This window comes from Cryobacterium arcticum (assembly GCF_003185895.1).
Lineage (GTDB): Bacteria > Actinomycetota > Actinomycetes > Actinomycetales > Microbacteriaceae > Cryobacterium > Cryobacterium arcticum.
Map to the genome: position 1 here is coordinate 56,644 of NZ_QHLY01000004.1, position 54,639 is coordinate 111,282.

Annotated in this window: 54 protein-coding genes (2 of these 54 cut by a window edge); 28 read left to right on the top strand and 26 right to left on the bottom strand. The window is 69.9% G+C overall.

What is annotated here, in order from left to right:
• On the bottom strand, positions 1-1,057 hold the 5' portion of the coding sequence (locus CTB96_RS01045; protein ID WP_110125054.1) for an acyltransferase family protein. The gene continues 56 nt to the left of window position 1, outside the view; the window shows 1,057 of its 1,113 coding nt (coding positions 1-1,057); the start codon lies at positions 1,055-1,057; its stop codon lies off the left edge, out of view.
• Positions 1,058-1,086: 29 nt separating this feature from the next.
• Here CTB96_RS01045 and CTB96_RS01050 point away from each other — a divergent pair, with 29 nt between their 5' ends.
• Positions 1,087-1,872 (top strand): SDR family NAD(P)-dependent oxidoreductase, encoded by a 786-nt coding sequence (locus CTB96_RS01050; RefSeq protein WP_110125055.1) that lies wholly within the window; start codon positions 1,087-1,089, stop codon positions 1,870-1,872.
• A 138-nt stretch (positions 1,873-2,010) separates the two neighbouring features.
• Here the strand turns inward: CTB96_RS01050 and CTB96_RS01055 are convergent, their stop codons facing one another.
• The 3 genes from CTB96_RS01055 to CTB96_RS01065 are packed head-to-tail and all read right to left on the bottom strand — an operon-like array spanning position 2,011 to position 5,990.
• Complete coding sequence (locus CTB96_RS01055) at positions 2,011-3,633, bottom strand: solute symporter family protein (RefSeq protein WP_110125056.1); 1,623 nt, start codon at positions 3,631-3,633, stop codon at positions 2,011-2,013.
• Positions 3,630-3,977: a DUF485 domain-containing protein gene (locus CTB96_RS01060; RefSeq protein WP_110125057.1), complete on the bottom strand. Its 348-nt coding sequence runs from the start codon at positions 3,975-3,977 to the stop codon at positions 3,630-3,632. Before CTB96_RS01060 ends, CTB96_RS01055 begins: the two co-directional genes overlap by 4 nt.
• A 42-nt stretch (positions 3,978-4,019) precedes the next feature.
• Positions 4,020-5,990: an AMP-binding protein gene (locus CTB96_RS01065; RefSeq protein ID WP_110125058.1), complete on the bottom strand. Its 1,971-nt coding sequence runs from the start codon at positions 5,988-5,990 to the stop codon at positions 4,020-4,022.
• Positions 5,991-6,079: 89 nt separating this feature from the next.
• Here CTB96_RS01065 and CTB96_RS01070 point away from each other — a divergent pair, with 89 nt between their 5' ends.
• The 5 genes from CTB96_RS01070 to CTB96_RS01090 all read left to right on the top strand — a co-directional run bounded on the left by CTB96_RS01070 (position 6,080) and on the right by CTB96_RS01090 (position 11,361).
• Positions 6,080-6,763, top strand: a complete 684-nt coding sequence (locus CTB96_RS01070; protein WP_248283156.1) for a GntR family transcriptional regulator — start codon at positions 6,080-6,082, stop codon at positions 6,761-6,763.
• 29 nt (positions 6,764-6,792) lie between these two features.
• Entirely contained in the window at positions 6,793-8,328 is a 1,536-nt protein-coding gene (locus CTB96_RS01075) for an MmgE/PrpD family protein (RefSeq protein WP_110125059.1), read from the top strand.
• Positions 8,328-9,236, top strand: a complete 909-nt coding sequence (prpB, locus tag CTB96_RS01080) for a methylisocitrate lyase (protein ID WP_110125060.1) — start codon at positions 8,328-8,330, stop codon at positions 9,234-9,236. The genes CTB96_RS01075 and prpB overlap by 1 nt, the downstream gene beginning before the upstream one ends.
• A 68-nt stretch (positions 9,237-9,304) precedes the next feature.
• Positions 9,305-10,495 (top strand): bifunctional 2-methylcitrate synthase/citrate synthase, encoded by a 1,191-nt coding sequence (locus CTB96_RS01085; protein WP_110125061.1) that lies wholly within the window; start codon positions 9,305-9,307, stop codon positions 10,493-10,495.
• 20 nt (positions 10,496-10,515) lie between these two features.
• A complete protein-coding gene (locus CTB96_RS01090) occupies positions 10,516-11,361 on the top strand; it encodes an NAD-dependent epimerase/dehydratase family protein (RefSeq protein WP_110125062.1) in 846 nt (281 codons plus the stop codon).
• Here the strand turns inward: CTB96_RS01090 and CTB96_RS01095 are convergent.
• From CTB96_RS01095 to CTB96_RS01105, 3 genes are read right to left on the bottom strand one after another with little or no spacing between them, the layout of a single operon-like run.
• A complete protein-coding gene (locus tag CTB96_RS01095) occupies positions 11,358-11,909 on the bottom strand; it encodes an MOSC domain-containing protein (protein WP_110125063.1) in 552 nt (183 codons plus the stop codon). The genes CTB96_RS01090 and CTB96_RS01095 overlap by 4 nt on opposite strands.
• Positions 11,910-11,913: 4 nt before the next feature.
• Positions 11,914-12,180, bottom strand: coding sequence for a hypothetical protein (locus CTB96_RS01100; RefSeq protein ID WP_110125064.1), 267 nt, complete (start codon positions 12,178-12,180; stop codon positions 11,914-11,916).
• Entirely contained in the window at positions 12,177-13,661 is a 1,485-nt protein-coding gene (locus CTB96_RS01105; RefSeq protein ID WP_248283168.1) for an MFS transporter, read from the bottom strand. The genes CTB96_RS01100 and CTB96_RS01105 overlap by 4 nt, the downstream gene beginning before the upstream one ends.
• A gap of 71 nt (positions 13,662-13,732) precedes the next feature.
• Between CTB96_RS01105 and CTB96_RS01110 the strand changes: the two genes are divergently transcribed.
• The 4 genes from CTB96_RS01110 to CTB96_RS01125 are packed head-to-tail and all read left to right on the top strand — an operon-like array spanning position 13,733 to position 16,332.
• A complete protein-coding gene (locus CTB96_RS01110) occupies positions 13,733-14,269 on the top strand; it encodes a phosphoribosyltransferase (protein ID WP_110125066.1) in 537 nt (178 codons plus the stop codon).
• Complete coding sequence (locus CTB96_RS01115) at positions 14,266-14,997, top strand: Type 1 glutamine amidotransferase-like domain-containing protein (RefSeq protein ID WP_110125144.1); 732 nt, start codon at positions 14,266-14,268, stop codon at positions 14,995-14,997. Before CTB96_RS01110 ends, CTB96_RS01115 begins: the two co-directional genes overlap by 4 nt.
• Positions 14,998-15,010: 13 nt before the next feature.
• Positions 15,011-15,727 (top strand): uracil-DNA glycosylase, encoded by a 717-nt coding sequence (locus tag CTB96_RS01120; protein WP_110125067.1) that lies wholly within the window; start codon positions 15,011-15,013, stop codon positions 15,725-15,727.
• Positions 15,728-15,753: 26 nt separating this feature from the next.
• Positions 15,754-16,332 (top strand): GNAT family N-acetyltransferase, encoded by a 579-nt coding sequence (locus CTB96_RS01125; protein WP_110125068.1) that lies wholly within the window; start codon positions 15,754-15,756, stop codon positions 16,330-16,332.
• A 22-nt stretch (positions 16,333-16,354) separates the two neighbouring features.
• Here CTB96_RS01125 and CTB96_RS01130 read toward each other — a convergent pair whose 3' ends face one another.
• Positions 16,355-17,179, bottom strand: a complete 825-nt coding sequence (locus CTB96_RS01130) for an SDR family NAD(P)-dependent oxidoreductase (RefSeq protein WP_248283157.1) — start codon at positions 17,177-17,179, stop codon at positions 16,355-16,357.
• Positions 17,180-17,268: 89 nt separating this feature from the next.
• Between CTB96_RS01130 and CTB96_RS01135 the strand changes: the two genes are divergently transcribed.
• The 4 genes from CTB96_RS01135 to CTB96_RS01150 all read left to right on the top strand — a co-directional run bounded on the left by CTB96_RS01135 (position 17,269) and on the right by CTB96_RS01150 (position 21,916).
• Positions 17,269-18,696 carry an amidase gene (locus CTB96_RS01135; RefSeq protein ID WP_110125069.1) on the top strand — a complete coding sequence of 476 codons (1,428 nt, stop codon included), beginning with the start codon at positions 17,269-17,271 and terminating at the stop codon, positions 18,694-18,696.
• A gap of 59 nt (positions 18,697-18,755) precedes the next feature.
• Positions 18,756-19,259, top strand: a complete 504-nt coding sequence (locus CTB96_RS01140) for a Fur family transcriptional regulator (protein ID WP_110125070.1) — start codon at positions 18,756-18,758, stop codon at positions 19,257-19,259.
• Between the two features lie 52 nt (positions 19,260-19,311).
• Positions 19,312-20,817 (top strand): catalase, encoded by a 1,506-nt coding sequence (locus tag CTB96_RS01145; protein WP_110125071.1) that lies wholly within the window; start codon positions 19,312-19,314, stop codon positions 20,815-20,817.
• A 160-nt stretch (positions 20,818-20,977) separates the two neighbouring features.
• Complete coding sequence (locus CTB96_RS01150) at positions 20,978-21,916, top strand: siderophore-interacting protein (RefSeq protein ID WP_110125072.1); 939 nt, start codon at positions 20,978-20,980, stop codon at positions 21,914-21,916.
• Here CTB96_RS01150 and CTB96_RS01155 read toward each other — a convergent pair.
• The 6 genes from CTB96_RS01155 to CTB96_RS01180 all read right to left on the bottom strand — a co-directional run bounded on the left by CTB96_RS01155 (position 21,876) and on the right by CTB96_RS01180 (position 27,086).
• A complete protein-coding gene (locus tag CTB96_RS01155) occupies positions 21,876-22,286 on the bottom strand; it encodes a Fe-S oxidoreductase (protein WP_110125073.1) in 411 nt (136 codons plus the stop codon). The two genes, CTB96_RS01150 and CTB96_RS01155, sit on opposite strands and share 41 nt — an antisense overlap.
• Positions 22,286-23,794 carry a dihydrolipoyl dehydrogenase family protein gene (locus tag CTB96_RS01160; protein ID WP_110125146.1) on the bottom strand — a complete coding sequence of 503 codons (1,509 nt, stop codon included), beginning with the start codon at positions 23,792-23,794 and terminating at the stop codon, positions 22,286-22,288. The genes CTB96_RS01155 and CTB96_RS01160 overlap by 1 nt, the downstream gene beginning before the upstream one ends.
• Before the next feature lie 46 nt (positions 23,795-23,840).
• On the bottom strand, positions 23,841-24,635 hold the full coding sequence (locus CTB96_RS01165) for a crotonase/enoyl-CoA hydratase family protein (RefSeq protein WP_110125074.1): 795 nt from the start codon (positions 24,633-24,635) through the stop codon (positions 23,841-23,843).
• Positions 24,636-24,730: 95 nt separating this feature from the next.
• Complete coding sequence (locus CTB96_RS01170) at positions 24,731-25,507, bottom strand: arginase family protein (protein WP_248283158.1); 777 nt, start codon at positions 25,505-25,507, stop codon at positions 24,731-24,733.
• Between the two features lie 119 nt (positions 25,508-25,626).
• Positions 25,627-26,286 (bottom strand): NADPH-dependent F420 reductase, encoded by a 660-nt coding sequence (locus CTB96_RS01175; RefSeq protein WP_110125076.1) that lies wholly within the window; start codon positions 26,284-26,286, stop codon positions 25,627-25,629.
• Between the two features lie 68 nt (positions 26,287-26,354).
• Positions 26,355-27,086, bottom strand: a complete 732-nt coding sequence (locus CTB96_RS01180) for a PspA/IM30 family protein (protein ID WP_110125077.1) — start codon at positions 27,084-27,086, stop codon at positions 26,355-26,357.
• 157 nt (positions 27,087-27,243) lie between these two features.
• Here CTB96_RS01180 and CTB96_RS01185 point away from each other — a divergent pair, with 157 nt between their 5' ends.
• Genes CTB96_RS01185 through CTB96_RS01200 form a run of 4 tightly spaced genes read left to right on the top strand, consistent with a single transcriptional unit; the run spans position 27,244 to position 30,729 of the window.
• Positions 27,244-27,795 (top strand): RBBP9/YdeN family alpha/beta hydrolase, encoded by a 552-nt coding sequence (locus CTB96_RS01185; protein ID WP_110125078.1) that lies wholly within the window; start codon positions 27,244-27,246, stop codon positions 27,793-27,795.
• On the top strand, positions 27,795-29,126 hold the full coding sequence (locus CTB96_RS01190) for a M20/M25/M40 family metallo-hydrolase (protein WP_110125079.1): 1,332 nt from the start codon (positions 27,795-27,797) through the stop codon (positions 29,124-29,126). The genes CTB96_RS01185 and CTB96_RS01190 overlap by 1 nt, the downstream gene beginning before the upstream one ends.
• Positions 29,123-29,623, top strand: a complete 501-nt coding sequence (locus CTB96_RS01195) for a GNAT family N-acetyltransferase (RefSeq protein WP_110125080.1) — start codon at positions 29,123-29,125, stop codon at positions 29,621-29,623. The genes CTB96_RS01190 and CTB96_RS01195 overlap by 4 nt, the downstream gene beginning before the upstream one ends.
• Positions 29,620-30,729: an FAD-dependent oxidoreductase gene (locus CTB96_RS01200; protein WP_110125081.1), complete on the top strand. Its 1,110-nt coding sequence runs from the start codon at positions 29,620-29,622 to the stop codon at positions 30,727-30,729. Before CTB96_RS01195 ends, CTB96_RS01200 begins: the two co-directional genes overlap by 4 nt.
• A gap of 245 nt (positions 30,730-30,974) precedes the next feature.
• Here CTB96_RS01200 and CTB96_RS01205 read toward each other — a convergent pair whose 3' ends face one another.
• Positions 30,975-33,113, bottom strand: a complete 2,139-nt coding sequence (locus tag CTB96_RS01205; RefSeq protein WP_110125147.1) for a TPM domain-containing protein — start codon at positions 33,111-33,113, stop codon at positions 30,975-30,977.
• 208 nt (positions 33,114-33,321) lie between these two features.
• On the opposite strand from CTB96_RS01205, the gene CTB96_RS01210 reads away from it, so the two are divergent.
• Positions 33,322-34,104 (top strand): gamma-glutamyl-gamma-aminobutyrate hydrolase family protein, encoded by a 783-nt coding sequence (locus CTB96_RS01210; RefSeq protein ID WP_248283159.1) that lies wholly within the window; start codon positions 33,322-33,324, stop codon positions 34,102-34,104.
• A gap of 46 nt (positions 34,105-34,150) precedes the next feature.
• Here the strand turns inward: CTB96_RS01210 and CTB96_RS01215 are convergent, their stop codons facing one another.
• Positions 34,151-34,684, bottom strand: a complete 534-nt coding sequence (locus CTB96_RS01215; protein WP_181397091.1) for a TetR/AcrR family transcriptional regulator — start codon at positions 34,682-34,684, stop codon at positions 34,151-34,153.
• Positions 34,685-34,790: 106 nt separating this feature from the next.
• On the opposite strand from CTB96_RS01215, the gene CTB96_RS01220 reads away from it, so the two are divergent.
• Complete coding sequence (locus CTB96_RS01220) at positions 34,791-36,362, top strand: MFS transporter (RefSeq protein WP_110125083.1); 1,572 nt, start codon at positions 34,791-34,793, stop codon at positions 36,360-36,362.
• A 34-nt stretch (positions 36,363-36,396) separates the two neighbouring features.
• On the opposite strand, the gene CTB96_RS01225 is transcribed toward CTB96_RS01220, so the two are convergent.
• Entirely contained in the window at positions 36,397-38,625 is a 2,229-nt protein-coding gene (locus CTB96_RS01225; protein WP_110125149.1) for a heavy metal translocating P-type ATPase, read from the bottom strand.
• A gap of 29 nt (positions 38,626-38,654) precedes the next feature.
• Positions 38,655-38,900, bottom strand: coding sequence for a heavy-metal-associated domain-containing protein (locus CTB96_RS01230; protein WP_110125084.1), 246 nt, complete (start codon positions 38,898-38,900; stop codon positions 38,655-38,657).
• A gap of 139 nt (positions 38,901-39,039) precedes the next feature.
• Here CTB96_RS01230 and CTB96_RS01235 point away from each other — a divergent pair, with 139 nt between their 5' ends.
• Positions 39,040-39,414, top strand: a complete 375-nt coding sequence (locus tag CTB96_RS01235; protein WP_110125085.1) for a metal-sensitive transcriptional regulator — start codon at positions 39,040-39,042, stop codon at positions 39,412-39,414.
• Positions 39,415-39,477: 63 nt separating this feature from the next.
• Positions 39,478-40,644, top strand: coding sequence for a low temperature requirement protein A (locus CTB96_RS01240; protein ID WP_110125086.1), 1,167 nt, complete (start codon positions 39,478-39,480; stop codon positions 40,642-40,644).
• 10 nt (positions 40,645-40,654) lie between these two features.
• On the opposite strand, the gene CTB96_RS01245 is transcribed toward CTB96_RS01240, so the two are convergent.
• Entirely contained in the window at positions 40,655-41,242 is a 588-nt protein-coding gene (locus CTB96_RS01245; protein WP_110125087.1) for a hypothetical protein, read from the bottom strand.
• Positions 41,243-41,291: 49 nt separating this feature from the next.
• Here CTB96_RS01245 and CTB96_RS01250 point away from each other — a divergent pair, with 49 nt between their 5' ends.
• Positions 41,292-42,260 (top strand): DMT family transporter, encoded by a 969-nt coding sequence (locus tag CTB96_RS01250; RefSeq protein WP_248283160.1) that lies wholly within the window; start codon positions 41,292-41,294, stop codon positions 42,258-42,260.
• Positions 42,261-42,363: 103 nt separating this feature from the next.
• Entirely contained in the window at positions 42,364-43,152 is a 789-nt protein-coding gene (locus CTB96_RS01255; protein ID WP_110125088.1) for a hypothetical protein, read from the top strand.
• Here the strand turns inward: CTB96_RS01255 and CTB96_RS01260 are convergent.
• Together CTB96_RS01260 and CTB96_RS01265 are read right to left on the bottom strand one after the other, a co-directional pair.
• On the bottom strand, positions 43,149-43,982 hold the full coding sequence (locus CTB96_RS01260) for a LysM peptidoglycan-binding domain-containing protein (protein ID WP_110125089.1): 834 nt from the start codon (positions 43,980-43,982) through the stop codon (positions 43,149-43,151). The genes CTB96_RS01255 and CTB96_RS01260 overlap by 4 nt on opposite strands.
• Entirely contained in the window at positions 43,983-45,527 is a 1,545-nt protein-coding gene (locus CTB96_RS01265; RefSeq protein ID WP_219993188.1) for a carboxylesterase/lipase family protein, read from the bottom strand. It lies immediately after the preceding gene.
• Between the two features lie 131 nt (positions 45,528-45,658).
• On the opposite strand from CTB96_RS01265, the gene CTB96_RS01270 reads away from it, so the two are divergent.
• On the top strand, positions 45,659-46,108 hold the full coding sequence (locus CTB96_RS01270; protein ID WP_110125090.1) for a hypothetical protein: 450 nt from the start codon (positions 45,659-45,661) through the stop codon (positions 46,106-46,108).
• Here the strand turns inward: CTB96_RS01270 and CTB96_RS01275 are convergent.
• The 3 genes from CTB96_RS01275 to CTB96_RS01285 all read right to left on the bottom strand — a co-directional run bounded on the left by CTB96_RS01275 (position 46,053) and on the right by CTB96_RS01285 (position 48,594).
• Entirely contained in the window at positions 46,053-47,669 is a 1,617-nt protein-coding gene (locus tag CTB96_RS01275) for an ABC-F family ATP-binding cassette domain-containing protein (protein ID WP_110125091.1), read from the bottom strand. The two genes, CTB96_RS01270 and CTB96_RS01275, sit on opposite strands and share 56 nt — an antisense overlap.
• A gap of 168 nt (positions 47,670-47,837) precedes the next feature.
• Positions 47,838-48,167, bottom strand: coding sequence for a DHCW motif cupin fold protein (locus tag CTB96_RS01280; protein WP_110125092.1), 330 nt, complete (start codon positions 48,165-48,167; stop codon positions 47,838-47,840).
• Positions 48,160-48,594, bottom strand: coding sequence for a hypothetical protein (locus CTB96_RS01285; RefSeq protein ID WP_110125093.1), 435 nt, complete (start codon positions 48,592-48,594; stop codon positions 48,160-48,162). Before CTB96_RS01285 ends, CTB96_RS01280 begins: the two co-directional genes overlap by 8 nt.
• A gap of 106 nt (positions 48,595-48,700) precedes the next feature.
• On the opposite strand from CTB96_RS01285, the gene CTB96_RS01290 reads away from it, so the two are divergent.
• A complete protein-coding gene (locus CTB96_RS01290) occupies positions 48,701-50,698 on the top strand; it encodes an ABC1 kinase family protein (RefSeq protein ID WP_110125094.1) in 1,998 nt (665 codons plus the stop codon).
• Between the two features lie 18 nt (positions 50,699-50,716).
• On the opposite strand, the gene CTB96_RS01295 is transcribed toward CTB96_RS01290, so the two are convergent.
• On the bottom strand, positions 50,717-51,271 hold the full coding sequence (locus CTB96_RS01295; RefSeq protein WP_110125095.1) for a CGNR zinc finger domain-containing protein: 555 nt from the start codon (positions 51,269-51,271) through the stop codon (positions 50,717-50,719).
• Between the two features lie 82 nt (positions 51,272-51,353).
• Here CTB96_RS01295 and CTB96_RS01300 point away from each other — a divergent pair, with 82 nt between their 5' ends.
• Complete coding sequence (locus CTB96_RS01300; protein WP_110125096.1) at positions 51,354-52,322, top strand: EamA family transporter; 969 nt, start codon at positions 51,354-51,356, stop codon at positions 52,320-52,322.
• A gap of 42 nt (positions 52,323-52,364) precedes the next feature.
• Here the strand turns inward: CTB96_RS01300 and CTB96_RS01305 are convergent, their stop codons facing one another.
• On the bottom strand, positions 52,365-53,879 hold the full coding sequence (locus CTB96_RS01305) for an MFS transporter (protein WP_110125097.1): 1,515 nt from the start codon (positions 53,877-53,879) through the stop codon (positions 52,365-52,367).
• Between the two features lie 116 nt (positions 53,880-53,995).
• Between CTB96_RS01305 and CTB96_RS01310 the strand changes: the two genes are divergently transcribed.
• A protein-coding gene (locus CTB96_RS01310) for a TetR/AcrR family transcriptional regulator (protein ID WP_110125098.1) crosses the window boundary here: on the top strand, positions 53,996-54,639 show its 5' portion. 31 nt of this gene lie beyond the right edge of the window; only the first 644 of its 675 coding nucleotides appear in the window; its start codon is at positions 53,996-53,998; the stop codon falls past the right edge of the window.

Genomic DNA, 54,639 nt, shown 5'->3' on the forward strand with positions numbered 1-54,639 from the left:
CCTGACGGAACAGCCAGCGCAGCCGGGGTTCGACGAGGGGGTGGAAGATCCGTCTGACGATCGGAAGCGACAGCAGCACCGAGATGCCGATGGACAGCAGGATGATCGCCGGCAGCACCCAGAACGGCTGCGGCCCGTCGAGCACCCCGGTCTCCCGGAGCGGGTAGAGGAGGAAGGTGTGCAGCAGGTAGATGTACATGGTGGCGGCGCCGAGCGGGGTGAACCAGGTGGCCCGGCGTGGCATCAGGATCAAAAAGGCCAGGATGAACAGGAACGACGCGAGCATCAGGCCCAGCCGGATGACGCCGGCCCAGAACTGGTCGTAGCCGAACTGCCAGTAGGCCTCGTCGTACAGGGTGAAGCTGCGCAGGCGCAGGTCGCGCACGCCGACGATGTTGATCGCGATGGCCACGGCCAGCCCCGCGAAGAGGGCGATCGCGCCGGCCCGCCAGCGCCAGACGGCGGCGGGGGACAGGTGCAGCCACCGGTCGGTGAGCGGCCACTGGCGCAGCTTCCAGCCGAACACGAAGAACGGCAGCAGGCCCAGCGTGCGGGAGAGCGAGAAGGTGCTGTCGATGTCGCCGACGTAACCGGCGCCGACCGAGATGACGATGCTGATCAGCAGCGGGTAGCGCAGCAGCACCAGATACGGCAGCATCACCCGCCAGATGGTGAGGGCGATGAGGAACCAGAGCGTCCAGGCCGGGCTGGAATAGTCGACCCTGAGGGTACCGCTGAGCGCCCAGCTCACCAGCGTCCAGATGGTCTCGAAGATGAAATACGGAAAAACGACGTCGGTGATCAGCCGGTGCATCTGGCGCGGACCTGGCGGCCCCGACTTGGCGAAGTACCCGCTGACGGCCACGAACACCGGAACATGGAACGCGTAGATGAACAGGTACACGCCGTATGCCGGATCGGATTCGCCGATCAGCTTGAGAATCGCGTGTCCGATCACCATCAGCGTGATCGCGATCCAGCGCGCGTTGTCCCAGAGGGGAACGCGGCGCTTGGGCTTGTGGTGGCCGGCGGGCGGTGCTGCGGTGGGCGAACTCATCGGGTCCATTCTCCGGGCAGAATAGGGCAATGGGCAAAAAAAGAGTTGTGGTCACCGGTGCGAGTTCTGGAATCGGAGCGGCCACCGTGCGGCTGTTCCGCGAGCATGGCTGGGATGTGGTGGGCGTCGCCCGCCGCGCCGACCGGCTTGAGGCGCTCGCGCAGGAGACCGGGGCGGCCGTGTTCACCGCCGACCTCACCGTGCAGGCCGACGTGGATGCGCTGCGCGACTACCTCGCCGCATCCGGCCCGGTGAACGCCCTGGTCAACAACGCCGGCGGTGCCAAGGGCCTCGACTCGGTCGAAGCGGCGCCCATTGACGACTGGGCCTGGATGTACGAGATCAACGTGCTCGCCGTGAAGCGCGTCACCAGCGCGCTGCTGCCGTTGCTGCGCGCCTCGATCTCCCCGGCCGAGACGGATGCGTCGGCCAACATCGTGAACATCACCTCCACCGCCGGGCACACCGCCTACATCGGCGGCGGCGGTTACAACGCGGCCAAGTTCGCCGCGCACGCCATGACCGAGGTTCTGCGCCTGGAACTGAACGGAGAGCCGATCCGGGTGATCGAGGTGGCCCCCGGCATGGTGGCCACCGAGGAGTTCAGCCTGGTGCGCTTCGGCGGCGACGAGGCCAAGGCCGCCGCCACCTACAACAACGTGGTCAACCCGCTGGTCGCCGAGGACGTGGCGACCGCGATCGTGGGCGCCGTCGAACTGCCGGCCCACGTGAACATCGACCTGCTCGTGGTCAAGCCCGTCGCCCAGGCCTCCACCACCCTGATCGCCCGCGGTCCGCTGGTGCCCCGCGCCTGATCCCCCTCACCCGGGCTCACCTCGGCCCGCACCCTTGGCTCTCCCGAGAGCCGGTAACTGTTCCCCGTGCGGACAATTGCGGCCGGCGCACCGGCCGCAATCGTCCGCTTCGGCAACAGTTAGGCGGGGTGAACGGGGCTAGTGCTCGCTGGCCTTCTCGGCGCCGAAGCCGGTGAGCGAGCGCACCGCCATCTCCGCGGCGAGCTTCGGGTCCTCCGGGCGGCGGCTCGTGACCGAGCCCAGCCAGCCGAGGAAGAAGCCCAGCGGGATCGAGATGATGCCGGGGTTGTTCAACGGGTAGAGCGCGAAGTCAACGCCCTCGCCCAACATCGAGGTGGGTGTGCCGGAGAACACCGGCGAGAACACGATCAGCAGGATCGCCGACCCCAGGCCGCCGTACATGCTCCAGAGCGCGCCACGGGTGTTGAAGCGACGCCAGAACAGCGAGTACAGGATGGTGGGCAGATTGGCGCTCGCCGCGACGGCGAAAGCCAGGGCCACCAGGAACGCGATGTTCTGCCCCTGCACACCGATACCGCCCGCGATGGCGAGGATGCCGATCACCACGACGGTGCGCCGGGCGATCTTGACCTCGCCGTCGGGGTCGCCCTTGCCCTTCTTGATCACGCTGGCGTAGATGTCGTGGGCGAAGGACGTGGCCGCCGTGATGGTGAGGCCGGCCACGACCGCGAGGATGGTCGCGAACGCGATGGCCGAGATCAGGCCGAGCAGCAGCGGGCCGCCGAGCGCCAGGGAGAGCAGCGGAGCGGCCGAGTTGACCCCGCCGGGGGAGGCGAGGATGGTCTCGGACCCGACCAGGGCGGCGGCGCCGAAACCGAGCACCAGCGTGAACAGGTAGAACGCGCCGATCAGGAAGATCGCCCAGACCACCGACCGCCGCGCTTCCCGGGCGCTGGGCACGGTGTAGAACCGCATCAACACGTGCGGCAGCCCGGCCGTGCCCAGCACCAGGGCGATGGCCAAGGAGATGAAGTCCAGCGGGTTCTGGCCGTACTGCAGGCCGGGCGCCAGGATGGCGTCTGCCGGTGTGGCCGCGGAGTTCGCCACCGCGGCGTCGAGCAGGGTGGACAGGTTGAACCCGTTCAGCACCAGCACCCACACGGTCATGACGCCGGCGCCGATGATCAGCAGGAACGCCTTGACGATCTGCACCCAGGTGGTGCCCTTCATGCCGCCGATGAGTACGTAGAGGATCATCAGGCCGCCGACGACTGTGACCACGATGGACTGGCCGAGCTTGTCGTTGATGCCCAGCAGCAGCGAGACCAGGCCGCCGGCGCCGGCCATCTGGGCCAGCAGGTAGAAGAAGCACACCGCCAGGGTCGTGATGGCCGCGGCGACGCGCACCGGCCGTTGCGCCAGCCGGAAGGAGAGCACATCCGCCATAGTGAATTTGCCGGTGTTGCGCATCAGTTCAGCGACCAGCAGCAGGGCCACCAGCCAGGCGACCAGGAAGCCGATCGAGTAGAGGAAGCCGTCGTAGCCGTTCACGGCGATGGCGCCGACGATGCCGAGGAACGACGCCGCGGAGAGGTAGTCGCCGGCGATCGCGAAGCCATTCTGCGGACCGGTGAAGGAGCGGCCGCCGGTGTAGTAGTCCGCAGCGGTGCGGTTGTTGCGGCCGGCCCGGATCACGATGATCAGGGTGACGGCCACGAAGGCCAGGAAGATCGAGATGTTGAGCACCGGGTTGTTCTCGGTGGTCTCCACCGCTGCCGCGGCGAGGCCGAACGCGCTCATGCGCGGGCCTCCTGCTCGAGCTCTGCGCGCAGTTCGGCGCCGAGCGGATCGAGGGTGCGGTTGGAGAAGCCTACGTACCAGATGGTGATGGCGAAGGTGGTGACGAACTGGCCGAGGCCGAGCACCAGGCCGAGGTTGACGCTGCCCCAGACCGGCTGGGCCATCACGTCGGGCAGGTAGGCCGCGACGATCACGAAGCCGAAGTACCAGACCAGGAAGAACACCACCAGCGGAATGACGAACCTACGCCGCCGCCTCTGCAGGTTGACGAATCGTGCAGAGGTCTCGAAGGCGACATAGTCGATCGATCCTCCCGGCCGGGTGTCTTTCAGTGATTCCTTCATGGGGGCTCCTTTGCTCCGGTGAGATGGATGTGCTGAGAAAAGTTAGTCGGGGAGGTGGGCGGGAGCGCGGGGGTGCACGGCGCGGGTGAGGGCGTCGAGAACGGCGGGGTCTTCGATGGTGGGCGGCACCTTGTAGGGCTCGCCGTCCACGATCTGGCGGATGGTCTTGCGCAGGATCTTGCCGGAGCGGGTCTTGGGCAGCCGGTCGAGGATGGTCACGTCGCGAAACGCCGCCACCGGGCCGATGTGCTCGCGCACCAGGTTCACCAGTTCGGCCATGAGCAGGTCATGGTCTACGACGGCTCCGGCCTTGAGCGTCACGAACCCGGCGGCCCGCTGGCCCTTGACCGGGTCGTGCACGCCGAGCACGGCGCACTCGGCGATGGCCGGATGCCGGGTGAGCACCTCCTCGAGCGAACCGGTGGAGAGCCGGTGGCCGGCCACGTTGATGACGTCGTCGGTGCGGCCCATCACATAGAGGTAGCCGTCCGCGTCGAGGTGGCCGGAGTCGCCCGTGGCGTAGTAGCCGGGAAACGCACTCAGGTAGGCGCTGGCGAAGCGGTCCTCGCCGCCCCAGATGCCGAGCAGTCCGCCCGGCGGAAGGGGCAGCCGGATGGCGATGTTGCCGTCCTTGCCCGGCTTGGTGACGGGCTGGCCCTCCGCGTCGAGAATGGCGATGTCGTAGCCGGGCACCGGCACCGCGGTTGAGCCGGGCTTGGTGGGCAGCTCCTGGATACCGCGCGGGTTGGCACAGATGGCCCAACCGGTCTCGGTCTGCCACCAGTGGTCGACGACGGGGCAGTGCAGGCCGTCGTTGGCCCAGTGGAAGGTCTCCGGGTCGAGCCGCTCGCCGGCCAGGAACAGGGCGGTGAGGCTGGTGACGTCATAGCGGGCCAGCTCGGCCAGCTCCGGGTCGACCCGGCGGATGGCCCGGATGGCGGTGGGGGCGGTGAACAGCACGGTCACCCGGTAGTCCTGCACGACACGCCAGAACGCGCCGGCATCCGGGGTGCCGATGGGTTTGCCCTCGTAGAGGACAGTGGTGGCGCCGGCCAGCAGCGGCGCGTAGACGATGTACGAGTGGCCGACCACCCAGCCGACATCGGACGCCGCCCAGAACACGTCGTCGGGGCCGATGTCGTAGATATTGCGCATCGACCAGGTCAGCGCCACGGCGTGGCCGCCGTTGTCGCGGATGATGCCCTTCGGGTTTCCGGTCGTTCCGGAGGTGTAGAGGATGTAGAGCGGGTCGTCGCCGGCGACGGTGACCGGGCCGGCGGGAACAGCTCCGTCCTCGGCGTGCGCCCAGTCGAGCCAGCGTACGCCGGCGGCGGCGGCAGGTCCGGCGTAGTCGGCGGCGGACCCCGGGATTGCCGGGCGGTCCCGCACGATCACCGTGTGCACAGAGCCGGCGCTCAGTTCGAGGGCCTTCTGCACCAGCGGGAGGTATTCGACGGTCTTGCCGGGCTCCAGGCCGCCGGAGGCGGTGACGAGCACGGCGGGGCGGGCGTCGTCGATGCGCACCGCGAGCTCGCTGGCCGAGAAGCCGCCGAACACGACGGAATGCACGGCTCCGAGCCGGGCGCAGGCGAGCATCGCCACGACGGCCTCCGGGATCATCGGCAGGTAGACGATCACCCGGTCGCCCCGGCCGACGCCGGCGGCGCGGAGCACCCCGGCGAACCGGGCCACCCGCTCGAGCAGGTCACTGTAGCTGAGTCGCACACGGCTGCCGGTCATCGCGGAGTCGTAGATCAGTGCGGTGTGATTGCCGCGGCCGGCAAGCACGTGCCGGTCGAGGGCGTTGTAGCTGGTGTTGAGGGCACCGTCGGCGAACCAGCGGTAGTCGGTGGGGGAGCGCTGTGTCAGGGCCGCGCTCGGCGGCCGCACCCAGTCCACGGCCCGGGCGGCATCGAGCCAGAAGTCTTCGCGCTCGTCGATACTGCGCCGCCAGACGTCGCGGTATCGCCCTGTCTGGGCGGGGGCCGTGTTCGTTCCGGTGTCGTCGATCATGGTGTGAACCTCTCCATTGAAGCTCTCATGTATACACAAGGTGCGATAAGTCTTGCACAGCCGGGGCAATAGGGGAATAGAATGCGCTTGTGTATACAGAGACCGTGAGGCCCGCGCCGGAGCGGGCGAGCGACCGGGCCTACCGGGTGCTGCGCGATGAGATTCTCGACGGCCTGCTCCCGGCCGGAACCGTGCTGCTCGAGGTGGAACAGTCCGCCAGGCTCGGCGTCTCCCGCACCCCGTTGCGCGCCGCGGTCGCCCGGCTGGTGGCCGATGGTCTCGTGGCCGGCCGCAGCGGCAGGGGCTTCTCGGTGACCGAGATGTCGGTCGACTCGATCAACGACCTCTACGAGCTGCGCGAAGCCCTCGAGGAGCGCGCCGCGACCCTCGCGGCCCGCGGCGCCGACCGGTCCGCGTTCAGGGCACTGCGTGAGCGTTTCCTCGCGGCCCCTGCCCTGCTGGAGGCCGGAGAACACGGCATCCACGAGTACTACGCCCTCATCGATGAATTCGACGCGGCCATCGACGACGCCATCGGCAACTCGTTCCTGGTGGGGGCGCTCGATACCGTGCGCACGCACCTGGTGCGCATCCGCCGTGTCGCCCGGGGCAATCCGGTGCGGCTGCGGGCCGCCGCGGCCGAGCACCTGCTGATCCTCGACGCCATCATCGACGGTGACGCGGCGCTCGCCGCACACGCCACCCATGTGCACCTGCACCTCAGCCGGGCGAGTGTGCTCGCGATGCTCGGCGCGAATGAACCGGCTTCCTGACCGACCAGAGACGACGAAAGGACCATCCCGTGCAGACAACCCACGTGCGCGTTCACCCCAGCGAGGAGAGCCCCGCCCGCTCCGAGCAACTGGCCTGGAAGATCGCTGCCAGCGCGGCCGACCCGGTTGCCGTCGACGCCGACGTGATCGAGATGATCATCAACCGGGTGATCGACAACGCCGCCGTTGCCGCCGCCTCGCTCACCCGGGCGCCGGTATCCGCCGCGCGCTCGCAGGCGCTGGCCCACCCGCGGTCCAGCGGCGGAGCCGGCGCCACGGTGTTCGGGCCGTCCGTCAGCCGCCGGGTCTCCCCGGAGTGGGCCGCATGGGCCAACGGCGTTGCGGTGCGGGAGCTCGACTACCACGACACCTTCCTCGCCGCCGAGTACTCGCACCCCGGCGACAACATTCCGCCCATCGTCGCCGTGGCCCAGCACCTGGCCGCCGGCCGCGGACTCACCGGCCGTGAGCTCGTGCGCGGCATCGCCACCGGCTACGAGGTGCAGATCGACCTGGCCCGCTCGATCAGCCTGCACAGGCACAAGATCGACCACGTCGCCCACCTCGGACCGTCGGCCGCGGCCGGCATCGGTACCCTGCTGGGCCTGGACCCCGACACGATCTTCCAGGCCGTCGGCCAGGCCCTGCACACCACCACCGCCACCCGGCAGTCCCGCAAGGGCGAGATCTCCAGCTGGAAGGCCTACGCGCCCGCCTTCGCCGGGAAGATGGCCGTCGAGGCCGTCGACCGGGCCATGCGCGGCCAGACCAGCCCCACCCCGATCTACGAGGGTGAGGACGGCGTGATCGCCTGGCTGCTCGATGGGCCGGATGCCGGCTACGACGTCTCACTGCCGGCCGCCGGCGAGTCCAAGCGCGCGATCCTGGACAGCTTCACCAAGGAGCACTCCGCGGAGTACCAGGCCCAGGCCCTCATCGACCTCGCCCGGAAGCTCAACCGCGAGCACCCCGAGATCCTGGCGCCTGGCGCCATCGCGAGCATCGTCATCCACACCTCGCACCACACCCACAACGTGATCGGCTCCGGCGCCAACGACCCGCAGAAGTACGACCCGCGGGCCAGCCGGGAGACCCTGGACCACTCCGTGCCGTACATCTTCACCGTGGCACTGCAGGACGGCTCCTGGCACCACGAAGACTCGTACCGGCCGGAGCGGGCCAGGCGGGCCGACACCGTGGCGCTGTGGAACACCGTGGCCACCCGCGAGGATGCCGAATGGACCCGCCGTTACCACGCCGACGACCCCGCCGAGAAGGCCTTCGGCGGCCGGGTGGAGATCGAGCTCACCAACGGCAGCCGCCTGGTCGACGAGCTCGCCGTCGCGGATGCGCATCCGCTCGGCGCCCGCCCGTTTGTGCGGGCCGACTACGTGGCCAAGTTCCGGCTGCTCGCCGCCGACGCCCTCGAGCCGGGCGACATCGACCGGTTCCTCGACCTCGCCCAACGCCTGCCGGAACTCAGCAGCGCCGACCTCGGTGCGCTCACCCTCGTGGCCAGACCCGGCCTGCTCGACTCCCTGCCCAGCCTGAACGGAATCTTCTGATGCTCTACTCCGGCCTCACCCCCGCCGCCAAGCGCGAGAAGTTGCGCGCCGACCTTGCCGGCGGCGGCCTGCTGCGCTTTCCCGGCGCGTTCAACCCGCTCTCCGCCCGGCTGATCGAGACCAAGGGTTTCGAGGGCGTCTACATCTCCGGGGCCGTGCTCGCCGCCGACCTCGGCCTGCCCGACATCGGCCTGACCACCCTCACCGAAGTCGCCGCCCGCAGCCAGCAGATCTCCCGCATGACCGACCTGCCCACCCTGGTGGATGCCGACACCGGCTTCGGCGAACCGATGAACGTGGCCCGCACCGTGCAGACCCTCGAGGACGCCGGTGTGGCCGGCCTGCACATCGAAGACCAGGTCAACCCGAAACGCTGCGGGCACCTCGACGGCAAACAGGTGGTCGACACCGACACCGCTCTCAAGCGCATCCGGGCGGCCGTCGACGCCCGGCGCGACCCGAACCTGCTCGTGATGGCACGCACCGACATCCGCGCCGTCGACGGGCTGGCTGCGGCGATCGACCGGGCCAAGGCTCTCGTCGACGCCGGCGCCGACGCGATCTTCCCCGAGGCGATGGGTACCCTGGCCGAGTTCGAGGCCATCCGCGCGGCCGTGGACGTGCCGATCCTGGCCAATATGACCGAGTTCGGCAAGAGTGAACTCTTCCGGGTCGACCAGCTCGAGGGCGTCGGCGTGAACCTGGTGATCTTCCCGGTTTCGCTGCTGCGGCTGGCGATGGGAGCGGCCGAGGCCGGCCTGGACACGATTCTGGCCGAGGGCTCGCTGACCAGCCGGGTGCCGGAGATGCAGACCCGGGCCGAGCTCTACCGGCTGCTCGACTACGAGGCCTACAATCACTTCGATTCGGGCATTTTCAACTTCTCTCTGGGCGGCCACGACGGCTAGCGCCCCCGCCACGACAACCAGACTGCACCACCAGCACGGCCAGGAACACAGGACGCAAAGGAGCTTTCATGAGTGCCAACCAGCCCATCGTCACACCGGCGGCCGGCCCGCCGGAGCGCCCGCAGATTCACAAGGGCCTCGCCGGGGTGGTGGCCGACGAGACGGCCGTGTCCCGGGTCAACCCTGACTCCAACTCGCTGCTCTACCGCGGCTACCCCGTGCAGGAGCTGGCGGCGCAGAAGAGCTTCGAAGAGGTCGCCTACCTGCTCTGGTACGGCGAGCTGCCCGGCGACAAGGAGCTGGCCGAGTTCGAGGTGGCCGAGCGTTCGCTCCGCCGGCTCGACCACTCGGTGCGCCGGGTGATCGACGAGATTCCCACCTCGGCCGACCCGATGGACGTGGTGCGCACGGCGGTGAGCGTGATCGGCGCGAACGACCTCACCACCCCCGACTCGTCACTCGAGGCCAACCGGGCCAAGGCACTGCGCCTGTTCGCGCAACTGCCCGCCATCGTCGCTTACGACCAGCGCCGCCGGCACGGCCTCGAGCTGGTCGAACCGCGCGACGACCTGGGCTACTCGGCGAACTTCCTCTACATGACCTTCGGTGAAGTGTCGGAGCTCGCGGTGGTGGAGGCGTTCGACGTGTCGATGATCATGTACGCCGAGCACTCCTTCAACGCCTCGACCTTCACCGCCCGGGTGATCACCTCCACCCTCTCCGACCTGTATTCGGCGGTCACCGGCGCGATCGGTGCGCTCAAGGGGCCGCTACACGGCGGTGCCAACGAAGCCGTGATGCAGATCTTCGACGAGATCGGCCTCGGCGACGGCGCGGGGGAGCGCGCCGCGCTCTGGCTCGACGACACCCTCGCGCACAAGCGCAAGGTGATGGGCTTCGGCCACCGGGTCTACAAGCACGGTGACTCCCGCGTGCCCACCATGCACGCGGCACTGCTCACCCTGATCGAGCACTACGAGCGGCCCGACCTGATGGTGCTCTACGACGCCCTGGCCGCCGGAATGAGCGAGCGCACCGGCATCCTGCCCAACCTGGACTACCCGTCGGGGCCGGCGTACCACCTGATGGGCTTCGACACCGCGACCTTCACCCCGATCTTCGTGGCCGCCAGGGTGACCGGCTGGACGGCGCACGTCATGGAACAGCTGGCCGCGAACTCGTTGATCCGGCCGCTCTCGTTCTACACCGGTACCCCCGAACGGCACCTGGCGCCTCCGGACGCGAACGAAGTGCTCTGAGTCGCCTCCATACTGGGGAGATGACTGTACTGATTGCCGGATGCGGCGACCTCGGCACCGAGGTGGGCCTGCGCCTGGTGGCGCTCGGCCAACACGTGGTCGGCCTCCGCCGCCAGGCCGGAGTGCTGCCCGCCGCACTGAACGGCCAGTCCGTCGACCTGGCCGTGCAGCGGCCCGTGGTGCCGCCGGACACCGACATCGTGATCGTCGCGATCGCGGCCGGCAACCCCGACCCGCAGGTGTACCGGGCGGCTTACGTGACCGGCCTGGCCAACCTGCTCGACGCCCTCGACGACGCGCGAGTCACCCCCCGACGGTTCCTGCTGGTGTCCTCCACCGCCGTCTACGACGTGAACGACGGCAGCGACGTGGACGAGCTGACCCCGGCCACCGCGGCCACCGGAACCGATGCGATCCTGCTCGAAGCCGAAGAGCTGCTGCACAGCCGTATCCCCGCCGCCGTGGTGCTGCGGCTGGCCGGCATCTACGGCCCCGGCCGGGAACGTCTGATCGGCCAGGTGCGCTCGGGCCGGGCCGCGGTCTCAGCCCGCACCCGCCTGACCAACCGGATCCACCGGGACGACGCGGCGGCCGCGATCGTGCACCTGGTGCTCGGCACGGCGGAGCCGGAGCCGCTCTACCTCGGCGTCGACAGCGCCCCGGTGCCGAGCGTGGAGGTGCTGGACTTCCTCGCCGCCGAGCTCGGCCTGCCGCAGCCGGAGATCACCGAAACCGGTGGCACGCGCGGGGGCGACAAGCGGCTGAGCAACCGGCGGCTGCTCGAGACCGGGTTCACCCTGGCCTACCCCAGCTACCGCGAGGGCTACCGGGCCGTTCTGGCCGGCGACGGGGTGCGGCACCCCTAGGTTCCGGGTGTCTCCGTGCTCAGCGGAACAGTGCTGAGCATCCGCGCCGGACCCAGCCGCAGAGTCCCGTCGGTCAGCGGTTCGCAGCGCATGCCGCCGCGCCCGCGCAGCGCCCGGTGCGCGCCGGGAGCCAGCACCACGTCCATCCACGCGCACGGATTCGCCGGCCGGTTGGCCCGGAACCGAACTGGTCCATCGCCGGTGTCGAGGGAGAACTCCGCCCCGCGCAGGGCGTCGACGTCCACGCCGCGCAGCAGGATGTTGCGCCGGGTGCTGATCGGGGCGAGGGTGCGCGGCAGGCCGAGGTCATCCGCCACCTGCTCGAGCACCGCCGCGTTCATCACCGTGACCGACGCGTGCACGTGCGCGCGCTGACCGAAGTGCCGGTCGCCCACGATGCCGAGGCCCGCCCGCAACCGAATGCTGGCGTGGCTCTCCTCACCGACCGCGGGCAACGGCCCGTCGGCCGGCCGGCCCTCGTAGCGGTGCACCGCCGAGGCCAGCAGCAGCACGATCTCGACGTCGGCGCCGTACGGCAGGGAGATCACGGCATCAGGCCGGCATACCCGCCTGCACGGGCACAAACTCCACGTTGTTGGTGGGGTGCACGGTCTTGGCCGGCGCCCGGGAGAACCCCTTGGCGTCGAGGCGGTTCTCGGCCCGGTACACGGCCAGCGCCTCGTCGTAGAGCTCGTTCAGTTTGCGGCCGGTGTATTCGGCCTCGCTGCCGTCGGTGAAACGGATGCTGATGGGCGTTTTGGCGGGGAAGTGCCGGTTCATGCGGACGAAGCCGTCGGCATCCTGGGTCAGTGTGATCATGGGGCTAATTCTCCCGCAACCGGCTCCTCCAGAACCGCCACATCGCTGAAAGCGAGCTTGGGCACGAAGAACAACAACACCCCGGCCGCGAGGGCGCCGACGCCGCAGATGGTCCAGACCGTGAGGTAGCCGCCCAGGCTGGCCGCCGTGCTGGTCACCGTGGATGCCGCGCCCACGATCAGCACCACCCCGAAGATTCCGGAGGCGAAGGAGCCGCCGATGGTCTTGGTGGTGTTGGTGAGGGCGGCGGCGATGCCGGTCTGGCCGCGCGGGGCCGCGGCCGCGGCGGCGGCGGGCAGCGCCCCGACCAGGGCGCCGGAGCCGAGCCCGGCGATGGCCATGTTGGTGAACACCTGCCAGGTCTCCAGGTGGAACGGCAGGAAGAGCAGGTAGCCGAGCGCCACCAGGAAAGTGGCCGCGATCAGCGCCACCCGCGGGCTGGCGAGCCGGGACACCATCGGGAACAGCAGTGCGCCGACGATCATCGAAATCAGGTAGGCGCCGATCAGGGTGGAGATGTCGCTGGCATCCAGCCCCAGGCCGTAACCGTTGGCCCGGTCGGTGCCGGCGTAGGTGGCCAGCGGCGCCTGCGCGCCGAGCAGGCTGATGCCCACCAGGCCCGCGGTGAGCTGGACCGGCCACATGTTCGGCTGCCGCAGCACCCGCAGGTCGATGGCCGGGTCTTTCTGGCGCAGTTCGAACCGGCCGAACGGGATGAAGCTGAGGATGCCCACCAGGATGAGCACCCACACCCACCAGGCCCCCGGGCCGTTCAGGCGCAGGAACGTGAGGCCGGAGGTGATCAGCAGCAGCCCGACGGTGAGCAGGATGAACCCCCGGGTGTCCAGGCTCCGGCCGGTGACGGGCTCGGACTCCGGCACGCCGAACCAGATGGCGAAGAACACCAGGGTCACCGCGATCGCCGGCATGAACAGCGTGAGTGTGACGTTCTCGCCGAGCGCGGCGAACACCCGGCCGCCCGAGAGCGCCCCGATGATGGCGCCGGCCTCGAGCGCGACCACGAGCAGGCCGGCCGCCCGGCGAGTCTGCGACGCGCCGCGACCGGTGCGCCGGCCACGATCGAAGATCAGCGCCACTTCCAGCGGCAGCCAGACCACGTAGAAGCCCTGCAGCGCCCACGCCGCGAGGAAGCTCCAGAAGTCGCCGGCGAAGGCCAGCCACCAGCTCGCGCCGGCGGTGAGCACGGTGGAGACCAGCAGGATGCGTCGGTGCCCGTACAGGTCGCCGAGCTTGGCCAGGAACGGCACGCTGATCGCCGCGACCAGCAGTTGGGCGGCTTCGAACCAGTTGAAATCGGCGTCGTGGATACCCAGGTGCCGCACCAGGTCGGGGATCAGGGGGATGTAGAAACCCTGCAGGATGCCGCTGGTGATCTCCACCAGGAACAGGAAACCGACCAGGCTCGCGGTCACTCCCGCGGCCGAACTCGTAAACCTCGCGGAGCCCCGCGCGAAACTCATCATGGTCGGATGCTAGTGGTCAGGGTCCTTCGTCCGCGCGCGGCGCGGGCACGAGGTTCTACCATTGACAAATGCAACCCGACCAGCACACCGAGACCACCGCCACCGCTACCCCTCCCCGCGAGGTGTTGGAGTGGACAGAATTCGCCGACGCCTCCAGGATCCTGGCGTCGACCGTGCTTGCCAGCGGGTTCCAGCCCGACGTCGTGATCGCCATCGCCCGCGGCGGACTGCTGCTGGCCGGGGCGATCTCCTACGCGCTCGGCACCAAGAACTGCGGCTCCATCAACGTGGAGTTCTACACCGGCATCGACGAGCGCCTCCCGGAGCCCGTGCTCTCCGGTCCGATGCTCGACGCTCCCGCCCTGGCCGGCAAGCGGGTGCTGCTGGTCGACGACGTCTCCGACTCCGGCCACACCCTGGCCCTGGTCGTCGGCATCCTCAAGGAATCGGCCGGAGAGGTGCGCTCCGCGACGCTGTACACCAAGCCGCGCACCGTGCACGTGCCCGACTTCACCTGGCGCGAGACCGACGGTTGGATCGTGTTCCCGTGGTCGGCGCTGCCGCCCGTGACGGCCACGCCCCTCACCGCGGTGGTCGACGCGTGAGCATCCACCTCGTCGGCGGCGGTTGGGCCGCCGAGAGCGACGCCGAGAGCGACGCCGTGGTCTATGGACCGTTCCTGGCCGAGGCCGCCCTGCGCGCCACCGCTGCCGGCCGCGACGAGCCGCGCCTGGCCGTCATCGTGGTGCGCGGTGACGACGGTGACGACCACGCAGCGAAGCTGGTCGCCGCCCTCAGCACCGCAGGCGCCATCGCCCCGCACCTCACCGTGCTCGGCCTGGCCGACGAAGCCACGCTGCTCGCGGTGGCGGATGTCGACGGCATCGTGATCGGCGGCGGCCTCACCCCCGCCTACCTCACGGCCGTCACCCCCATCGCCGGGGAGATCCGCCGCCAGGTCGCCAGCGGTATCCCGTACCTCGGTTACTCCGCCGGCGCCATGATCGCTGCCGAACGCGCCGTGCTCGGTGGCTGGCAGATCGGCGGGGTTCCGGTGAGCCCCCAGGATGCGTCTGAGGGGCTCGACGAGATCACCATCGAGAACGGCATCGGCCTGCTCGACGTGACCGTCGACGTGCACGCCGCCCAGTGGGGCACCCTGAGCCGCATGGTCGCCGCCACCGAAGCCGGGCTCATCCGCGGCGGCCTCGCCGTCGACGAGGGCACCGTGCTGATCGTGGGCCAGGGCACCCTCGGCGTCGCCGGCACCGGCAGCGTCTGGACCGTGAGCGAATCCGAGGGCGGGGTGCTCGTGAGCACCTTCGGCTCCTGAGTCGACCCGCGGCATGACCGAACCGGCGTTGATCGAGCCCGGCTGGGCGCGAGCGTTCGGCGTGCCCGCGACCGGCACCGACGCTGACGGGCTGGTCGAGGTCAGCGGAGTCGCGCCGTTCGCGGCCCCGCTGGCCTTCCTGCGAGCAGAGGCCGCGGCCGGGCGCACCGTGCTGCCCGCACCGGGCAACATCCTGCGCGCCTTCCGCCAGCCGTTCGACCAGGTGCGGGTGCTGATCGTGGGCCAGGACCCGTACCCGACCCCCGGGCATCCGGTGGGCCTGTCGTTCTCCGTGGCCGCCGACGTGCGCCCGGTGCCGCGCAGCCTCGCCAACATCTTCGCCGAGCTGCAGACCGACCTCGGCCTGCCCACCCCGCCGAACGGCGACCTCACCCCGTGGACCCGGCACGGCGTGCTGCTGCTCAACCGGGTGCTCACCGTGGGCGCGGGCGCCGCCGGCTCGCACCGGAAACACGGCTGGGAAGCCGTGACCGACCAGGCCATCCGGTCGCTCGCCGGGCGCGGTACCCCGCTGGTGGCGATTCTCTGGGGCAAGGATGCCGAGAATCTCAGGCCGCTGCTCGGCGCGACGCCCACGATCGTCTCGGCGCATCCCAGCCCGTTGTCGGCCCGGCGCGGCTTCACCGGGTCGCGACCCTTCAGCCGGGCCAACGCCCTGCTGGCCGGGCAGGGTGCGGCGCCCGTGGACTGGTCACTGACGGTAATCTGAAAGCGTTACGGGAGAGGACACCACCGGTGCTTGAAGAGGAATACCAGCCGCGTCGACAGCTACCACGCCACCTGGCGCCGGTGCCGGCGCCCGAGGCGCCGTTCGAGTACTCCCTGCGCGACGCCGTGGAGACGGACCTGCCCGACATCCAGGAGATCTACAACTACTACGTGGCCAACAGCACCGTCACCTTCGACGAGGATGCGATGACCCTCGCCGAGTGGCGCGACAAGTTCGCCTACCTGCAGAAGCTCGGCATGCCGTTCATCGTCGCCCAGTCGCCGGCCGGGCAGTTGCTCGGCTACGCGCTGGTGAGCCCGTGGAAGCAGAAGAAGGCCTACCGGTTCACGGTGGAGAACTCGATCTACCTCGGCGCCGCCTCCACCGGCAAGGGCCTCGGCCGGGTGCTGCTGGCCGAACTGATCGAACGGTCCACGGCTGCCGGCCTCAAGGAGATCATCGCGGTGATCGCCGACCAGGGTGCTGAGGCGTCGATCAAGCTGCACCAGGACTTCGGTTTCGAAGAGATCGGCCGGATGGGCAAGGTCGGCTTCAAGTTCGAACGCTGGCTCGGCACCGTTTTGCTGCAGAAGAGCCTCAAATAGGCCGACGCGCTCGCAGCGTCGCTCAGCGGCGGGACAACCGCCCGGTCACCGTCACCACGGCGCGCCGCGGCGACACACCGGCCAGCCAGGCGACCAGCCGGTTCGACGTGCCCGTGATCACATGTGGGGGAGTGGCCTGCCGGTCCAGCGCCGCGAACGTGCCGCTCACCACCTCGTCGACGCTCATCACCCGTCGCGGTCCCGCCTGCGACCGGTGCGCCACGGCGTAGAACTCGGTGTCGGTCGGGCCGGGGCACACCGCGGTCACCTTGAGGCCGGTTCCGCGGGTTTCGTACCAGAGCGCCTCGGTCAGGCTGAGTACATAGGCCTTGGTCGCCGCGTAGACCGCCAGTCGTGGCACCGGCTGGAACGCCGCCGTGCTGGCCACGTTCACCAGCGCCGCGCCGTGCGGATGCGTGAGGGCCGCGGTGAGCAGGTCGGGCAGCAGCGCGTGGCTGAGGTCGGTGAGCGCCGCCACGTTCACCGCGACCTGGCCGTGCACCCGGTCGGCCGAGGCATCCACCACGCTGCCGTAGTGGCCGAAGCCGGCATTGTTGACCAGCGTGCCCACCCGGATGTCCCGCTCGGCCAGGTCGCGCACGAGCTCGGCGACCGCACCGGGTTCGGCCAGGTCGAGCGGGATCACCGTCGACACCGTGCCGTACTTCTCGGCCAGCTCCACCGCGAGCGCCTCGAGCCGGTCGAGCCGGCGGGCGGTGAGCACCAGGTCGGCGCCGCGGCGGGCAAGTTCGTGGGCGTAGCCCACGCCCAGGCCGCTGGACGCCCCGGTGACCAGGGCGGTGGTTCCCATCGGATTGAACAGCGCGGCGGCATCGGTGCGGGTCATGCTCAGAGGCTACCCGGGCCGGGGTTTTCACCGCCAGACGCCACGCGCCGCGCCGACGACGAGGGGCGGCGCGTCGTTAGGCTCGGAGGATGACCGAGCTCTTCGAACTGACCGCCCTCGACCAGTGGCGCGCGCTGCAGCGCGGCGACGTCAGCCCCACCGAGCTGACCGAGCACTACCTGGCCCGCATCGAGCGCCTGAACCCCGGCCTCGGCGCGTTCGTCACCGTGACGGCCGACGCCGCCCGGGCCCGGGCGAGGCACGTCGAGACCGAGGTCGCCAAGACGGCGCCACTCTGGGGTCTGCCCTTCGCCGACAAGGACCTGCAACTGCGGGCCGGTGTGCCGGCCCGGCTTGGCTCCCGGCTGATGCGGGACAATATTCCCGAGACCAGCGACCTGCTGGTGCAGGCCCTCGACACCGCCGGCGGCATCAGCCTGGGCAAGACCAACACGCCCGAATTCGGACTGCCGTCCTACACCGAGCCGGTCGCCGGCTCGCCCGCGCGCAACCCCTGGAACCCGGAGTTCGGCGCGGGCGGGTCCAGCGGTGGTGCCGCGGTCGCCGTGGCCGCCCGGCTCTTGCCGTTCGCTCCGGGCAGCGACGGCGGCGGGTCGGTGCGCATCCCCGCGGCCGCCAGCGGCCTGGTGGGGCTCAAACCGTCCCGCGGGCGCATTCCCGCTGCCTCCGGCCTGGATTCTCCCGGCGGCCTGCCGGTGGCCGGACCGCTGGCGCGCACCGTGGCGGATGCCGCGCTGCTGCTCGACGCCATGATCGCGCCCGCCGGCGGCCGGCCCGAGCACCCGTTCGCCGTGCGCGCTCCCGGCGGCGAGGAGCAGTTTCTCGGCGCCGCCGTGCGGGGTGAGGGCCGCTACCAGCTCGGCGTGATGACCACCTCGGCCTGGGACGATGCCTACGAGATCAGCCTGGCGCCGGAGGCCCTGGCCGCGCTCGAAGACGCTGTGACCGGCTTCGCCGCGATCGGGCACGGTATCGAACAGACCGCCCTCACCCCGGATGCGAGTTACGCGCCGGCCTTCCGGGCGCTGTGGCAGCTCAGCGCCGCGCGCATCCCCGCCGACACACCCGAAAAGGAGGAGCTGCTCGAACCGCTCACCCGCTGGCTGATGCACCGCGGCCGGGAGCTGAGTGGCCGGGCAGTCGCCGAGGCGCTCACTGCCCTGGCTGCCTACGAGCGCTCGTTCATCCGGCAGCTGTCGGCCTACGACGCCGTGCTCACCCCGGCCCTCGCGCTCACGCCCCGCCCGGTGGGCTGGTACGACGCCGAGAACGGCGAACGCAACTTCGCCCAGCAGGTGCAGTACACCCCGTTCACCTCCATGATCAACGTCTGTGGCCTGCCCGCCATCACCCTGCCGGTCAGCCAGACCGCCGACGGCCTGCCGATGGGTGTGCAGCTGATCGGCCGGCCCGGCGGCGAGGCCACCCTGCTCGCGCTCGGTGCGCAGCTCGAGCGGAAGTTGCGCTGGCAGGACCGGGTGCCACCCGGACTCTGACAGGCACCTTACGGGCGTGTCTTGTTTTGAATGACTCAAAACAACTGCTAGCGTGAGGCATGGCCACACGCGAAGGAACCGACACGGAGCACCACTCTCATGGTCTCCGTGAGGGCGATCACGGCTCCGACGACTTCGCGGCCGTCATTCGCGACGCCGGGCTCAAGGTCACCGCACCCCGGCTCGCCGTGCTCACCAGCCTGGCCGCGTCGGCGCACGCCACCGCGGAGCAGCTCTTCGACACCGTGAGCGTGAGCCTGCCCGGCACCAGCCTGCAGGCCGTGTACGGCGTGCTGGGCGCGTTCACCACCGCCGGCCTGGTGCGCCGCATCGAGCCCGCGGGCTCCGCCGCCCTGTTCGAGCGGCGGGTCGGCGACAACCACCATCACCTCATCTGCACCGGCTGCCGCTCGGTGACCGACGTCGAGTGCGTGGTCGGGGAAGCCCCCTGCCTCACCCCCAGCGACGCTGCCGGCTTCGTCGTGCAGACCGCCGAAGTGACCTTCTGGGGACTCTGCCCCGACTGCCAGGCCGGCGCCGCGGCATCCGCCCACGATCTCTGAACGACACCTTCTGAATGACCTGAACGACCAGCACCTGACCCAAAGGAGAACCATGACGATCACGCCCCCCACGACCACGCAGACCGGCACCCCGGTCCCCAGCGACGAGCACTCCCTCACCGCCGGCTCTGAGGGCGTCACCGCCCTGCACGACCGCTACCTGGTCGAGAAGCTCGCCCAGTTCAACCGCGAGCGCATCCCGGAGCGCATCGTGCACGCCAAGGGCGGCGGGGCGCACGGCGTCTTCGAGGTCACCGGCGACGTCTCCGCCTACACCCGTGCCGCTCTGTTCCAGCCTGGCGCCCGCACCGACACCCTGCAGCGCTTCTCCAGCGTCGCCGGCGAGCAGGGCTCGCCCGACACCTGGCGCGACGTGCGCGGCTTCTCGGTGAAGTTCTACACGACCGAGGGTAACTACGACATCGTCGGCAACAACACCCCGGTGTTCTTCATTCGCGACGGCATCAAGTTCCCCGACTTTATCCACTCGCAGAAGCGCCTGCCGGGATCCGGCCTCCGCGACGCCGACATGCAGTGGGACTTCTGGACCCTCTCGCCCGAATCCGCACACCAGGTCACCTACCTGATGGGCGACCGCGGCCTGCCGCGCTCCTGGCGCACCATGCCCGGCTTCGGCTCGCACACCTACCAGTGGATCAACGCCGCCGGTGAGCGCTTCTGGGTGAAGTACCACTTCACCTCCAACCAGGGCAACATCGAGATGGAAGGCGCCGAGGCCGAGCTCATCGCCGGAGCCGACGCCGACTACTACCGCCGCGACCTCTACGAGGCCATCGACGCCGGCGACTTCCCGTCCTGGGACGTGCACGTGCAGGTCATGCCGTACGAAGAGGGCAAGACCTACCGGTTCAACCCGTTCGACCTCACCAAGGTCTGGCCGCACAGTGACTTCCCGCTGATCAAGGTGGGCACGCACACCCTCAACCGCAACCCGGGCAACTTCTTCGCCGAGATCGAGCAGGCCGCGTTCTCGCCGGCCAACCTCGTTCCCGGCATCGCGGCCAGCCCTGACAAGATGCTCATGGCGCGCATCTTCTCCTACCCGGACGCGCAGCGCTACCGCGTGGGCACCAACTACAACCAGCTGCCGGTGAACGCGCCGATCTCGCCGGTGAACAACTACTCCCAGGATGGCGCCGCCCGGTACCACTTCAACGACGCCAGTGCGCCGAACTACGCGCCGAACTCGCTCGGCGGCCCCGTCGCCGATGCCGCCCTCGCGGGCGACGGCACCTGGGAGAGCGACGGTGCGCTGGTGCGGAGCGCCGCTCTCCTGCGCGCCGACGACGATGACTTCGGCCAGGCCGGCACGCTGTACCGCGAGGTCTTCGATGACGCGGCCAAGGCCCGCTTCCTCGACACCATCACGGGCGCCGTCGGCGGCGTCACCCGCCCCGAGGTGAAGGAACGCGCCATCCAGTACTGGACGAACGTGGACGCGACCCTCGGCGCGAGCCTGCGTCTGAACCTGGCCGACGGCGAAGCGGAGGCCACCTCGGCCAACGTTGCCGCCGAGCCGGTCGGCGTCGGCGAGTAACCAGCACCACCGCACCACCGAATCGCTGGTCGAGCTTGTCGAGACCCGGTGAGCATGTCTGCGTTCAGAGGACGGCTCACGGGATCTCGACAGGCTCGATCAGCGGGGCGGAGGAACATCCGCCGGGCGCAATTGAGGTAAGGCATGCCATACTTAGGCCATGCTTACATCGACTGTCGCTGCTGCGCAGGCCCCCGCACGCGTGCGGGCACCGCGCCCGAGCTATCGCCCGTTCGCCGTCTCAGTGGCCCGCGTGCAACGCCTGTCGACTAATTTCACCCGGGTGACCTTCACCGGCCCCGACCTGCATGAGTTCGGCACCGCCGGCCTCGACCAGCGCATCAAGATCGTGCTGCCGCTGCCGGGCGTGGGCGTCTCCCTCTTCCCGCAGCACGACTCCTGGTACGAGGCCTGGCGCGACCTGCCCGACGAACACCGCAACCCGATCCGCACCTACACGGTGCGGCAGGCCCGGCCAGAGCACCGCGAGGTCGACATCGACTTCGTCACCCACGGTGACGCCGGCCCAGCCTCCCGCTGGGTGCGCGCCGCCCTCGTCGGCGACGAGGTCGCGATTGTGGGGCCGCTCGCCGACGGCGACAACCCGAGCATCGGCATCGAGTGGGCTCCGGGCAACGCCAACACCGTGCTGATCGCGGGCGACGAGACCGCCGCACCGGCGATCTGCGCCATCCTCTCGGCCCTGCCGCGCGACGCCCGCGGCTGCGCCTACATCGAGGTGCCAGAGGCGGGCGACGCCCACGAGACCCACGCGCCCGAGGGCGTGACCGTCACCTGGTTGCCGCGCGACGGCGGCGCTCACGGTGCCGCGCTCGAGACCGCCGTGAAGGGCTGGACGGCTCGTTTCATAACCGCCCACCACGCTGGCGCTGACCTCCCCGAGATCGACATCGACGAGTCGATCCTGTGGGAGGTGCCCGACGGCTCCGCTCTCGACGGCGAGCTCTACGCCTGGCTGGCCGGTGAAGCCAGCGTGATCAAGCGCCTACGCCGGTTCCTGGTCTCAGAGGTCGGCATCGACCGCCGCCAGGTGGCTTTCATGGGGTACTGGCGGGACGGTCGCGCGGAGCACGCGTGACCACCCGCTTCTTGCGCAGGTAGCCGCCCTTCTCCAAGCCGGCCTCGATCTCGAACCGGTTCTTCAGCGGGTCACGCCCGGCGACGAAGTACAGCAGCGGAAAGAGCATGCCGTAGCGCTGCCACTGCAGCTTGTGCACGGCTTCGTGCTCGAGCACATCCGCCGACACATTCTGGTTGGTGAGGTAGACGGCGCCCACGCAGGAGCCGCCGCGGCCGAAGCTCCAGGCGGGCAGGCCGCGGAAGACAAACAGGCCGTTACGGCGTTCGATCCGGCCGGTGCTCCAGATGGCGCCCCAGACCAGACCGACGGCGGTGGCATAGAGGTAGCCGGCCCGGCTGAGCGGGGAGTCGAACAGGATGCGCCGCATCAGTCGGTCTGGCTGGAGCCGCCGGTGGGCCGGCCGTAGGTCTCCAGCAGGCGCAGCCAGACCTCGCTGAGGGTGGGGTAGCTGGGCACGGCGTGCCAGAGCCGGTTCAGTGGCACCTCGCCGACCACGGCGATGGTGGCTGCATGCAGCAGCTCGCCGACCGCGGCGCCCACGAAGGTGACGCCGATCAGTACCTCCCGGTCGAGGTCCACGATCGCGCGCACCTGCCCGGTGTAGCCGTCGGCCTGGATGCTCGCACCGGCCACGTTGGCCAGGTCGTAGTCGAGCACCCGGATGCGGAAGCCGGCCTTCTCCGCGGCGGCCGCGGTGAGGCCCACCGAGGCGACCTCGGGGTCGGTGAAGGTGACCTGCGGCACCGCGGCGTGGTCGGCGGTGGCCACGTGGGTGCCCCAGGGGGCATCATCGACGGTGTGACCGGCGGCCCGGGCGGCGATCACGTCGCCGGCGGCGCGGGCCTGGTACTTGCCCTGGTGGGTGAGCAGCGCCCGGTGGTTGAGGTCGCCCGTGGCGTAGAGCCAGTCGCCGGCCAGGGCGGGGGAGTCGCCCTGCACCAGCAGGGTGTCGTCCACGCTCACCCAGTCGCCCGGGGTGAGGCCAACGGTGTCCACCCCGAGGTCCTGGGTGCGCGGGATGCGGCCGGTGGCCACGAGCACCTCGTCGGCAACGACGGAGCGCCCGTCGGCCAGCACCAGCGCCACCTGGCCGGTCTCGATGCGGCGGGCGGCGGTGGGACTGGCCCCGGTGAGCACGGTGATGCCCGCCTCGGTGAGGGCGGCGCCCACCAGTTCACCGGCGAACGGTTCCTGGTCGCGCAGCAGCGAACTGCGCACCAGCAGGGTCACGTCCACCCCGAGCGACCGGTACGCGGCGGCCATCTCCACCGCCACCACCCCGCCGCCGATGACGGCGAGGCTGTCGGGCAGGTGGGTGACCGAGGTGGCATCCCGGCTGGTCCACGGGTTCACGTCGGCAAGGCCGTCGATGTCGGGCAGCAGGGCGCTGGAGCCCGTGCTGAGCACCACGGCGTGCGTGGCGGTGACGACGACGGTGCCCTCGGCGGTGTCGACGGTGACCTCGCGGATGCCGCTGAGCCGGGCATGGCCGCGCAGCAGCTCGATGCCGGCGGAGTCCAGCCAGTCGACCTGGCTGGAGTCATTCCAGTCGTGGGTCATCTCGGTGCGGCGGCGGAGCACCGCGGCCACGTCGAGCTGCCCGGTGACGGCCTCTTTCGCGCCGCCTACCCGGCGGGCGGCGGCGAGTACCGCGCCGCTCCGCAGCAGCGCCTTGGACGGCATGCAGGCCCAGTAGGAGCACTCCCCGCCCACCAACTCGGACTCGATCACGAGGGTCTTCAGCCCGGCCTGGGCGGTGCGGTCGGCCACGTTCTCGCCCACGGCGCCGGCGCCGATCACGATGACGTCGTAGCTGCGGCTCTCGCCGGCTGCGGGGGCGGATGTCGAGGTCTGGGTGCTGTCAGCGTCGCTCATCATCGCAGCCTACCGACCCCACCCGACAGGAATCCAGACTCTGGTGTCAGCGGCCCTCGAAGACCGCCTCGGTGCGGGTGAGGAACGCTTCCATGCCGATTCGGGCATCCGTGGAGCCGGCCAGCCGGGCCAGGGCGGGCTGTAGTTCGGCCTCGGCCGCCGCTGCACCCTCACGAAGAGCCAGCCGGGCGTTGGCGAGGGTGGCCTGCACGGCCAGCGGGGCCTGGGCGGCGATGCGCTCGGCGAGCTCGATCGCCCGGTGCAGCTCGCGGCCGTTGGGGGCGATCTCCTGCACCAGCCCGAGCCGGTGCGCCTCGCGGGCGTCGAACAGGTCGCCGGTGAGCAGCCAGCGCATGGCGTTGCCCCAGCCGGCGGCCCGGGGAAAACGGATGGTGGCGCCGCCGAACGGCAGGATGCCCCGGCTGACCTCGATCTGGCCGAACCGGGTGGATTCGGCGGCCACGACGATGTCGCTGGCGAGCATCAGCTCGATGCCCAGGGTGAGACAGGTGCCCTGCACGGCGATCACGACGGGTTTGCTCAGCGCCGTGCCGTCGACCTGCCAGGGGTTGATGCCGCCCTCCGGCACCATCTCCAAGCCCTCGGGGCCGAGCCTCGGGCCGATGTCGGCCAAGTCGAGGCCGGCGGTGAAGTGTTCACCGAGCGCGTGCACCACGCCCACCCGCAGGTCGGGGTCGCGCTCGAGCTGCCCGTAGGCCAGGGCGAGCTGCTGCAGCATGGCGAAGTCCGCCGCGTTGCGCTTCTCCGGCCGGTTCAGGCCGATCAGCAGCAGGTGCCCCCGCCGCTCCACGACAACTCGAGCGTCCGACGCATCCGTCACATCGATCTCCTTCGATCACTGGTTTTCGCGAACCGTGAGAAAAGCACCGAAAAACTCGAGTTTTCGGGGCTTAGCTCACAGCTCGCGGAGGGGAATTAGCGGGTGAGGGCGCCGATGATGCGCAGAATGCTGGGCAGGTCGTCGTTCGCGGCTTCGGGGGAAGACGGCGCGAACCCGGCGATGGTGGCGCCGGCAAGGGTGAACTCCTTGCGCAGGGCCACGATGGCGCCCGTGAGGCTCTCCACCGCCAGACCGAACGGATAGATATTCGACAGCCCCACGATGGTGGCGGGGTCGAGAACGTCGAGGTCGATGTGCAGGTAGATGTGCGCGGCACCGGTGCGCTTCACCGCGGCCACGAGAGCGTCGGGGCTGTTGAAGCTCTCCACCGGCACCAGCGGGATGCCCTGTTCGGTGATGTAGACATCCTCGGCCGGGTCGATGTCGCGCACGCCGGCCAACACCACCCGGTCGGGCGTGATGCGGGCATCCGGGTCGAGCGCGAGCCCGTCGGTGCCGTCGCCGAGGATGGCGCGCAGCACCATGCCGCCGAAGCCGCCGGACTGCGACGATTCGCTGGTGTGCAGGTCGGGGTGGGCGTCGAACCAGACCAGGGCGATGTCGCCGGGGTGCCGCCGGGAGGCGTGCTCGACGGCGCCGAACGAGACCCCGCAGTCGCCGCCGATGGTGAGCACCGGCTCGGTGCTGGTGCGCAGAACCGCGAGCTGCCGGTCCCGCACCGTCAACAGCGAGGAGAACCGGTGGATGCCGGTGTCCAGCGAGTCGCCGGCCTCGACCGGCACGTCGACCGGATAGGTGACCGAGAAGGGCAGGTCACCCCTGATCGCCTCCGCACCGTCGACAAGGCGCATCGCGCGAGGAGAAACCGAACCTTGCCACTGCGGCACAACCACGTAGTTGGGAGACACCCCCTCAGTATGCTCCCCAGCCCGGGCCCGGCGCATCTGTCTGCGTGGGTCCGGTGCGACCGTCAGACGGCCTCGGGCATGTCCCGGTACCGGATGGCGGCCGACACGGCCTCCCGCAGCTCGAATTCAGCCAGGCGCGGGCCATAGCCCGGGGTGCCGCGCTGGATGCGCCAGCCTTCGTTGAGCGGCCCGAGGTCGACGGTGTCGAAACCGAAGTCGTCAAGTAGGGCGGTGACCGTGGCGCGGGCATCGGGGTCGTTGCCCGCGATCACGAGCGCGCGGCGGTCCTCGGTGCCGGCGGGCAGCCCGTCGGTGGTGAGGTCGGCGGCGTAGATGTGGTTGAACGCCTTGACGACCTTGGCGTCGGGAACCAGGTCCTGCAGCAGCTCGGCCGTGGTGGTGGTCTCCTCATCGAGGGCCACGATGTCGCCGTCGCGCTGGGGGTAGTAGTTGTTGGTGTCGATCACCGTCTTGCCGGCCAGTTCCGCCAGCGGCAGGGTGTGGATCTGGTGCAGCGGAATGGTCACGACCACCAGGTCGCCGGCCGTGGCGGCCTCGGCGGGAAGGGCGGCGCGGGCGCGCGGGCCGAGCTCGGCCACCAGGCCCTCCAGGGTGGCCGGGCCGCGGGAATTACTCACCACGACGTCGTATCCGCTGGCCACGCCGAGGCGGGCGAGCTGGCTGCCGATGTTACCTGCACCGATGATTCCGAGAGTAGTCATGCTGGTGACAATACAGAACGGCCCCGAAATGTTCCCGGGGCCGTTCTGTCGTGCACGTGCAGGATGCGTTACTGCTCGATCGACGAGGGCGTGCCGGCCTTGAGCGCGGCGAAGCGGGCATCCACCTCGGTGAGCTCGCCGAGGTCGTCGAGGCTCTCGAACTGGGCGTCCAGGCTGGAAGCGGCGAGCTCGCTCGCGCCGCGCACCTTGGCCTCTTCGCGGCGGATCTTGTCTTCGAACCGGCTGACCTCGCTGGTGGGGTCCATCATGTCGATGCTCTTCACGGCGTCCATGACCTGCGACTGCGCCGCCGCGGTCTTGGACCGGGCGATGAGCTCGCTGCGCTTGGCGGTGAGCTGACCCAGCTTGGTCTTCATGGTGTTGAGGCCGGTCTTGAGCTGCTCGACCACGGCGCTCTGGCTCGCGATCTGCGGTTCGGCGTCCGTCGCCTCCTTCTCGGACTGCAGCTGGCGGCTGAGCGCCACCTTGGCGAGGTTGTCGAACTTGTCGGCGTCGACGGTGTTGCCGGCCCCGCGCAGCTCGTCGGCCTTGCGGCTGGCGGCGAGGGCCTTGCGACCCCACTCGCCGGCGGCCTGCACGTCTTCGCGGTGGTCGTCCTCGAGCAGCCGCAGGTTGCCGATGGTCTCGGCGATCGCGCTCTCGGCGTCGACGATGCTGTTGGTGAAGTCCCGCACCATCTGGTCGAGCATCTTCTCGGGGTCTTCCGCGGAGTCCAGCAGCGCGTTGATGTTCGCCCTGGTGAGCTGGGCGATGCGGCCGAAGATCGACTGCTTGGTCATGTGAATGTCCTTTCGACGGGGATCAACGCTTAGAAACTACCGCGTTCACCTCCGCATTTACCTGTATGACGGCAAGCCTGCAGAGAAGGATGATCAATGGATAGTGTGTTTTCACACGGTGTTTTCACACGCCCATCGACTCTCAAGGATCCCCACCATGCCCACCCCCCTGAGCCTGACGATAGTTCCGGGCATCAACGGCTCCGCCGACAAGCACTGGCAGACCCGTTGGGAGGCGACGCAGACGGATGCCGTGCGCATCCGCCCAGTCTCGTGGGACGAACCGGACCTGGAGGACTGGATCGCCGCCGTCGACGCGGCCGTGACCACTCCTGACACGATCATCGTGGCGCACAGCCTGGGCTGCCTGGCCGCCGCGGCGTGGCTGGCGCAGAACCCTGGCCGGGTACGCGGCGCCCTGCTGGTGGCCCCGCCCGACCGGTTCGGCCCGGACTTCCCGTCGGTGGCTCCGACCTTCCGCGCCGCCGAACCCGCCGCGCTCGGTACGCCGGCCCTGGTGATCGCCAGCGCCAACGACCCCTACTGCGCCCTCGGCACCGCGCGCACGCTTGCGACCGCGTGGGGCGCCGGGTTCGTCGAGGTCGGCAACCTCGGGCACATCAACATCGCCAGCAAGCTCGGCAACTGGCCGTCCGGACGGGCCATCCTCGACGAGTTCGCCGAGAGCCTGGCCGGGATGGTGCGCTGATGACCGATCCCGATGTGCTCACCCGGCAGACCGTCGACCTGCTGCGCGACCTGATCCGCAACGCCTGCGTCAACGACGGCACCCCCGATTCCGGTGGAGAGATCCGCAGCGTGCGCACCCTCGAGGGCTTCTTCGCCGGCTCAGGGCTGGAGCTCGAAGTTGTGGAACCGCATGCCGGCCGGGGCTCGCTGATCGCGCGTCTCCGCGGCACCGACCCCAGCGCGCCGTCGCTGGCGCTGGTGGGGCACATCGACGTGGTGCCAGTGGACGAAAGCGGCTGGAGCCGCGACCCGTTTTCCGCCGACCTCGTCGACGGCGAAATCTGGGGCCGCGGCGCCCTCGACATGCTCTACCTCACCGCCAGCTACGCCGTCGTCATCCGCGACCTCGCCATGGGCCCGTTCCGCCCCCGCGGCGACCTGGTCTTCGCGGCCGTCGCCGACGAGGAGAGCGGCAGCCGCTTCGGGGTGGGTTGGATGACCGAACACCGGCTCGAGCTCATCGACGCCACCTCCGTGCTCACCGAGTCCGGTGGTGCCCCCGTGGGCGTGCGGCCGTCGATCACCACCACCATCGGCGAGAAGGGAATCGCCGGCCGCCGCCTGGTGGTGCGCGGCACGCCCGGGCACGGCTCGGCGCCGTGGGGCGCCCGCAACGCCGCCGTGATAGCCGCGGAGGCCGTGACCCGGCTCGCCCGGTTCGACCCGCCGGTGCAGATCACCGCGGACTGGCGGCACTACGTGTCGGTGCTCGGCCTGCCCGGCGAACTGGCCGACCGGCTGGTCGACCCCGCGCGCATCGACGGGGCCGTGCACGAACTCGGCAAACTGGCCGGCTTCGCGCACGCCTCTACCCACACCACCATCTCGCCCAACATCGTGCACGCGGGCGAGAAGGAGAACGTCATCCCGTCGCTGGCCACCGTGGACCTCGACATCCGGGTGCTGCCCGGCATCGACGCCGCCGATGTGGACGCCTACCTGCGCGAGGCGCTGGGTGACCTGATGGGCGACATCGAGATCGTCGGCGACAGGTTCGAGGCCGCCACCCGTTCTCCCGTCGACACTCCGCTGTTCGCCGCGCTCAGCGCCGCCGTGGCCCGGGCCTACCCGAACGCCGACCTGTTGCCGGTGCTCAGCGTCGGCGGATCGGATGCGCGGTTCTACCGCTGGCGCGGTGTGCCCGCCTACGGCTTCGGCCTGCTCAGCCCGCGCTGGGACTACGGCACCTTCCGCACCCTGTTCCACGGCAACGACGAACGCATCGACGTCGACTCGGTCGCCCTCACCGTGGCCGCGCTCGACTTCACCGTGCGCCAGGTGCTGGCATGACCGTCACGACCGGCACCGTGCAGATCCACACGGTTGCCTGGACGGATGCGCGGGCCGTGGCGCTGCGTGCGGCCATGGACGACGAGATCATGCCCCGCTACGCCGATCGGTTCGAGACCATCTCGACAACGGATGCCGCGGCGACCGACGCCGCATTCGCCATCGACCCGAACACCATGGTGCTCACCCTCATCGCGACGGTGGACGGTGTGCCCGCGGGCCACGCCGCCCTGCGTATGCTCGGCGAGGAATACGAGCTGAAGCGCCTCGTCACCCTGGCCGCGTATCGCGGCCGGGGCGTCAGCAAGGCGCTCATCAGCGCTGTCGAGGCCGAGGCATCCGCTCGGGGTGCTCGCCGGCTGATCCTGCAGACCGGTGACCGGCAGCCGGAGGCGGTGCGGCACTACGAGCACCTCGGCTACACGCCGATCCCGATCTACCCGCCCTACGAGGCGATCTGGTTCTCCCTCTGCTACGAACGGATGCTGCCCGCATGAACACGCGCGTTGACACCCTCGTGATCGGCGGCGGCGCCATGGGTTCTGCGGCGGCCTGGCAGCTGGCCCGCCGCGGCCGCGACGTGACCCTGCTCGAGCGGTTCGAGCCCGGGCACACTAACGGTGCCTCGCACGGTGCCTCCCGCAACTTCAACCTCAGCTACTCCGACCCCACCTACGTGGCCATGCTCATCGAGGCGCTACAGCTGTGGCGGGAGCTCGAAGACGAGACCGACACCCGGCTGCTCGAGCAGGTGGGCCTGGTCAACCACGGCGCGGGCCAGCCGTTCGCCGAGGTACACGCCGCTCTGACCGCAGTGGGGTTCGACCCCGAGATGCTCAGCGTCGCCGCCGCCGCCGAGCGCTGGCCGGGCATCCGCTTCGACACCGAAGTGCTCTACACACCCGAAGCCGGCCGGCTGAACGCGAACGCGTCGGTGGCGGCCCTGCAGGCCGCCGCAGCAGCCCTCGGGGCCCGGGTGGAGCACGGGATGCCCGTCACCCGAATCACCGTCGCGGGCGACGACCGGGTGCTCGTGGCCACCGACACCGAACAGTTCGAGGCCCGCCGGGTGATCGTGACCCTCGGCGCCTGGACCAGCTCCCTGCTCGGCGGCCTGCTGCCGCTGCCCAAGCTGGTGGTCACCCAGGAGCAGCCGGCCCACTTCGCCGTGCTCGACACCAGCTTCACTTGGCCGGGCTTCAACCACGGCTACCGCCCTGGCACCGCCGGCTACGACTACTGGCGCTCGCCGGTCTACGGCATGCACACCCCCGGCGAGGGCATCAAGGCCGGCTGGCACGGCGTCGGCCCCGTCGTCGACCCCGACCACCGCGACTTCACCGCGGAACCCGAACAGCTGCTGGCCCTGCGCCGCTACGCCCGCGAGTGGCTGCCGGGCGCGGATGCCGACAGTTTCGTCGAAATCAGCTGCACCTACACGACCACACCCGACTCGAATTTCGTGCTCGACCGGCGCGGCCCCGTGGTCGTGGGCGCGGGCTTCTCCGGGCACGGTTTCAAGTTCACCCCCACCGTCGGCCGCATCCTCGCCGACCTGGCCGACGACCTCCCCGCTCCGCCCCTGTTCGCGCTCGATCGCTAGCCGCGACGCAGGGCCCGTCGCCCAGTTGCCGCAAAGTGCCGCTTCCTGCTCGTCGAGGTGGTCTATTGCCGCAAGTCGGGCTCCCCATCGGCGACCTGCCAGTTGAGGCCCTCTCCGGGCGCCGCGATGGGCGCCAACTGGTATCTCGCTGGGGTGAGGTCCGTGAATTGCCAGTTCGGGCCCCCTCCGGGCGCCGCAATGGGCGGCATCTGGCAAGTCACGAGCGGGCGCGGGCGCCGAACCGCTTAGAAACGCCCGCCGCCACCGCGCCGGCCGCGGGTGCCGCTGCCGCCGAAGCTGCCGGGGCTGCGCCCGCCGCCGAAACCGCCACCGCTGCTGCGTCGTCCGCCGCCTCCGCCGAACCCGCCTCCGCCGCCGCCACCGAACATGCCGCCACCGCCGCCACCGCCGAGGATCTGACCGATCAGGATGCCGCCGAGCACCGCCCCCATCGAGCCGTTGCTGCCGCCGCGCCGGCTGGCCCCGCCGCCGCCGAAGAAGTCACCGAAGTCGTCATCGTTGTCCGACGAGAACCCGTCGACGTCACGGCGGGCCATCGCGGTCGCCTCCGCAGCCAGGGACCCGGCGCGCTGGGAGACCGCGAGCGCCGCGGCCGGGTCGGTGGGTACGAGGGACTCGGCCTGGGCCGTCAGCCGGGCGGCCTCGGCGAGTCGGGTGCGCGCTTCCGCTCCCACGGCGCCGCGCCGGGCCGTGATGAAATCGTCGGCGGCCGATACCTGGCTGCGCGCTGCCTGCATGCTGTTGCTGAGCGCCTGATTGAGGCGTTGCGCCTGCAGCTGGGCATCGCGCGCGCCCTGCAACGCGGCATCCATGCTGGCATTGGTGGTTTCGAGGACCTGCACGAGCTCGATCGGGTTGATCGGCGGTGTCTCGAGCTTCGCACGAACCTCCGCGAGGGTGCGCTCGGTCTGCTCGATCGCGCCGGGCACCGCGGCCGTGCCGCCGGGCAGGGCGCGAGCGGTGACGAGATCGGTGTCGAGATCGGCCAGCATGGCCGGGATCCCGGACTCGGCCGTCTGCAGGTCGGCGGCGAGCCGGTCCACGGCGTCGACCAGCAGTTTGGCCTGGTCCACGGCTTCCTCGGCGGCGCGGATGCCGACGGCCGCGGCGCTCGGTTCGCCTGCGGCCAGCCGGGCCTGCGCTTCGGTCAGCGCATTGGTGGCGAAGGTGAGCCGCTCGGCGGCCTGGTCGGGGTTGTCGGCGACGGTGTTGATGGCCGCAGCGGTGTACCGGGCGGCCAGCTGCTCCACCCCGGTCTCGGCTTGGTCGAGCCGGGCGTCGATTGCGGCCAGCTCGGTCTGCAACTCCGCGGCGGCGGCCGGCGCGTTGGCCTCCAGCTTGCGCAACTCGTCGAACGCCGCGGCCTGCTCGTCGAGGGCCTGGTTGGCCTCGGCGCAGAGGGCGATGATCGAGCGGTACCAGGCCCGCACCTGCTCCTCGGTGTCGGGCTCGGCGTCATCCAGGCGTTGCTGCAGCGTGAACGCCTCGCTCAGCTTGCCCGCCGCGGTGCTCACCGCCGCCTGGAACGGTTCGGCAGCGCCCACCCCGTACTGCGCGACCGCGAAGCCCACCTCCTGGCCGCTGGTCTTGATGGCGTCATCGGTCTCGATCAGCGCACTGGATGCTTCCCGCTTCAGTTCGGCCGTCGGCACCTGGTCGGCGCCGGGCCCGACCGCCGTCTTGGCGCCGCGGCGGCGGAGCAACACGATCACGATGGTGACGATCGCTCCCAGAATCACCACGGCGATCAGCACCCCGACCCAGCCGGGCAGCCCGCCGGAGCCGGTATTGGCCTCCCCGGGCGTGACGACCGGGTCGCTGAGCGGTTCGCCTGCCACACTCTGCTGCATGGCGGTCGCGCCGTTGATGGCCGCTCCCGCCCAATCGTTCTCCCGCAACGACGGCTCGATGGCCGTGCTCGTCACCTCACTGAGCTGGGCATCACTCAGCACGAAGTCTGTCGCGACCGACAGCTGATACTGGCGGTCATCGGTGGCCACGGCCAGCAGCACGTCGCTCTCACCGAATCCGTTGTTCACGGCGGTCTGGTCGGCCCAGGTGGAGAGGTCATCAACACCGTCGAAACTCGACACGTAGGCCACGTACAGGTCGATCCGAGTGTCAGCGTAGAGCTCGTCGAAGGCCGCGAGCACCTCGTCCTCCCGGTCGCCGAGAGCCCCGACGGTGTCGACGATCTTGCTGTCCTCGAACGTCACCGGGTCATCCGCCCGCGCCGCCAGGGGAGTGGCCAGCCCCGCTCCGACCAGGCCGGCGACGGCCAGCGCACCCGCCGCGCTCAGCAGCGCCACCCGGGCGGCGAGCCCGGTGACGGTCGATCGAATGTGCGGGCGGCCTGACTGCATGGGGTCCATTTCCTCGAACGGTTCGCGTGCGGCGGTTCCCATCGAGCATAGAACCCCCGGCCAGGAGCGGCTAGGAAGCCGGCTGGGAGCCAGCCGGCGCGACTGTTGCGCTCTGTTACCGCTGACCGGATGCCCGCGGGCCACCTCGGGCACACTGGAATCCGCGGCAATCGTTCGCGGCCGCATCGATCCCGTCACGGAGGCGAGAATGACCATCCAGAATCTCGCCGCCATGACCGACCTGGCCGCTCGCCCCACTCTCGCCGTGGTCGAGGTCACCCGCAGCCGGCCCGACCGGCCCGAGTACCACGCCAAGGTGCAGACCCTCAACGCCACCGTTGTGGATGCCGGCACCCGCGGCGGGTGGACCGTCGTGCGCCTGGCCGCCGCCGATCTCGATCCCGCGGCGCTGCTGGACCTCACCGACTCCGCCGACGCTGTCGTGATCGTGGGCGGCGAAGACATCGACCCCCGCTTCTACGGCGCCCGCGCCGGCTACGAGGGCGAGACCACCCACTTCATCGACGCTGACGAGGGCCAGATCGCCCTCGTGCAGCGCGCCGCCGACCGCGGCACACCGCTGCTGGGCATCTGCCGCGGCTTGCAGATCATCAACGTCGCCCTCGGCGGCGACCTCGTGCAGCACATCGACGACGGCATCCACCGCAACGTCGGCGTGCCGATCGACGAGATCCTCTCCACCCACGACGTGCACCTGCACGCCACCAGCGGCCTCGCCGCCGCCCTCGGTGACACCCGCATCTCGGTGCAGAGCGCACACCACCAGAGCGTCGGCCGCCTCGGCGCCGGCCTGGTACCCGTGGCCACGGCGCCCGACGGCCTGGTCGAAGCCCTCGAACACCGCACCGCGCCGATCACCGGGGTGCAGTGGCACCCCGAAGCACCGGATGCGCCCGCCGCCCAGCTGCCCCTCCTGCTCGCGTCCCTCCAAGCGTCGCTAGCCACCACCGAGGTCGCCCGCGCCGCCTAGTTCGCGACCTGTGAGCTAAGCCCCGAAAAACCCGAGTTTTGGGTGCTTAGGTCACGGCTCGCGGGCGCACCCGGGCCAGGAACGCGGGCACGTCCAGCTCGTGCTCGAACGGCTCGGCGACGGTGGTGGCGTCGTAGTACAGGCCGTCGGCCAGCAGCATGGTGGCCCGGGCCAACTCGGGGTCCTGCAAATCGTCGTTGAGAATCTCGAAGTACCGGCGCCGCATCTCCACCACCACCGCCCGGGCCTGTGGGGTGCGGCGGGCCAGGGTGCCGCCGGCGAGGGTGGCCCGGTCCAGCGGGCTGTTCACGTACTCGGCCAGGCTCACGTAGTAGGCGGCAGCGCCGCCCGGGGCCTGCCGCATGCGTTCGTATTCGGCGGCGGCCAGCGTCTCGAGCCGTTCGATCAGCGCGGTCTCCAGCCCGTCCCGGGAGCCGAAGTGGTAGAGCAGGCCGCCCTTGGTGACGCCGGCGGCTTTCGCGACCGCGTCGAGGGAAGCGCCGGAACCGCTGGTGTCAATGAGCAGTTCCTGGAACGCGGTGAGGATGCTCTCCCGCGCGCTGTCGCGATGTTGGGCCATGCCCGCCACTTTACTGTACTTGGTGGTATAGTCGATGTCTGCTGTACTGAATGGTGCAGTAAAACTCGCCGTTCCGTTCGGAACCCCGTTCTTCAGCCAGGTTGACATGAGCACGACAGACACCATCCGCACCCTTTCCGACAGCACCGCCGCCGCATCGGCCGCACCCCGCGCCGGCCGCCGGGAATGGTTCGGCCTGGTGCTGCTGATGCTGCCGGTGTTGCTCATCTCGGTGGACAACACCGTGCTGAGTTTCGCCCTGCCGGCGATCAGCCTCGACCTGCGCCCCAGCAGCACCACGCTGCTCTGGATCGTCGACGTCTACCCGCTGGTGCTCGCCGGCTTGCTGGTGGCCATGGGCACTCTCGGCGACCGGGTTGGCCGGCGCCGGCTGCTTCTGATCGGTGCCACCGGGTTCGGTGTGGTGTCGGTGCTGGCGGCGTTCGCGCCCACCGCCGAGTTGCTGATCGCGGCCCGCGCGGTGATGGGCTTCTTCGGCGCCATGATCATGCCGTCCACCCTCTCGTTGCTGCGCAGCCTGTTCCGGGATGCCCGCCAGCGCACCCTGGCGATCGCGGTCTGGGCCGGTGCCTTCGCGGCCGGGTCGAGCCTCGGCCCGATCGTGGGCGGGGTAGTTCTGCAGCACTTCAACTGGGGTGCCGTGTTTCTCATCGCGGTGCCGTTCCTGCTGCCCCTCGTGGTGTTCGCACCCTTGCTGGTGCCCGAGTCCAAGGACCCGGCGCCATTGAAGATCGACCTGGCCAGCGTGGCGCTGTCGCTGCTCACGCTCACCCCGTTGGTGTTCGCCATCAAGACCCTCACCCACGATGGCGCCACGGTGCTCGGCCTCGGCGCGCTGGTGCTGGGCCTGGTCGCCGGCGCGGTCTTCCTCCGCCGCCAGCTGCGCATCGGCAACCCGCTGCTCGACCTGGCCCTGTTCCGGCATGCGCCGTTCGCCGGGTCGGTGCTGGCGAACTTCCTCTCGGTCTTCAGCCTGGTCGGGTTCCTGTTCTTCGTATCGCAGCACCTGCAGCTGGTACTCGGCCTCGACCCGCTCGACGCCGGACTGCTCCTGTTGCCCGGAGCCGTGCTGTCGGTAGCCGCCGGCCTGGGCGCGGCCTACGTGGTGCGCCGGGTGCCGCCGCGTCTGGTGATCGTGGCCGGCATCCTGCTCTCGGCCGGAGGTTTCGCGCTGATCGTGCTGCTGCGGGAAAACCTGACGGCCGGGGTGGTGGCGCTCGCGTTCGGCATCCTCTCGGTGGGCGTCGGTGCGGCCGAGACCATCTCCAACGACACCATCCTGAGCTCGGTGCCGGCCGACAAGGCCGGGGCTGCGGCCGGTGTCTCCGAGACCGCCTATGAGCTCGGTGCCGTGCTCGGCACCGCTGTGCTCGGCGCGATCCTCGCGGCCTCCTACCGGGCTGCCGTGGTGCTGCCCGACGGCCTCGGCGCCGGGGCGGCCGGCCAGGCCGGAGAAACCCTCGGCGGGGCGCTCGGTGTGGCCGGAAGCCTGCCTGCCGGTCAAGCCGAGGCGCTCACCGAGTCGGCTCGGGCAGCGTTCGACAGCGGCGTTGGCGTGACCTCGATCATCGCCGTGGCGCTGATGCTGGTGGCCGCGGCCGCCGTGCAACTGAGCATGCGCCCCCGCCGCACCTCCCGCCCGCGACCCGTGAGCTAAGCCCCGAAAACCTCGAGTTTTGGGTGCTTTCCTCTCAGCTCGCGAAGGGGCGGAAGCCGCGCAGGCGGAGGCTGTTGCTCACCACGAAGACCGAGGAGAGCGCCATGGCGGCGCCCGCGATCAGCGGGTTGAGCAGGCCGAGGGCGGCCAGCGGGATCGCCGCCACGTTGTAGGCGAACGCCCAGAACAGGTTCGCCTTGATCGTGGCCAGCGTGCGCCGGGACAACCGGATGGCATCGACCACGGCGAGCAGGTCGGCACGCACCAGAGTGATGTCACTGGCTTCGATGGCCACATCGGTACCCGTGCCCATGGCGATGCCGAGGTCGGCGGCGGCCAGCGCCGCGGCGTCGTTCACGCCGTCGCCCACCATCGCCACCACGTGGCCGGCGGCCTGCAGCGCGCGCACCCTGTCAACCTTCTCGGCCGGCAGCACACCCGCGAAGACCTCGCTGATGCCCACCTGGTCGGCCACAGCGCGGGCGGCGGTGGGGTTGTCGCCGGTGAGCAGCACCGGAGTGAGCCCGAGCGCCACCAACTGGGCCACGGCCGCAGCGCTGCTGGGCTTGACCTCATCGGCCACGGCCAGGATGCCCCGGGCCGCGCCATCCCAGGCCACCGCCACGGCGGTCTGCCCGCGCGCCTCGATACCGGCCAGCACCTCGGCCAGATCGGCGGGCAAGATCACCTGCCACTCGTCGGCCAACCACCGCGGCCGGCCCACCAGCACTAAGTGGCCTTCGACGGTGGCCTGCACGCCGAAGCCCTGCGCCGAGGTGAAGGCCGTGGCTGCAGGCAGGATGCCCACCTGGTCGGCCGCACCGTTCACGATGGCGATCCCGATCGGATGCTCAGAGCCGGCCTCGGCCGCGCCCGCCAGCCGCAGAAGCTCGGTTTCCGCAGCAGCACCGGCAGGGGTTCCCGCCAAGCCGCCGTCCGCGGCCACCCCGGCAGCCACATGCACGCCGAGCAACGCCATCCGCCCCGTGGTCACGGTGCCGGTCTTGTCAAGCACGATGGCGTCCACCTGGCGGGTGGACTCCAGGATCTGTGGTCCGCGAATGAGGATGCCCAACTGAGCGCCGCGCCCGGTGCCCACCAACAGGGCGGTGGGAGTGGCCAGACCCAGGGCACACGGGCAGGCGATGATGAGCGTGGCCACCGCGGCGGTGAACGCCTGTTCGGGGCTGGCGCCGACAAGCAGCCAGACCGCCAGGGTCCCCAGCGCGATCACGAACACGATCGGCACGAAGACCGCGGAGACCCGGTCGGCCAGGCGCTGCACAGGGGCCTTGCCGGACTGCGCCTGCTCCACCAGCCGGCCGATGCGGGCCAGCTCGGTGTCGGCGCCCACCCGGGTGGCACGCACGGTGAGGCGGCCGCCGGAGTTGACGGTGGCGCCCACGACGGTGTCGCCGGGGCCCACCTCCACCGGCACGGTCTCGCCGGTGAGCAGGCTGGTGTCGATGGCCGAGGCGCCATCGACGACCACGCCGTCTGTGGCCACCTTCTCGCCCGGTCGCACCACGAAGACGTCACCGACCATCAGTTCGCCGATCGGGATGCGCCGTTCGAGCGACCCGCGCAGCACGGCCACGTCTTTCGCGCCCAGGTTGACCAGCGCCTGCAGGGCCGCGCCGGAGCGGGTCTTGGCCCGCGCCTCGAAGTACCGCCCGGCCAGGATGAAGACCGTGACGGCGGCCGCGACCTCGAGGTAGATGTCGGTCTGCCCCGACATGCCGAAGCTCAGCTGCATGGTCATGCCGGGCATGCCGGCGTCACCCAGGAACAGGGCGTAGAGCGACCAGCCGAACGCGGCCAGCACGCCCACGCTGATCAGGGTGTCCATGCTGGCGGCGCCGTGCCTGGCGTTCAGCCACGCGGCCCGGTGGAACGGCCACGCGCCCCAGACGGCCACCGGGGCGGCGAGCGTCAGGGCCAACCACTGCCAGTTGGTGAACTGCAGCGCGGGCACCATGGAGAGCAGGGTCACCGGAATCGCCAGGGCGGTGGAGACCAGCAGCCGCTGACGTAGCGCGAGGGTGTCGGCATCCAGCTCGGCTGTGACCGGCTCGGTGACCACGGGCGCGGGCAGCCGGGCGGTGTAGCCGGTGGCCACGATGGTGGCGATGGCGTCGTCGACGGTGGTGCCCTCGGGCAGGCGAACGGTGGCCTTGTCGGTGGCGTAGTTGACCGTGGCAACCACCCCGGGCAGGCGGTTGAGCTTCTTCTCGATACGGGCGGCGCACGACGCGCAGGTCATGCCGCCGACCAGGAGGTCGACGGGCTCGCTCACGCGGCTGAGCCCTGGTCGGCGCCCTGCAGCTCGTAACCGGCTTCATCGATGGCTGCGCGAATCTCGGCGGCATCCGGGGTCACGGTGCTGGTGACGTGCACGGTGCTGGCCGCGCCCACGACCAGGTCAACGGTGACGGCGTTGACGCCGGCCACCAGCGAGACCTCCTCGATCACACTGGCGACGCAGTGGCCACAGGTCATGCCGGTGACGAGGTAATCGGTGTTGAGTGTCTGAGCCATGGTGCGGACCTTCTTCGGTGAAACGGATGTCGGTGAAGCGGCTGGCGAGCCGCGGGGTGGATACCCCCTCCGGGTACTCTAGCGCACATCCGTGATACCGTGAGGGGGTATAGGGTCAGCCGACACTCAGGAGAACATCATGACGACCGTCCCCGCCGCAGCACCCGAAGATGCAGCACCCGAAGATGCAGCGCCCGAACACGACGCGCACGCCGAGCACACCCACGACGGCCCGCACGGCTACATCTCCAACAAGGACGACTACCTCAAGCGCCTGCGCCGCATCGAGGGCCAGGCGCGCGGCCTGCAGGGCATGGTCACCGACGACAAGTACTGCATCGACATCCTCACCCAGGTGTCGGCCATGACCAGCGCCCTGCAGTCGGTGGCGCTGGGCCTGCTCAACGACCACCTCAGCCACTGCGTCGTCGACGCCGTCGCCACCGGCGGCGACGAGGCCACGGCCAAGCTCAAGGAAGCCGGGGACGCGATCGCCCGGCTGGTGCGTTCCTAACCGCCAAGATTTCCCTAGGCTGTGCGCATGACGGATGCGGGCAGCTTCAGAATCCACCGGCGCATGACCGCGCGCGACACCGGCGAGGCGCACCGGGTGTCCAGCCCGCTCGAGCTCCTGTTCGACCTCACCTTCGTGGTGGCGGTGGCCTCGCTGGTGGTGCAACTGGCCCATGGCATCGAGGGCGGGCACGGTGCCGACAGGATCGGCCCGTTCCTGATGGTGTTCTTCGCCATCTGGTGGGCCTGGATGAACTTCACCTGGTTCGCGTCGTCATACGACACCGACGACGTGCCCTACCGACTGCTGACGATGGTGCAGATGGCCGGCGTGCTGGTGCTCGCCGCCGGGGTTCCCGCGGCCTTCGACGACGGCAACTTCACCGCGATCACCGTGGGCTATCTGATCATGCGTATTGGCCTGGTCGCGCAGTGGGTGCGGGCCGGTTTCGAGCATCCGGAGAGCCGGGTGACGGCGTGGCGGTACGCGGCCGGTGTGAGCCTGGTGCAGGTCGGCTGGCTGGCCCGCCTGGCGCTGCCGGAGGAGCTAGGGGTGTCGTCGTTCGTCGTGCTCGCCCTGCTCGACGTGACGGTGCCGTTCTGGGCGGAGCGCACCGGAACGACCTTCTGGCACCCGCATCACATCGCGGAACGGTACGGCCTGTTCACCATCATCGTGCTCGGCGAGAGCGTGCTGGCCGCCACCTACGGTGTGCAGGAGGCGCTCGGCGCGGGCGGCGTGAGCGGTGACCTGGTGCTCGTCTCGGCCGCGGCGTTGGTGACGCTGTTCGCGATCTGGTGGCTGTATTTTCTCGAACCGGCGGGGGAAGCCCTGTCGGTCAAGCGCGGCCGGTCGTTCTTCTGGGGCTACGGCCACTACGGCGTCTTCGCCGCCCTGGCCGCGCTCGGCGCGGGGCTCGAAGTGGCGGTAGCCCAGGCCGGCCACCACCTGGAGGTCTCGCCCGTGGTGCTGGGATACGCCGTCGGCCTGCCCGTGGGTATCTTCCTGCTGCTCTTGTGGGCGGTGCACGCCGTGCTGGAGACCCGCACCCAGATCCGGCCGGTGGTGATCCTGCCGTCCGCGGCGGCGGTGCTGCTCGTGCCGTTGGCGGCGGGTGCGCTCGGAGTGACGACGGTGGTGGTGCTCATCGCCACCCTCTGCGTTCTCATCGTGGCGATCACCCTGGCCGGCCAGTTGCGCCGCAGCCGCGCATCCGCGCCGGTCGGTTAGGCGCCGCTGATCAGGGCTTCGGAAACCAGTAGCCCACCCGGCAGAGCAACTGGGTCTCGCGGTCCGCGCCGGCGGGCGCCTCGATCTCGGGCGGGAAGACGCCCATCGCGCGAAAACCATCGACCTGCGGCCCGATCAGCTCCCAGAGGTTCTCCACCAGCGGTGCCGGCAGCGAGTAGTCCCAGCCCAGGGTGCGGGCGATCGACCAGGCCTGGAACGCCCGGTAGGTGCTGATGTGCTCCAAATACTCCCGGATCGGGTAGTCGCCGTAACTCAGGTGCACCACCTTCTCCGGGTCGAGGTCTTCGTTCACGGCCGCGGTGGCGGCGTCGTTGAGCCGGTCGTAGGCGGTGATCGGATCGGTGCCGAGCAGGTCGCCGTCGTAGGTGCCGCCGGCATCCTCGATCGTGCGGCCGAGCAGCACATCCGGCACCCAGGCTTCGTCCCGGGCGTGCGCGGCCACGATGTCGCGGATGGTGGGGTTCGGAGTGAACGACCACTCAGCCGGCGCCGGCAGACCGAGCTGCTCCGGCTCGATCCGGTCGATCACGGAGCGCAACGCGGCATCCGACTGCAGGAACAGCTCTGTTTGCTTCATGCGGGCACGCTAGCACCGGCCGCAGACAGCGGTCCAGTAGTGTCTGCATGTGCCCGTCCCGTTCTTTCCCACCGAAGTCACCGATGTGATCGTGCCGTTCCTTGACCCGGCGGCGCGCAAGAATCTCGGCATCGTAGTCGCGCTCGCCGGTACGGTCTTCCTCGCCCTGGGCGCGCAACTGCAGCACCGCGGGGTCGGCAAGGCGGCCCGGATGCGTCCCGGCGACCAGGAGAAAATGAGCATCGGCCAGCTGGTGGCCCTGCTGCGCCGGCCGTCGTGGTTGCTCGGCACGCTGCTGCTCGGCTGCGCCATCCTGCTGCAGCTCACCAGTCTCGGCCTGGCCCCGCTGCTCGTGGTGCAACCGCTCGGCGTGGCCGCACTGGTGCTCTCCACCGTGGTGGATTCCCGGATCGCGCATACCCGGCTGGACGGCACGGTGCTGCGATCGGTGGCACTGTCAGTGGGCGGCATCGTCGTCTTCGTCTCGATCGCCGCCGTCTACGCCACCGACCGGCCCATCCAACCGCCGCAGGTCGTGATCATCCTCAGCCTGCTCGCCGGAGTGCTGCTGGTCTTCGGCTCGGTGTTCGTCTTCCTGCGCGCCCGGTTGACCGCCGTGGCGTACGTGATCGGCGCCGGGGTGCTCTACGCATTCGTGGCCACGCTGGCCAAACTCACCATCACCCAGCTCGTCGGCGGTGACTACTCTCTGCTCACCCTGCTCTGTGTGGGCGGGGTGCTCACCGCGGCGATCGTCGGCGGCGTCTTCGTGCAGATCGCCTATTCCACCGGGCCGCCCAACCTGGTGATCGCCGGACTCACCGTGGTGGATCCGCTCGTGGCCGTCGGCATCGGCATCGTGGTGCTCGGTGAGGCGAGCGAGGCGCCGCTCTACGCGCTGATCGCATTCGTTCTGGCCGGCGCGGTGGCGGCATTCGGGGTCGTGGGACTGTCCAGGCACCAACCCGCCTCCACCCTCGAAGACGCGCGCGTTCCGGCGCCGCATTCGCCCGAGTGAGCGCCGCAGCGCTGAGCCGGTCGCTCCCGCACGCTGGCAATAGCCTGCGAAAGCACGCCCGAATCACGGAGGGTGTCCAGCCAACGTCTGTAGCATCGTGCTGATGTCTACCGTTCACTCGAAAACCAAGGTCGCAGGGCGGCTCATCGTCGTTGCCGGTTTCCTGGCGCTCGTGCTCTCCGGCTGCGCCGCCAACGGTGCCGCGCAGGCCGGTGTGGTGAAGCCGTCGCAAGCCGACGAGTCCACCGACCCGACCGCATCCACCGAACCCACGGAGGCCGTCGCAGCCGAGCCGACCGGCTGCCCGGAAACGGACGCGACGATGCCGGACGACGCGGACAGCGCCGAGATCGCCGACATCGACGGTGACGGGAAGAACGACACCGAGTGGTACTCGGAGGCGACAGTGCCCTTCACCTACGGCATCACCACGGCATCCGGGGGAACGTACACCCTGGAAGACGACCTCGCCGGGCCGAACACCCACAGCGGCTGGACGGCCGCGCTGCACAACGGCGTGGTGGTGACAGTGCTCGACGACGGCCGGGGAGCCACCCTGCATGCCTTCGTGGACTGCGCCTTCGTCACCCCGATCGGCGTCGACGGCAAGGCGTACACCTTTGACATGCAGAACCTGCACGACAACGGCACCGGGGTGGGCTGCCTCGAGGTCGACGGCGGACTCGAGCTCAACGGCCTGCAGGTCACCGAGAACCGGGACGACAGCTACTCGCTGCTGGCCACGGGCATCACGGTGTCAGACGACGGTTCGTCGGCCGTGAACGGGTACACCGCCGTGTCGGCGTCGTTGCCCGCCGATGACCGCCGAGTGGCCGAGGCGCAGACGTCCTCGTGCGCCGACGCTCCCGTGGTGAGCACCAGCGGCCGCTAACGGCCGCGTTCGTACCGGCTCAGGTTGAGCGTCTCGCCCGTCTGGGCGCTCGCGTAGCCGCGCATCGGATTCAACCAGGCCAGGTCCCACACCTCCACTCTGAACCTGACGGCGATGTCGTCGAGAAGGTCGCCGCTGGCGACGACGTACCCGGACGGGTCGCCGGCGCTGTCGTAGATCACCTCGCCCCGGGCGTGGGGCGCGGTGCCGGTGTCCAGCACCGTCAGATCGGGACGCATATCGGGCAGCGCCCAGGTCAACGATGCGGTGGCGAGCACCCGCCCATACGGCAGGCCGTCGGCCTGCTGCCAGATCACCGCTGTGCGCATCCAGCTCGGGTCACTCGTGACCAGCTCACTGCCGTACTCGATCTCAAAAACCTGACTCGCGGCCGCGACCACGTCAGCCTGGCCAGCGCCGAGCTGGCCGTAAGCCACCCTGAATTCGCCCGGCGTTGAGTCGTCAGTGCGTGCGTTGAGTTCCAGGATGGCCCCGTCGACGGGGCCGATCGACGGCCCGAGGTCGAGGTCGCGCACGGTCACCGTGAGCCGGCCCATCTCCTTGGCGATCTCGATGGTTCCCGACACCGGGTCTGCCGAGGTCTCGCCGCTTCCGGTGAAGCTGCCGTTGGCAATGACCGTTCCATCGGGGAAGGTGCTCAGATCTGGCCAGCCTCCGGCAGGAAGGTCGGAGGTGACGTCGATCGCAGCGGGGTCGCTGGCGGCGCGAGTCTCGGCCGGGCCGACGGGCGGCGTCACCACCGTGCATCCCGTCACGAGCAGCAGCGACAGCAGGGCGCCGGCGGCACCGGCCCAGCCGCGCACTCGCATTTACAACGCCGCCAGTTCGGCCTCGAGCTCGTAGGCGTTCGGGTCGAAGACCGAGAGGGTGTCGAACCGCTCGGCGCCGGCGGGGTGCTCGGCCACGGCCGGCCAGGAGACCGTGCCGGTGCTGATGAACTGCACCCACTCGGCGTGCATGGTCGCCGCCAGCGCGCGCGGCAGGTTGTCGCCCACCGAGACGCTGACCTGCTCGGCGTCGAGCAGGTCCCAGGCGAAGGGCAGGTCGATGCAGTGCCCGGCCAGCCCAGAGGCTGGGGCGCGGAACGCGAAGTCGTACAACCAGGTGCGGGCACCGGCGCCGGCTTCCGTGCGGGCGGATGCGCACCGCACCGTCGGCACCCGGAAGAGCACCGCGGAGGAGAGCTGGCCGCGGGCGTATCCGCTGCCGATGGCCGACACCGTCGACTCGAACCGGGCGACGGCCTCCGGTGAGATCCCAGCGTCGGTGAGAGCATCCGTCAGCTCATCGACGCTCTCGCCAGACGGAAAGTTGAATTCGTGGGTGGTCGACCCGAGCAACAACGGCACCTCGGCGTTCCGGCCGGTGCGCACCGCCGTCAGCAGGTCGGCCACGATGTCGTCGTCCACGACCGGCGCGAAGGGGATGCCGGTGATGTCGGCCCCGGGGTCGTGCGCGGCCCGGGTGAGGGCGGGCAGCGGCATGGTGGGGTGGAGGATCCCGTCGCCGGTGAGCTGGGCGGACGGTTCGGCGTCGACGATGGTCTCTGCAGCCACGGTGCGCCAGCCGGTGAGGTCCGGGCTCACGCCCAGACGCGCAGCGAAGCGCCGCCCGATCTTCTCCGCAGCTGCCGCGCTCTGCCCGTATGCGGGCGCGGATTGCGCGATGGCGCCGGCGAACAGGCCGGCGGTGCGCGGGCACGAGAGCAGAGCCAGCGTGCTACCCGCACCGGCGGACTGGCCGGCCACCGTGACCCTGTCCGGGTCGCCGCCGAAGGCCCCGATGTTGCTTTGCACCCATTCCAGGGCCGCGATCTGGTCGAGAATGCCGCGGTTCAGCGGGGCGCCGTCGATCCAGCCGAAGCCTTCGAAGCCGAGACGGTACGACACCGTGACCACCACGATGCCATCGCGGTTGAACGCGACTCCGTCGTACCAGGGGCTGGCCGGCGACCCGGCCGCGTAGCCGCCACCATGGATCCAGACCAGCACCGGCAGACCGGGAACGGGGGACTCCGCCGCGGGAAGACGGGGAGTGAACACGTTGACCGACAGGATGTCGTCGCCGGGGATCGACGGTTCCGGGATCGTCGTGACCTCGGCGAATTGGCGGCGCTGCGGGGTGGGTCCGTAGGCGAGCGCGTCGCGCACTCCCGCCCACGGAGTGACCGGAGCCGGCGCGAGAAACCTGTGCTCGCCCACGGGGGCGGCGGCGAAGGGGATGCCCAGGAACGCGGCCGATGCGCCGCGCCAGAAGCCGCGCACCCGACCAGAGCGGGTGATCGCCTCCGGTGCCGCGGCGGGGTCCATCGGGCTGTTGGCGGAAGCGTCGAGTAGGTCCTTCTCTGCGGGCATGGCTCGATCGTAGCGAGAGCGGCCGACCTCGCCTGTGGATCGGCGGCATCACGCCGGAAAATTTTGTAGGGTGGGGACTGATTGGGGAGAACCGCGTGAGACCTGGGGACACAGACACGGCGAGTTCTGTCGTGCGCCTGTTTCCGGACTACGCCGGAACCGTGCTCTGGGTTCCCCATCCGGTGGCGTACGACTCCACCGCCCTGGACGCCGAGCTGGTGACCGACCTGATCCGCTGGGAGATCGAGTACTACGACGCGCTCGACGCCGATTTCGCCTGGCGCAGTCCGGCTCTGGCCAGCGCCTTCACTGCGGCGGGCGTCGGCCTGGCCCTGCGCCTGGCGCTGCAGCTCGGTTCCGGGTTCGACATTGAGTTCGCCTCGTACGAGGCCGGCGTGGCCACCCGGCGGTTCCGGAGCGACTTCGCCGCCGACAACCCCCGGGCAGCGGCCGCGTTCGCCGCCCACGCCGGCACCCACACGGGCACCCACACCAGTGCCGTCGCCAGGGCGACGCCGGTGCTGGCTACCCGGCTGCCGGTGCCACCCCGCGGGTCAGCATCCCGGCGGCGTCAAGGCTGAGCCAGTCGGTGATGCCGAGCCGGCCGAGGAAGGCATCGTCGTGGCTGACCACGAGCAGACCGCCCCGGTAGGTGCCGAGCGCTGAGACCAGCTCGTCGACGCTTTGCCGGTCGAGGTTGTTGGTCGGCTCATCGAGCACGATCAGCTGAGCGGGCGGATCGGCCAGCAGCAGCCGTGCGAGCGACACCCGGAACCGTTCGCCGCCGGACAGGCTCCGCACCGGCCGGTGCACGGCATCCCCGCGAAGCAGGAAGCGTGCCAGGCGGCCGCGCAGTTCGCCCGGGGGAGTGTTCGGTGCGGCTGAACGCAGGTTGTCCAGCGCGCTGCCGTTCTCGTCGAGCCCGTCCAGGCGCTGGCTGAGGTAGCCGATCCGGTCGGTGTGCGCGGTCGCCGAGGCCAGCCCGGCCCGGGCGGTGGCCGGATGCACCAGTGACTCGAGCAGGCTGGTCTTGCCCACGCCGTTCGGCCCGGTGAGCGCGACCCGCACCGGTCCGTGCAGCAGGAACGGCTCGTTGCTGCCGTGCAGTTCGGCCAGTCGTTTGCTACTGGCCACCTGGGGGTCGGGAAGGTCCACCTGGATGGTGTCGTCCGAGCGCACCCGGGCGGAGGCGGCGACGGCGGCGGCCCTGGCATCCTGCACCTTGCCGTCGAACTCGGTGCGTAGCTTGCCGGCCGAGACCTGGGCCGCCGACTTGCGCAGCCCCATCACGATCTTCGGCACGCTCTTGTTCTCGTACTCGGTGCGGGCGAACCGGGCTCGGCGGGCGAGTTTGGTTTCGGCCTCGATGCGTTGCTGCTTCTCCTTCTTGACCGCCTGGTCCGCGGTGCGTTGGGCCTGTTGCGCGGCGGCCTGCTCGCGTTCGAGGTGCTCGAGGAAGGCGCTGTACGGCCCGCCGAACACCGTGAGCGTGCCGGCATGCAACTCGGCGGTGTCGTCCATCAGCTCGAGCAGCGCCGTGTCGTGGCTGACCACCACGAGCGCGCCGGGCCAGGACGTCACCATCCCGGCCAGCCGCGCGCGGGCGGCCCGGTCGAGGTTGTTGGTGGGTTCGTCGAGCACCGTGATCGGTGCCGCTCCCAGGCGGAGGCCCGCGATGGCCACCAGGATCGCCTCGCCGCCGGACAGCTCGCCGACCGAGCGGTCGAGATCCTCCTCGGCCAGGCCCGCCGATCGCAGCGCCTCCCCGGCCCTGGTGGTGATGTCCCAGTCGTCACCGAGCACCTCGAAGTGCCGCATGTCGACGTCACCGGATTCGATTGATCGCAGCGCGTCGAGCTTCGCCCGCACGCCGAGCAGGTCGGCCGCGGTAGTGCCAACGTGCAGGGTGAGGGTCTGCGGCAGATAGCCCACTTCGCCGCTCAGCACGACGCTGCCGGTGGTGGGTGGCAGAGCGCCGGTGATCAGGCGCAGCAGTGTGGACTTACCGGAGCCGTTGGCGCCGACCAGGCCGGTACGACCTCGGCCGAAGGCGGCGCTGATGCCGGTGAGGGCGGTGGATCCGTCTGGCCAGGTGAGGCCGACATCCGTCAGAAGAATTGTTGCATTGTGGGCCGTAGCCATGGGAACTCCCCGTCGTCAGTTCGAGCACTGACTCCGGATGCCGCGGCGCGACAAACGACGGATGTCAGCGCGTGAGCGCGAAACCGACGAGGATCTTCACTGGCTGAACCTGACTCTGGGGGATGGGACCGCTCCAGTCTGCCAAGGTCGGGGGCGGCGGCGCAACTGCTAGTCCACGATGAACAGCCGCGCACCGGTTTCGGTGCTCGACCGGTGTGCCTCCATGTCGGTGGACACCGAATAGCTCTGGCCCGCCGAGAGCTCGATGACCCGGCCGTCGTCGAGCTCGGTGCGCAGACTGCCCTCGAGAACGAGGAGCACGTGCCCGCGTGAGCACCAGTGGTCGGCTACATAGCCGGCGCTGTACTCCACCATTCGGGTGCGAGTGGAGCCCATCATCACTGTGCGCCAGGTGGCCACGCCCGTCGTGCCGTCATGAACTGTGCTGGGCACGGTGCCCCAGCTGGTGGTGGCGAACGGCAGGGCCGGGTCAAGCATCGGTGTCAACACCCATCCGCGCCTCGATCTCGGCAAGGAAGGCGGTGCTGAGCCGGTCGAACTCGGCCGCGGTGAGCCGGATGTCGTCGCCGATCTCGAGCCGCACAACCGTGTTCGCCGGCACGTACTTGATCACGGCGTTGCCGCGCAGCACGGCGTTGTTGGTCAGTAGCGACTCGGCGATCAGCTCCACCTCGTTGAGCGGGTTGCTGTCTTTGCCGGTGACCGCGCGCACCCGGTGCACGAAGAACCGGTCGAGCACGAGCACGAGATTGTTGAAGAACAGCGGCTCGAAGTCCGCCAACGCCGCCTGGGCGGTCTCGCCGTTGGCTTCGGCTACCAGAGTGCCGTAGGCAGTGAGCTGTTCCGCCAGGGCGAACCGGGCATTGTTGATCTCGTCGTGGGTGTAGGTTTTGCGGCCGAGCATGTGGTCTCCTTGAGGGCGCCGGGGTTAGGTCGACACTAGTCACGCGCTAACCTGTGCGGCAAAGCGGCAGTCGCACGCAGTGGCAGCAAGAGGATGCGGGGCAGGGGTGTTCGAATCGTTCTGGGCGTGGATCGTGTTCGGTCTGGTGGCGTTCGTCTTCGCCGTGTCCGTTGGCTTCGCCACCCGGTCGCTGCTCGGCACCACCGTGGGTTGGTTGCGCACTTTTCTGGTGGGCCTGCTGGTGTTCGTGGCCAGCTGGCCGTTCTCATATTTCGTGGCGACAGAGGCCCGGGTGATCGCGACCGATGGCTCCCTCAGGGCGCCCGTCCTGGTGGTGGTGCTGTTCGTCGCGCTCGCGTTCGGCTGGGTCTTCGCCTTCGGCATCGCCCTGCTGGTGGCCACCGAGGCGCTCTGGCCCACCACAGCGGCGAATCCGGTGGATGCGATCCGGGCGGCCCTGCACCGCCGGCGGCGCACCAAGCGCTACCTGCAGATCCTCACCCTGCTCTCCAAACACGGTATCGGCTGGATCCTGCATGAGCGGCCCGGCTTGCCGCCGCGTGGCCGCGCACGTCGCGGGGGCACTCCTGCGGCCCTGGTCGCGGCGATCAACGAGGCCGGCGTCACCTTCGTCAAGCTCGGCCAGCTGCTTTCCACCCGTCGGGACCTGCTGCCGCGGAACTACACTCTGGCGCTCTCCTCGCTGCAGTCCCGCGCGACCACGCTGCCTTGGCCGATGATCCGCACCGTGATCGAAGCCGAGATCGGCGCGCCGCTGGGCACCGTGTTCGCCGAGGTCAACGAGGTACCGCTGGCGGCGGCATCCGTGGCGCAGGTGCACACCGGCACCCTTCTCGACGGCACCGCGGTGGTGCTCAAGGTGCAGCGCCCCGGCGCCGGCGCCCAGGTGGCGGCCGACGTTGACATCATCGTGCGGCTGGCCCAGCGCTTCGAGAACCAAACCAGCTGGGGACGTGATTTCGGGGCGGTGGCGCTCGCCGAAGGGTTCGCCCGGTCGCTGCGCGACGAGCTCGACTACCGAATCGAGTTCACCAGCACCCAGCAGATCCGCACCGTGGTGGCGTCTTCGGCCGCCGCCGACATTCTGGTGGTGCCGCGGGTATACCCGGCAGCGAGTTCCCGGCGGCTGCTCACCATGGACCTCATCGACGGCGTGCCGCTGAACGCTGCGGCGGAGCGGTTGGCCGAGTTGTGGCCCGAGGAGCGGGAGGCGCTCGCCTCAGCGCTGCTCGATGCGGTGCTTGAACAGGTGATCGTGCGCGGCGTCTTCCACGGCGACCTGCACCCGGGCAACCTGATACTGCAGCAAGACGGTCGGCTCGGCCTGATCGACTTCGGCAATGTGGGTGTGCTCGAGCGCAGCATGCGCGAGGGCCTGGTGACGCTGCTGCTGGCGGCGGCGAACGACGACGACATCGCCACCACGGATGCGCTGCTGCTGGTGGTCGATGCGCCGGCCGACGCCGACATCCCTGGCCTGCAACGCGACCTGGGGCGCATGCTCACTCTCACCCGGTACAGCGGCGCGGAGGGGTCGATCTTCTCCGCCATGCTCGACACGATTCGCGAACACCACCTCGCCATCCCGTCGTCACTGGGCATGGCGCTGCGCGCGTTGATCACGCTCGAGGCGAGCCTGGCGATCCTGGCGCCGGACTTCGACATGGTGGACAACGCCCTCGACCGGGTGCCGCACTTCCTGCGCCGGCTGGTGACCCCGCGGACTCTGCTCGGATCGGTGCAGGCGCAGGGCGCCGTGCTGCGCGCGACGGTCCGGCGCCTGCCGCGGCGGCTGGAAGCGATCACCGCCGGGCTGGAAGACGGCACGTTCAGCGTGCGCATCCGTGCCTTCGCCGAGCCCGACGACAGGTCCTGGCTCACGTCGATCGTGGTCGAATCCGTCGGTGCCCTGATCGGCATCGCGGCGGCCACCTTGGGCATCGTGCTCGTGGTCTCCGATTCCGGTCCGGAGCTCGTGCCGGGGGTGCAGCTCTTCGCCTTCCTCGGATCCACGATCGGACTCGTGGGATTCATCCTGCTGATTCGGGCGCTGCGTCAGGTGTTCCTGCGCCGAACGAACTGACCGCGCCGGCTGCCGCGGCTAGGCGTCGTGCGCGGCCCGTTCCCGGAACGCGATCATGTTCATCCGGTTGCCGCAGCGGATGCTGCAGAACCGTTTGGAGCCGTTGCGGGACAGGTCCACCAGGATCCCGTCGCAGTCCTCGGCCGCGCAGGCGCGCAGCCGGCCGGTCTCGTCGGTGCGGATGACATCGACGAGGGCCAGCGCCACCTCCACCCGGATGCGTTCGGCCAGCGGTGCCTCCGGGTCGGTGGCGTGCAGGTGCCAGTCGAGCCCGTCGTGGCGCATCAGCCGTGGCCGGGCCAGGGCGGAGAGCAACATCGTGTTCACCTCGAGCGCCGCGTCGTCACGTTCGAGCAGCCAGATGCGTCGAAGCAGGTCGCGGGCGACCCGCACCTCGGCCAGCTCGGCGTCGTCCTGATCCAGCCGGCCGGAGAAGCGATGGGTCAGAAAAAGGGTCGTCAGGTGGGCAGAGGTGGTGAGCTCATCCAGACCATTTTTGGTCGCGCCGGCGACGGTATTGGCCAGGTCCACGGTGAACGCCAGACTCGCCTCGGTGTCAGGGGCAAAATGCAAATTGACTCCTTACTGAGACCAGATTATCTTCAACCTGACCCCACCCGCAATGTCCCCACGACGCAGTCCGCCTGGAGCCCGCATGAACCGCTCGTCTACCTCCCTCGGCCTGGTGATCGCGCTGGTCGCTGCGGCCACCTTCGGGCTGTCCGGCGCCCTCGCCAAGCCGCTCCTGGAGAGCGGCTGGAGCCCGGCCGCTGCGGTCACCGTGCGGGTGCTGATCGGCGGCATCGTGCTTGCCCCGGTGGCCGCGATCGCGCTACGCGGCAAGTGGGCGTTGCTCTGGCGCGCCCGCTGGCGGGTGCTGGCGATGGCTCTGATCGGCGTGGCCGGCACCCAGCTGGTCTACTTCGCCGCGATCGAGCGGATTCCGGTCGGGACCGCCGTGCTGATCGAGTACATGGCGCCCCTGTTGCTGGTGGGTTGGGCGTGGGCACGCACCCGGCGCAGCCCCAAGGCCGTGGTGCTCATCGGTTCGGTGATTGCCCTCGGCGGCCTGGTGCTGGTGGTGTCTCCCGGCGGGTCGAACAGTTTCGACGTGCTCGGCCTCATCCTGGCGCTGCTGGCGATGGTGGGCTGCGCGATCTATTACGTGGTGGCCGCGCAACCCAGTGAGGGCCTGCCGGCGGTAGCGCTGGCTGCCTTCGGACTACTCCTGGGCGGTGTGCTCCTCGGCCTCATCGGCCTGTCGGGCTTAGTGCCGTTCACCACGTCCACCGCCGACGTGCCGATGTTCGGTGCCGAGGTGCCGTGGTGGCTGCCGCTGGTGATCATCGGCGTCGTGGCGACCGCCATCGCCTACTCCACCAGCATCGCGGCCAGCGAGATGCTCGGTTCCCGGTTGGCGTCGTTCGTCGGCCTGCTCGAGGTGGTGGCGGCCACGTTCTACGCCTGGCTGCTGCTCGGCGAGCAGCTCACCGTGCCGCAGCTGTTCGGCGGCCTGCTGATTCTGGTGGGCATCGCGTTCGTGCGCTCCGAGAAGACGGATGCCGCGCTCGAGCCGGCCGCCGTGGTGCCGCTGGACGTACGCGACGCCCCGGTCCGCAGCTAGCGGGCCGGGGCGTCGGGCCCCGCGGAGTTTTGGTGCGCCTGCCTAGTGGGCGACCACCGGGTCGGCGTCGGCGGCCGTGTGCGCGTTCGCCAGGGACAGGCCGTGGCCCATCCGGCGGAAGAGCAGCGCGGCGATGATGCCACCGACGGCGAAGAAGCCGGCGCCCCACCAGTAGGCGACCGCGTAGCTGTTCACCGCGGCCTGGGCGGCCACTTCGGCCGTGGCCGGCAGGTGCGCGGCCACGTAGTCGGCCGCCGCGGTGGCCGCCAGGGTGTTCAGCAGGGCCGTGCCGATGGAGCCACCGACCTGCTGGCTGGTGTTCACCATCGCAGAGGCGACCCCGGCGAACTGCCGGTCGACGCCGAGGGTGGCGGTCTGCATCGATGCGGGCATGATCGAGCCCATGGCGAAGCCGAGGATCAGCAGCGGTGGCAGCACGTTGGCCGCGTAGGTGCTGTCGAGGTTGAGGTTGGTGAGCAGGATCATGCCGATCACGCCCAGGCTCATGCCGAACGGCACCATGATCTTGGGTCCGAACCGCGGCACGAAGATGTTCGTCGACAGCTGCGCCGCGAGCACGAGCATGGCGATCATCGGCAGGAACGAGAAGCCGGTCTGCATCGGCGTGAAGCCGAGCGAGACCTGCAGGTAGTAGGTGACGAAGAGGAAGATGCCGAACATGCCGGCACCGGCGATCATCACCGAGAGGTAGGCGGCGCCGCGGTTGCGGTCGAGCACGATCGCCAGCGGCAGCAGCGGATGCGCGGCCTTCCGCTGCCACAGCACGAACGCGACGAGCAGCACGACGGCGCCCGCGAGCATGCCCCAGGTGAGCGGCGAGTCCCAGCCATCCGTTTCGGCGTTGGAGAACCCGAAGACCAGGCCGAATAGCGCCGCGGAGACCAGGATCGTGCCGGGGATGTCGAGCTTGGGGCGGGGCCCGGTGCGCTGCAGGTGGTCGACGAAGATGGCGGCGCCGATAACCCCGACGATCGCGATGAAGACGTTGATGTAGAGGTTCCAGCGCCAGTCGAAGTACTCGGTGAGGAACCCGCCGAGCAGGAGGCCCACGGCACCACCGGCGCCGGCGATCGCGCCGAAGACACCGAACGCGCGGGCGCGTTCCTTGGGAATGGTGAAGGTGGTCGTGAGCACGGCCAAGGCGGTGGGAGCCAGCAGCGCGCCGAAGGCACCCTGCAGGGCGCGGGCGGCAACAAGCCAGCCGAAGCTGTCGGACGCGCCACCGAGGGCGGAGGCGACCGCGAAGCCGATCAGGCCGATGATGAAGGTGCGCTTGCGGCCGATCAGGTCGGAGAGCCGGCCGCCGAGCAGCAGGAGGCTGGCGAAGGCGAGGGAATAGGCCGTGATGATCCACTGGCGGTCGCCGTTGGAGAAGCCGAGGTCGGCCTGGGCGGCGGGAAGGGCGATGTTCACGACGGTGGAATCGAGGACGACCATGAGCTGGGCGAGCGCGACCACGCTGAGGGTCCACCACCGGCGGGAGTGTGGCACGGGGGTGCTCGTCGCGGTCGACGGGGCTTGGATGGTTTTAGGCATGAACGCGACTCTATACGATACTGTGGAGTTCCGGATCTCAGGATTCCCGAATTTACGCTCCGGTAACATTTGAGTTAGTACAGGATTCACCTCGCGGACACAATGGAAAGGCCGTCATGACGCAGCTCGAACTCGGTGAGAGTGGTGCCGCTGCGGCCGAGACCAAGCTGGGCCGCAGGCGTGACCACACCCGTGACCCCGAGATTCTGGCCGCGGCGATCGAGGTGCTCGCCGAGACCGGCTTCGACGGCATGACCATCGACATGGTCGCCACCCGGGCGAAGGCGGGCAAGGCCACGCTGTACCGACGCTGGCCGTCGAAGAACGAACTCGTGATCGACGCCGTCGCGTGCATGAAGATGGGTGACCTCGACGTCGCTCACCTGCCCGACACCGGCACTCTGCGTGGCGACCTCGTGGCAATGATCAAGCCGCGCTCCATTCAGGAGGCCGAGAAGAAGATGCAGATCATGGCCGGGCTGATGTCGATGCTCTCGACCGCTCCCGAACTCGCCGATGCCGCCAACAACGCCATCGCCAAGCCGCGCGCGACCGCGAACCGGTTCCTGATGCAGCGCGCCATCGACCGGGGAGAGATCTCGCCGCAGTGTGACATCGAGACGCTCGCCCTGGTCACCCCGTCGATGGCCGCCTACCGCACCCTGATCGAACGTAAGCCCGTTGACCGGGACTTTCTCATCTCCCTCATCGACGGCGTGCTCCTTCCGGCGCTCGGCCTGGTCGGCGGGGACCCAGCGCA

Excerpts from the sequence above, each read along its gene's own strand:
- CTB96_RS01135 (WP_110125069.1), top strand. The coding sequence starts at position 17,269 with ATGACCGAGCTCTTCGAACTGACCGCCCTCGACCAGTGGCGCGCGCTG.
- CTB96_RS01255 (WP_110125088.1), top strand. The coding sequence starts at position 42,364 with ATGTCTACCGTTCACTCGAAAACCAAGGTCGCAGGGCGGCTCATCGTC.
- CTB96_RS01190 (WP_110125079.1), top strand. The coding sequence starts at position 27,795 with ATGACCGATCCCGATGTGCTCACCCGGCAGACCGTCGACCTGCTGCGC.
- CTB96_RS01105 (WP_248283168.1), bottom strand. The coding sequence starts at position 13,661 with ATGAGTTTCGCGCGGGGCTCCGCGAGGTTTACGAGTTCGGCCGCGGGA.
- CTB96_RS01100 (WP_110125064.1), bottom strand. The coding sequence starts at position 12,180 with ATGATCACACTGACCCAGGATGCCGACGGCTTCGTCCGCATGAACCGG.
- CTB96_RS01055 (WP_110125056.1), bottom strand. The coding sequence starts at position 3,633 with ATGAGCGCGTTCGGCCTCGCCGCGGCAGCGGTGGAGACCACCGAGAAC.
- CTB96_RS01150 (WP_110125072.1), top strand. The coding sequence starts at position 20,978 with ATGCTTACATCGACTGTCGCTGCTGCGCAGGCCCCCGCACGCGTGCGG.
- CTB96_RS01210 (WP_248283159.1), top strand. The coding sequence starts at position 33,322 with ATGACCATCCAGAATCTCGCCGCCATGACCGACCTGGCCGCTCGCCCC.
- CTB96_RS01215 (WP_181397091.1), bottom strand. The coding sequence starts at position 34,684 with ATGGCCCAACATCGCGACAGCGCGCGGGAGAGCATCCTCACCGCGTTC.
- CTB96_RS01235 (WP_110125085.1), top strand. The coding sequence starts at position 39,040 with ATGACGACCGTCCCCGCCGCAGCACCCGAAGATGCAGCACCCGAAGAT.
- CTB96_RS01275 (WP_110125091.1), bottom strand. The coding sequence starts at position 47,669 with ATGGCTACGGCCCACAATGCAACAATTCTTCTGACGGATGTCGGCCTC.
- CTB96_RS01240 (WP_110125086.1), top strand. The coding sequence starts at position 39,478 with ATGACCGCGCGCGACACCGGCGAGGCGCACCGGGTGTCCAGCCCGCTC.
- CTB96_RS01195 (WP_110125080.1), top strand. The coding sequence starts at position 29,123 with ATGACCGTCACGACCGGCACCGTGCAGATCCACACGGTTGCCTGGACG.
- CTB96_RS01155 (WP_110125073.1), bottom strand. The coding sequence starts at position 22,286 with ATGCGGCGCATCCTGTTCGACTCCCCGCTCAGCCGGGCCGGCTACCTC.
- CTB96_RS01260 (WP_110125089.1), bottom strand. The coding sequence starts at position 43,982 with ATGCGAGTGCGCGGCTGGGCCGGTGCCGCCGGCGCCCTGCTGTCGCTG.
- CTB96_RS01200 (WP_110125081.1), top strand. The coding sequence starts at position 29,620 with ATGAACACGCGCGTTGACACCCTCGTGATCGGCGGCGGCGCCATGGGT.
- CTB96_RS01205 (WP_110125147.1), bottom strand. The coding sequence starts at position 33,113 with ATGCAGTCAGGCCGCCCGCACATTCGATCGACCGTCACCGGGCTCGCC.
- CTB96_RS01230 (WP_110125084.1), bottom strand. The coding sequence starts at position 38,900 with ATGGCTCAGACACTCAACACCGATTACCTCGTCACCGGCATGACCTGT.
- CTB96_RS01180 (WP_110125077.1), bottom strand. The coding sequence starts at position 27,086 with ATGACCAAGCAGTCGATCTTCGGCCGCATCGCCCAGCTCACCAGGGCG.
- CTB96_RS01110 (WP_110125066.1), top strand. The coding sequence starts at position 13,733 with ATGCAACCCGACCAGCACACCGAGACCACCGCCACCGCTACCCCTCCC.
- CTB96_RS01090 (WP_110125062.1), top strand. The coding sequence starts at position 10,516 with ATGACTGTACTGATTGCCGGATGCGGCGACCTCGGCACCGAGGTGGGC.
- CTB96_RS01285 (WP_110125093.1), bottom strand. The coding sequence starts at position 48,594 with ATGCTCGGCCGCAAAACCTACACCCACGACGAGATCAACAATGCCCGG.
- CTB96_RS01185 (WP_110125078.1), top strand. The coding sequence starts at position 27,244 with ATGCCCACCCCCCTGAGCCTGACGATAGTTCCGGGCATCAACGGCTCC.
- CTB96_RS01130 (WP_248283157.1), bottom strand. The coding sequence starts at position 17,179 with ATGACCCGCACCGATGCCGCCGCGCTGTTCAATCCGATGGGAACCACC.
- CTB96_RS01085 (WP_110125061.1), top strand. The coding sequence starts at position 9,305 with ATGAGTGCCAACCAGCCCATCGTCACACCGGCGGCCGGCCCGCCGGAG.
- prpB (WP_110125060.1), top strand. The coding sequence starts at position 8,328 with ATGCTCTACTCCGGCCTCACCCCCGCCGCCAAGCGCGAGAAGTTGCGC.
- CTB96_RS01065 (WP_110125058.1), bottom strand. The coding sequence starts at position 5,990 with ATGATCGACGACACCGGAACGAACACGGCCCCCGCCCAGACAGGGCGA.
- CTB96_RS01050 (WP_110125055.1), top strand. The coding sequence starts at position 1,087 with ATGGGCAAAAAAAGAGTTGTGGTCACCGGTGCGAGTTCTGGAATCGGA.
- CTB96_RS01175 (WP_110125076.1), bottom strand. The coding sequence starts at position 26,286 with ATGACTACTCTCGGAATCATCGGTGCAGGTAACATCGGCAGCCAGCTC.
- CTB96_RS01265 (WP_219993188.1), bottom strand. The coding sequence starts at position 45,527 with ATGCCCGCAGAGAAGGACCTACTCGACGCTTCCGCCAACAGCCCGATG.
- CTB96_RS01170 (WP_248283158.1), bottom strand. The coding sequence starts at position 25,507 with ATGCGCCTTGTCGACGGTGCGGAGGCGATCAGGGGTGACCTGCCCTTC.
- CTB96_RS01225 (WP_110125149.1), bottom strand. The coding sequence starts at position 38,625 with ATGACCTGCGCGTCGTGCGCCGCCCGTATCGAGAAGAAGCTCAACCGC.
- CTB96_RS01220 (WP_110125083.1), top strand. The coding sequence starts at position 34,791 with ATGAGCACGACAGACACCATCCGCACCCTTTCCGACAGCACCGCCGCC.
- CTB96_RS01280 (WP_110125092.1), bottom strand. The coding sequence starts at position 48,167 with ATGCTTGACCCGGCCCTGCCGTTCGCCACCACCAGCTGGGGCACCGTG.
- CTB96_RS01245 (WP_110125087.1), bottom strand. The coding sequence starts at position 41,242 with ATGAAGCAAACAGAGCTGTTCCTGCAGTCGGATGCCGCGTTGCGCTCC.
- CTB96_RS01160 (WP_110125146.1), bottom strand. The coding sequence starts at position 23,794 with ATGAGCGACGCTGACAGCACCCAGACCTCGACATCCGCCCCCGCAGCC.
- CTB96_RS01305 (WP_110125097.1), bottom strand. The coding sequence starts at position 53,879 with ATGCCTAAAACCATCCAAGCCCCGTCGACCGCGACGAGCACCCCCGTG.
- CTB96_RS01140 (WP_110125070.1), top strand. The coding sequence starts at position 18,756 with ATGGCCACACGCGAAGGAACCGACACGGAGCACCACTCTCATGGTCTC.
- CTB96_RS01060 (WP_110125057.1), bottom strand. The coding sequence starts at position 3,977 with ATGAAGGAATCACTGAAAGACACCCGGCCGGGAGGATCGATCGACTAT.
- CTB96_RS01120 (WP_110125067.1), top strand. The coding sequence starts at position 15,011 with ATGACCGAACCGGCGTTGATCGAGCCCGGCTGGGCGCGAGCGTTCGGC.
- CTB96_RS01145 (WP_110125071.1), top strand. The coding sequence starts at position 19,312 with ATGACGATCACGCCCCCCACGACCACGCAGACCGGCACCCCGGTCCCC.
- CTB96_RS01300 (WP_110125096.1), top strand. The coding sequence starts at position 51,354 with ATGAACCGCTCGTCTACCTCCCTCGGCCTGGTGATCGCGCTGGTCGCT.